We start from the raw sequence: 57,671 nt of genomic DNA on the forward strand, positions 1-57,671 counted from the left end.
AGATCCAAAAGATCCAAGTACAGATCCAAAAGATCCAAGTACAGATCCAAAAGATCCAAGTACAGATCCAAAAGATCCAAGTACAGATCCAAAAGATCCAAGTACAGATCCAAAAGATCCAAGTACAGATCCAAAAGATCCAAGTACAGATCCAAAAGATCCAAGTACAGATCCAAAAGATCCAAGTACAGATCCAAAAGATCCAAGTACAGATCCAAAAGATCCAAGTACAGATCCAAAAGATCCAAGTACAAATCCAAAAGATCCAAGTACAAATCCAAACACAAATGACGATTCAAAAGTTCCACCTACTGAAGAAAATGATAAGCCGACATCAATGCTTCCTAATACAGGAGGAACATCAGCAGAAATGATTTCAATCGTTGCAGGTATGATATTATTCGTTTTAGGTGGAATTCTATTCACTCGACAACGAATAAAGTAATAAAAAAGCTTTAGATTATTGATTACACTGTAATCTGAGTAGCAGACAAATTAAAAAATTACTATTGATATTACTCCCTTTAGGTAGATATTCAAAAAAATTCACGATAAAGTGAAGGGAAGAATGCAACCTGAAGGGGGTTTTTCTATGACGAAATTAGAAATAGTATTTTGTAAAGCTTTGTTCTTGGATGGTTGCAGCAGTAGCTCCTGTCCAGCAAAAGTTAATACACCTGCAAGAATTGTCTTTTTATAATAGAAATGCCTTCTTATCAAGTATAATCATTATTTTTATATTTAGTTATTGTTATATTTAGTATTATACATGATAATACCTTGAAATAAATATGCTTTTATGCATATTTATTTTTTTTTCAACAAAAAAGCCACCATTTTGGAGTGGGTGGCTTTAGTGATAATTAAGCTGCTTTTTCCTCTGTTTGTACAACTGGTTTTTGAAGAACATCATAAACACCAGTACCAATGACATCTAACGCCATTTTCATACGCTCAGGTGAAATGTTTTCTAGAACATTATCTTGCGGCGTGTGGTATACCTTTTCAATATGATAGATAAGTGGATTCCAGCTATCTACTCCCATCCAAATGAATAGAGCTGCAGGGATGCCAGCATAAGCAAATGGTACATGGTCACTAGAACCGAATTTCCCTTGAAGAACAAGATCATTATTTAATTGTTTAGCAGCATTTAATGTAGCATCCGTTACAAGATTTGTAGAACCATCTGGTGTCATTGCATATAGGTTTTTTGCTTTATCATAGTTTGTCGCAACCATATCAGCATTGAACACGCCTAAAATACGATCGCGTTCTTTTTGTGATAAGTTATCAACATAGTGCTCCGAGCCAATTAGTCCCATTTCTTCTGATCCAAAAGCAATAAACCGAATTTCTTTGTCAGTTTCTACATTTTGAAATGCGCGAGCTAATTCTAAAACTAACCCTGTTCCAGAGGCGTTATCATTTGCACCTGGTGCCCCAGCGACGCTGTCATAGTGGGAACTTATGATAACAGCTTTTTCATTTCCAGTGCTGTTTTTCGGTTTCTTTTTCGCGATAACGTTTAGTGATTGTAAGTTTGATTCATGTCGTGCTTTTAAAGAAAGAATTGTGTCTCCTTTTTTTGCTAATTCTTCCTTGAAGGCATTTCCTTGTGCATAAGCAAGGCCAAATACAGGGATTGACTGTTTTTTCGTTAATCTTGGATTGAACGTTTGTCCATAGTTGCCACGACCACCAATTAAACTATATAAAAGGACGCCTTTTGCACCTTTTGCAACGGCATTTTCTACTTGTTTGTTGTAATCTGCTACTGTTGCACCTCTTTCAAATAAGACAATTTTCCCATTAACTTCATTTGGAATTTCGTCTAACTTTGTCCCATTTGGCACAAAAATGAGGGAGGCCGTAACTGCTTCAGTTGAAATAAGAGAATTTGGAGCAGCACCTGTTTGCCAATTTCGTGATTTGGACAGCGGTGATTCAATGAATCCCACATATTGATCAGGTACAGCAAATGGTTGATATTCTACTTCATATCCCATTGACTGTAATTTCATTCCGACGTAACGAGAAGCCCATTTTTCTGATTGTGTTCCACCAGGGCGTGGGCCGATGGTTTCTGATAAAAAGCGGATATGTTCGATTGCGCGATTCGCATCAACTTGCTTTGTAATAGATGGAGTTTTGATAGTTTCTGATGGAGAATCAGCTTTAGCTTGTCCAATTGGAGCTAAGCTGATAGCGAGTGTCGCAGCGAGCAAAGAGCTTACTATTTTTTGTTTCAATGTTCTCTTCATATGTTCCTCTCCCATTCTTCTATTCTATCTGACTGACAAAAGAAGACGGATAACGACTATATTCTATCTATTATTTTTTGTATTTTCAATTAATTTAAGTTGAGAAATAAAAGTGAGAATAATTTGTATATGCGTATTTACATATTTTTAGAGGAGGTGTATATGCTATTATTTGAAAAGAAGGTTCGCTTTCTTGTTTGAAAGCCCCTAAAATGCATGTCTAGTGTACCCAAACTTTAGATTGTGTAGAGAAACAGAAATTCAGGGTGGGATTTCTGTTTTTCGTGCTTGAACCTTTGAACTATGGTAATCATGTGCCACATTTCATGATTACCATCAGTAAATATGTAAGGCATCCATATGCGAAGAGGAGAAATCAATGCTGATTTCTCTTCTTTTTTTGTATGGAAAAAGGAATGCCATCTGCATTCCTTTTCTTTTTATAGTTCAGTTAAAATAATTGGTTCACCGCGTGTTACGACAACTGTATGTTCACATTGTGCAACAAGGCTTTTATCTGGTGTTACAAATGTCCAGCCATCATCACCGCGTTCGATAATGTGGTCGGCCTTCATAGAAATGAAAGGTTCTACAGCGATAACAAGACCGTCTTTTAACAGCGCATTATCCATTGGATCGTAGTAGCTTAAAATATGGTTTGGTGCTTCATGTAAGCTAAGCCCAATGCCATGTCCTGTTAAGTTTTGGATGACTGCATAGCCATTTTTATGTGCAAAATTGGAAACCGCACGACCGATTTGATTTTGTTTTGAACCAGCCTTTACTTTTTTCATTGCTGCCCAAAATGCGTCTACTGCAGCTTGACAAAGCTTTTCTTTTTCTTCATCTTGCCCAAGAACAAAAGAAATACCTGTATCTGCATAGTAACCGTCAAGTGCCGCAGATACATCCACATTTACTAAGTCGCCTTCTTTTAATACTTGATCTTTTGGTATACCGTGGGCAACTTCTTCATTTACACTAATACAAGTAAAGCCCGGGAAATCATATTCTTTTTCAGGTGCAGAAATGGCACCGTGCTCATCTAATACTTTTTTACCGATCAAATCAAGCTCTTTCGTTGTCATACCTGGCTTTGCTTGTTTTTTCATTTCTTCACGTGCAAGCGCAACAACGCGGCCGATTTTTCGTAAGCCTTCTAAATCTTGTTCATTACGAATAATCATAAAAAACCACTGTCCTTCCTCGATTGTAACTCTTATACGATTGTATCATGTTTGTTTTTGTCCTGCTACTTGCGTGCGGTCAGAGGCTTTTTTGCATGCCCTGACGGGTCTCATAGGAATTTTATGACAATTGTCATATTCATGTCATGACGTATTTTACTGTTTTCCAAGTCTTCCAATTTATACAATGTAAATATAAGGAATGACGGAGGTGGAGAGATGAAAAAGGTTATTGAAGTAAATGATGTTTCGAAAACATTTAAACATAAAGAGGCAGTAAATAACGTTTCATTTCATGTAGAGGAAGGAGAAATTGTTGCACTGCTTGGACCAAATGGTGCAGGAAAAACAACGGCGATTTCGATGATGCTAGGATTAAAAGATCCATCAGAAGGAAGTATTTCTATATTTGGAAAGAGTCCAAAACATCGAGATGTTCGCAATCGCCTTGGCGCAATGTTACAGGAAGTGAGCGTAATTGATAGTATATCAGTTGGAGAGGCAATTGATTTGTTTCGTAGTTATTATACGAATCCGGTTGCAAAAGAAACGTTGCTTCAGTTATCAAACTTAGGATCAGAAATAAAGCAACGATGTGAAAAATTATCAGGTGGTCAGAAAAGACGTTTAAACTTCGCACTCGCACTTGCTGGAAACCCGGATTTATTATTTTTAGATGAACCAACTGTAGGAATGGATATTACATCTAGAAAGACCTTCTGGGAAACGATTCGAAAGTTAGCAAGTGAAGGGAAAACGATTATTTTAACAACGCATTATTTAGAAGAAGCTAATGCGCTAGCAGATCGCATTTTATTATTTGCAAACGGGAAAATCATTGCAGATGGTACGCCGGATGAAATGAAAGCAACAATTTCGCAAAAAACAATTTCGTTTTATGCAAAAGAAGATATTCCTATTGGTTTGCTGAAGGAATTACCACATGTAACGGGAGTAAAGTTCCATGATGAGCGTACGATTTTAACAACAGATGATACGGATGCTACGTTGCAAGCAATTTATCAAAAGAGCTTACCTGTTACAGATATTTCAGTTGAACGAGGAAGTCTTGATGAAGCGTTTGAACAGTTTGTTGCAAATCAAAAGGAGGGAATCGCATGAAAGCATTATGGATGCAATGCAAAATAGAGATTTTACGTACATTTCGCAATAAATTATTTATCTTTTTCTCATTATTAATGCCAGTTCTGTTTTATTACATTTTTACAAACGTGATTCAGGTACCGCAAAACGGAGATGCTTGGAAAGCACATTATTTAATTTCGATGGCGACTTTCAGTATTGTAGGAACAGCGCTCTTTAGTTTTGGTGTGAGACTTTCTCAAGAAAAAGGGCAAGGATGGACACATCTTTTAAAAATTACACCACTTCCAGAGGGTGCATATTTAACGGCTAAAATTATTTCTCAAACGGTGGTAAATGCTTTTTCAATACTTGTGATCTTTATTGCAGGGATATTAATTAATGACGTATCGTTAACAGTTGGGCAATGGATTGGTGCAGGATTGTGGCTATTATTAGGTGTTACACCATTTTTAGCATTAGGAACGGTTATTGGTTCCATTAAGAAAGCAGACGCAGCTGCAGGGCTTGCTAACATTTTAAATATGAGTTTAGCAGTATTAGGTGGTTTATGGATGCCAATTGAAGTCTTTCCCACGGTGCTAAGAACAATTGGGGAATGGACACCGACATATCATTTTGGAAGCGGTGCATGGGATATTGTAGCTGGTAAATCTATAGGCTGGGAGAATGTCTCGATTTTAGGAGGTTATTTCCTTATATTTGTTGTAATATCAATATATATAAGAAAACGACAGGAAGCGGTATAAATGATTGAGAAGAAGCAGTTTGAACTTTTTCCGAAACATATGGGTTTTTTCCCGTATATATGGTTTGTATATTTAGCATTTCCAATTTACAATTTAACGCAAGAGTCAGGATGGAAACTTCTAATAGGAGTCGGTATGCTACTGGTTTTTATTATTGCATATCGTCAGCTTTATTTTGTAGGAAGGACATTTATTTTATGGGCATGCATTGAAATGTTAATCACGCTTATATTTGGGATATTTTATAATCCATACCTCATTTTATTGGGATTCTTTGCAGCGAATGCAATTGGATTTGCACCAACAAAAAAATCATTTCGTCTTTTACTTTCTTTGTTGATTATGATGCTTGTAATTTTTATTGCAGTATACATGCATAATTTAACCCTTAAATCTATCTTAGGGGCAGCTCCGATGTGGATTTTAATGCTGATTACTCCGTTTGCTATGCGGAATTTCAATCAAAAAAAGAGATTAAAACATCAGTTAAGTCAAGCAAATGAACAAATTAAAGATTTAGTAAAACGAGAAGAACGTCAGCGAATTGCAAGGGATCTTCATGATACGCTAGGACACACATTATCTCTTATTACTCTAAAAAGTCAGCTTGTTGAGAAGTTGATTGTGAAAAATCCAGAGCGTGCAAGTATAGAGGCGAAGGAAATTACGCAAACATCGCGTACGGCTTTAAAGCAGCTTAGGGAATTAATTTCTGATATGCGGATGATTACAGTTGAAGAAGAGCTTGAGCAAATAAAGGCGATTCTGCAAGCTGCTAATATTTCACTAGAGGTAGAGCAGAAAGCAAGTTCTGATGTATTATCACCACTTGAGCAAAATATTTTAGGGATGTGTTTGCGAGAAGCGGTAACAAATGTTGTAAAGCATAGTCAGGCGAGAGCGTGCACGGTTTCTTTATTTGAAACGCAAGGGGAACTCATTTTGCAGGTGAAAGATGATGGAGTGGGATTACAAGGACAAAGTAAGGATGGAAACGGCATCTTAGGTATGAGAGAACGGCTCACGCTTATTGATGGAGCACTTGAACTAGATAAAATACATCCTGGGACGATGTTAACAGTGAAAGTTCCAATTGTAATTAGAACAGGAAAAGATGAGGTGAGAGCATGATTCGAATTATTATTGCAGAGGATCAACGAATGCTTCGCGGAGCGCTAGGAGCCCTTCTTGATTTAGAAGACGATATTGAAGTGGTTGGGCAAGCGGAAAATGGAGAAGAAGCTTTAAAATTAATTGAAAAACTGCAGCCAGATGTCAGTATTATGGATATTGAAATGCCGATTCAAAGCGGATTGGATGTTGCTGAAATCTTGCAGAAAAAGAAATCATCCTGCAAGGTAATGATTTTAACAACATTTGCACGTCCTGGTTATTTTGAAAGAGCGATGAAAGCTGGGGTTCATGGATATTTATTAAAGGATAGCCCTAGTGAAGATTTAGCAGCTGCAATTCGTAATGTGATGCAGGGTAAGAGAGAAATTTCCCCTGAATTGATGTTTGGACTATGGCAAGAGCAAAATCCATTATCAGACCGTGAGAAAGAAGTGCTTCAATTGGCGAAAGAAGGGAAAACAGCAAATGAAATTGCGAAGGCTCTTTATCTTTCTCCTGGTACAGTACGCAATTATATTTCAGAAGTACTAACGAAATTAAATGCTAAAAATAGAATTGAAGCCATTTCGATTGCAGAAGAAAAGGGATGGATATAAAAAGATGTTTACCAGTTATAGTGGTAAACATCTTTTTTATTCTTTTTTTGAATCTCTATCACTAGAATGTAAAGTGTATGACATAATATAGATTTTACTTCATTTTTCGACAAAAAATTTGTTATAGTAAGATTAGGTAGCTGTGCTAGATTTTGGGCAACTTTATCACTAACTGTCTTAATTACCCCATGTTTATCTACTTGAGCAATGATGTCTTGGTCATATATTTCATCATTTTTATATGATTGGGAAAGACATACTTCGGTTTGATTTTCTTGTAGGTTGAAATTCAACATCTTTTCAGTGGTAACTTGTTTTTGTTACGCGTTAACCTCTTGTACTTCATCTTTTAAGTATTTTTAGCAATATTTCCTATTGTTACGTTTTGTGGTTCAGTTTATTTACTAATTATCAAACTAGGTTGAGTAACTTCAATATTCACTTCATTGTTATCAATTTTTGGAGCATGATAATTGCTGCTACATGATAAGGGATAGAATAGAACAGAAGTAAGGAATATACTAACAACTTTTTATATCATTTATCTCTAACATTTGGAGTCTAGTATTTGTATAAGATGATTTATAAGAAAAGTGTGCTAAATGATATATATTATGCAATATTTCATGTCTAAAAGTGTCGAAAAACTATTATTGTAGTGGTATGACAACTTGAAAAGTTAGATTTCTGTAATGGGATGGTGAGCTATTATGCACGCAGAAAAGCTGGGAGCCGAAATAAAGAAAATTAGAATGTTAAGAGGTTTAACACAAAAGCAGTTGTCTGAGAATATATGTCATCAATCAGAAGTAAGCAGGATTGAGTCAGGAGCGGTATATCCAAGTATGGATATACTGCAAGGGATTGCAGCAAAGCTAAGGGTTCCCATTATTCATTTTTATGAGGTTCTTATTTATTCTGACCTCGAAAGAAAGAAAAAGTTTAAGAATCAAATTCAATTATTGTGTAAGAAGAAGCAGTATGATGAAATTCATAAAATTGTTTCAGAGGAGTTAAAGAAAGAAGAATGTCATCCTGAATTTAAGCAATTTCTTCTATGGTATTATTATTTATCTTCTTATGCTTTAAAGAAAGTTAATTTTGAATACTGCATCTCAGAGCTGAAAAATATAATCCATCGGCAATATGGTGGGGTAGATGTGTTTCAAAATTTATATATCGAAAATTCGATTGCTATTATTTATGCAGAAAATAACCATTTAGAAAAAGCTATTACATTATTTCAAGATATTTTACAACAGCTGGAGTCATTGCATAGTGATCAAGATTTTGTTGTTAAGGTTCGATATAATTATTCTAAGTCTTTATATTTAAATGACGAATATGAAAAATCGCTTCAGCAAGTAGACAAAGCAATTGAAACGTCGCGACTTATTGGGAGTATGAAGCTTCTTGGGCAACTGTACTATCAAAAGGGAGAGTGCTTAGAGAAATTAATTTATCCGCCAAGTGAAATTACAATTGTTTATGAAAAGGCTTTATTATTTTTTGATTTACTAGATTTACATTCTCACAAAGAGATATTATTAGCAGAAAAGGGATTAACTGATCGTAATGAACAGACAATATTCTCTAGCTAATTAAATTTATCCCGCTATTCGTGGGCAGTAATTCCCCACTTCAAGATTAAGAGAGAAAAGAGAAAGGTAGGTGGAGGCTAACTGCCCGTAAAAGCCCAATCGGTGAGGGCTAACAATCAGTGTGGAATGAAGATTACTCCCACTGATGGAAGTTTCATTCTATATTTTTAAGTAATGAAACCATAAGAGAATATGCATAATTGCATTTTTTAAAGAAATTATTTCATGATATATTTAAAGAAAATAGAGCATAGGGTGATGAGTGATGAAAAAAATTCTTGCATACGGTTTAATGGCAATGGCAATGCTAGCTGGTGTTGCATTCGGAGTGAGTCAAGATCACGCATTAACAAATCAACAGGAACAAGTACAATTAGCTGCAGGTTTGCCATTTGAACATTAAGATAAAAAAGAACCCAAGTGAGGGTTCTTTATTTTTGTTAGGGATAAAAGTGTTAGATAACTCAAAGCTCTTGAATGTAGTCAAAGGTTCAGGTATGTAAGAATGACTATTATTTCTTGGCCTTAACACCTTCGGCAATCACACCGAAGAGAAGAGAATCTTGAAACAGCGTTACGATTACCATTGTAGCGTTGCACCGCTTATTCGTCTCACTCCTCTTATAGAAGCAAGTTCATCTACTAACTGGAAAAGTGCTAAATCTTTTTGTTTACTCTCAATCATAATGTCAAAATCTTGATTTACTGCTTTGGCAATGTGCAAAAAGGGTTTTATAAATGCAGCATCAATATAGTCAGCGTGAGCTCTGAATTCCTTTGCTGACTTCGGTGAAGAAATATGGACTTTAGGAATTGTATTTGTATGATTCCACGTTTTAAAAATGGCTGGTAATAGACCATCTAACGGTTCATCGCAAGGATTTGCTATGTGATGATGATAATCAAAGACGAAGGGGATTCTTTCTTTCCGGCAAATAGCTAATGTTTCAGAAGCTGTATATGTTTTATCGTCATTTTCAAGGGTCATTTGCTGCTTGATATGTGACGGAAGCTTTTTTATGTTCTCATGAAAGCGTAGGATAGCTTTTTCTTTGTTCCCATATGCGCCTCCGACATGAATATTAATATAGGAAGTATTCGCCAATCCCATTGCGTCTAATACGTTATAGTGATATGTCATATCTAGAACAGCATTGTCTGTAATATGAGGTTTTTCACTTGTGAACAATGTGAACTGATTTGGATGAAAGCTCACCCGTAAATTATGCTCTCGAATTAATTCCCCCATCTTATGCCAAAATGGTGCGAATATATGGATATAATCAAAATCGACTTCAGGATGAGTTGCTAGCGGAACGATAGAAGATGATAATCGGTATAATGGAATTTCATGTGCGATATTGTAATGAAGGATACGTAATGTATGCATAAGGTTTTGCATTGTAATGTTAGATAATTTTTCTTCTCGTTCTTGTTTTTCTAGCTTGCTCCACGTTGTAAACGTCATTGTTTTTGCAGGAGAACAGTCCCACAAAGAGGTTGCATGTGAGACATATCCAAAGCGTATGATCATGTATGAAACACCTCGTTAATTTGTAAATTGTTCTATAAGAAAAACGCTAGCAATGTTCCAACCCATTCCTTTCCTCTATCGATAAAAGAGAGGGAGGAAACGTCTTTCCACGTAAGCAATGTAGATCCTCCTATATCTTTGCTAATTTGCACTTTAATTTCTTTTATAAAATCCTGATTATATAGGAGACAATTTATTTCGTGATTGATATATAAACTTCTCATGTCAACATTAGCTGTTCCAATATCACAAGTATGGTCATCTACCATAATAATTTTTGCGTGAAAAAACCCTTGCTGAAATTCATAAATGTTACAACCCGCCTTCATTAGCTTCCGACAATATGGTAATTTAGCCTCTCGAACGAGTGGATGATCTGCCTTTTTCGGAACGAGAATTGTGATGCGAACCCCTCGCTTTTTCGCTTGTAATAATGCATCCATTACTATTTTACCCGGAATAAAATAGGGTGTGCCAATATAGAGTTCTTCTTTTGCACTTTCAATAAGCGCTACAAATGTTTCCTGTAAATAAGCACCGTCTGTTGGAATAAAGCGATGTAGAATAGGTCCTGAGGGCTGTTTAGGAAAAAAAATTGCTTCTTCTAGTAAATCTTCATTCGTATCATCGTGCCAATCATGTAAAAACTGAGTTTGTAAATCTTGCACTCCTTCTCCGGTTAGGCGCAAATGATAATCGCGCCACAAGCCTAGCTCAGGATTGTGTCCTAAATATTCTTCTCCGATGTTGAAGCCTCCAATATAGCCACTCTTCCCATCAATAATTGTAATTTTTCTATGATTTCTTTGATTTGCAGAAAAAAAGAGAAACGGGAATTTAAATTTATGACAAAATGAAAAAGAAACACCGTGTTTTTGTAATGAGCGAATAACCCCCTTAGGCAATTGGTGACTCCCTATGCGATCAAGAAGGAGCCGTACTTGGACTCCTTGTTTTGCTTTGTCGATAAGTAACTGTAAAAATTCGTGACTCACTTTATCATTTTTAACAATAAAAAATAAAACATGAATGTGGTGCTGAGCCTCCTTAATATCAGTAAATAAATCGTCATATAAGGCTGTCCCGTATGTATAAAGTTTGAAGTTGCTCTGCCGCAAAGGAAACGAGCGCGGCTTTATGCGCTTTAAATGAAGCTTTCTTCCATATGAAAGGTCTATGGTGACCCATAGGGCAAAACATATTAGTAAGAGAGATAAGAAGATCATTGCCGATCTCCCTCCTTCGTATTCATTTTTACCTTGCCACTTACGGGCAATAAGACCTCTACTGTTTAAAATTTCACTTTATATTTTTACCTAAATAAACAGCTTTATGAAAAAATGTGTTGTTGTATAACAAAAAACTGTTGACTGAATGCTCACTCATTATATAATGGGAATAGGGGATATAATTCAGAAAATTATTTATTTTCGAAGATTCTAAAAGAAAGAGGGCTTACAAAGAGAGGGGTAGCATAAAAATGAATAGCTTACTGATTATTAATTGGCTGGCTTCTATTGCTGTTATTGTTTATGCGGGATATTTGTTTGTATATCTTATACGAACGAGGATGACCTACATACAATTAGGAAAAAAAGTAGAATTTGACCGCCGCTTTAAAGAACGATGGGATCTTCTGAAGGTCAACGTTTTCGGCCAAAAAAAATTGCTGAAAGATAAAAAAAGCGGCATCATGCACGTTATGTTTTTTTACGGATTTATTCTTGTCCAATTTGGAGCAATTGACTTCGTTTGGAAAGGACTAGCACCAGGATCACATCTTCCACTTGGACCACTATACCCTGCATTTACATTCTTCCAGGAAATTGTCACACTAATGATTTTAATCGCAGTTTTTTGGGCTTTTCATAGAAGATACGTTGAAAAGCTTGTTCGTTTAAAACGTAATTTCAAATCCGGCCTTGTTCTTATCTTTATCGGAGGCTTAATGCTTTCTGTACTACTTGGTAACGGTATGGGCATTATATGGCACGGTGAAGAACTTTCATGGAGTGAACCTATTGCTTCTGGAATCGCTTACGTTTTCTCGGGAATAAATGAAACCGTAGCCATTTCTGTGTTCTATTTCTCTTGGTGGGTGCATCTACTTATTTTGTTAACGTTTTTAGTTTATGTACCACAGTCAAAACATGCACATTTAATTGCCGGACCAGTTAATGTATTCTTTACTCGTCTTTCTAATCCAGGAAAACTTGAAAAAATTGACTTTGAAGATGAAACACAAGAAACATTTGGTGTTGGAAAAATTGAAGACTTTAGACAAACGCAGCTCATTGATTTATACGCTTGTGTAGAATGCGGCCGCTGTACAAGTATGTGCCCGGCAACAGGGACGGGCAAAATGTTGTCGCCAATGGATTTAATTATAAAGCTTCGCGATCATTTAACAGATAAGGGGGCAGCGGTGACATCAAAGGTACCGTGGGTTCCGGCAGTTGCGTTTAACAATACGCAAGGAAATCAGTTAGCGATGGCGGCGGGGCAAGGGCAACAAGAATCGGCAGCGGCACTTGCTTATGATCCAAGTTTAATTGGGGACGTCATTACAGAAGAAGAAATTTGGGCATGTACAACGTGCCGTAACTGTGAAGATCAGTGCCCAGTTATGAATGAGCACGTTGATAAAATCATTGATTTACGCCGTTATCTTGTTTTAACAGAAGGAAAGATGGATGCAGAAGCGCAGCGTGCAATGACAAATATTGAACGCCAAGGGAATCCATGGGGACTGAATCGTAAAGAGCGTGAAACATGGCGCCAAGGAGATGATGAAGTAACGGTTCCGACTGTGAAGGAGAAAACAAAAGCTGGCGAAGAATTTGAATATTTATTCTGGGTTGGCTCTATGGGATCGTATGATAACCGCAGTCAGAAAATTGCGATATCATTTGCGAAGCTGATGAATAAAGCAGGCATATCATTTGCGATTCTTGGTAACAAAGAAAAGAACTCTGGAGATACGCCGCGCCGCCTCGGAAATGAATTCGTGTTCCAGGAGATGGCAACTAAAAATATTGAGGAGTTTGAAAAAGCAGGTGTGAAGAAAATCGTTACGATTGATCCGCATGCCTATAACACATTTAAAAATGAGTATCCAGACTTTGGCTTACAAGCAGAAGTCTATCACCATACAGAATTATTAGCACAGTGGGTGAAAGAAGGGCGATTAGAGCCAGTTCACAGTATTGAAGAAACGATTACGTATCATGATTCCTGTTATTTAGGAAGATATAACGAAGTATATGAAGCACCGCGCAATATTTTAAAAGCAATTCCAGGTGTAAAAGTTGTTGAAATGGAGCGTAACCGTGAAACGGGCATGTGCTGCGGCGCGGGCGGCGGGCTTATGTGGATGGAAGAAACGACAGGCTCGCGTATTAACGTTGCGCGTACAGAGCAAGCACTTGCAACGTCACCGTCAATCATTGGTACGGGGTGTCCGTATTGTTTAACGATGATTAGTGATGGTACGAAAGCAAAAGAGGTAGAGGAACAAGTTCAAACGCTTGATATAACAGAGATTTTAGAACGCTCTGTAATCGGGTCTAAGAAAGAAATTATGTAATACGTAAGAATCCATACAACTTTAGAAAGAGGTGCAAGATTTGCACCTCTTCTCAGCGTAAGAGTACCGAGCGGGCGCTCAGCGCCGAAAAAAAGAAATGGGGGAAATAAAAGTGGTAAGAACAGTTATTTTAAGTGCTGCAAGAACACCGGTTGGAAGGTTTGGAGGATCTTTAAAGGATGTTAAAGCGACGGAACTTGGAGGAATCGCGATTAAAGCTGCGCTTGAGCGAGCGAATGTTTCTAAGGATGATGTTGAAGAAGTTATATTTGGAGCGGTAGTTCAAGGAGGACAAGGGCAAATTCCTTCGCGACAAGCAGCAAGAGAAGCAGGGCTTCCTTGGGAAACTCGTACAGAAACAGTGAATAAAGTTTGTGCATCGGGGCTTCGCTCTGTGACGTTAGCGGACCAAATTATTCGCACTGGGGATCAAACGCTTATTGTAGCGGGCGGAATGGAATCTATGAGTAATAGCCCTTATATTTTACAAGGTGCACGCTGGGGATACCGGATGGGCCATAATCAAGTTGCCGATTTAAATGTAGTAGATGGCTTAACATGTTCATTTTCTGGCATACATATGGGCGTGTATGGCGGGGAAGTCGCGAAGGAGGACGGAATCTCTCGCGAAGCGCAGGATGAATGGGCGTATCGCAGTCATCAGCGCGCAGTAGCTGCGCAAAAAGAAGGAAGATTTGAAGAGGAAATCGTTCCTGTTTCAGTACCGCAACGAAAAGGAGATCCGATTGTTGTTACAAAAGATGAAGCACCGCGTGAAGATACAACAGTTGAAAAGTTAGCAAAGTTAAAACCTGTATTTGATCCGGAAGCAGCAGTAACAGCTGGGAATGCACCGGGATTAAATGACGGCGGCGCGGCGCTTGTATTAATGAGCGAGGATAGAGCGCAGCAAGAAGGAAGAAAACCGTTGGCAACAATTTTAGCGCATACAGCAATTGCGGTGGAATCGAAAGACTTTCCAAGAACGCCAGGTTATGCGATTAATGAGCTTTTGAAGAAAGCAGGTAAGACGGTGGATGAGATTGATTTATTCGAAATCAATGAAGCGTTCGCAGCAGTTGCGATTGCAAGTGCTAATATTGCAGGAATTGATCCGGAGAAAATTAACGTAAACGGTGGCGCGGTTGCGATGGGGCATCCAATTGGAGCGAGCGGGGCACGGATTATTGTAACGCTTATTCATGCACTAAAGCAGCGCGGCGGCGGAATTGGAATTGCATCGATTTGCAGCGGCGGTGGTCAAGGCGACGCAATTATGATTGAGGTTCACTAATAAAAAGGGGGAGAAAAAAATGAGTGTACAAAAAATAGTTGTAATCGGTGCGGGACAAATGGGTTCAGGTATTGCACAAGTATGTGCGATGGCAGGATATGATGTGTATATGCAAGACTTGAAACAAGGGCAATTAGATCGGGGATTATCCATTATTACAAAAAATTTAGCTAGACAAGTAGAAAAAGGGCGCATGGATGAAGAAGTTAAAGAATCGACTTTAAATCGTCTTACAGTAACGATTGAATTAGATTGTGTAAAAGAAGCGGATCTTGTCATTGAGGCAGCTGTTGAAAAAATGGATATTAAAAAGAAAATTTTCGCGAATTTAGATGAAATTGCACCAGAACATGCAATTTTGGCAACAAATACATCTTCTTTACCAATTACGGAAATCGCGGCGGTAACGAAAAGACCAGAGAAAGTAATTGGGATGCACTTTATGAATCCGGTTCCGGTTATGAAGCTTGTAGAAATCATCCGCGGACTTGTAACAGATGATGCGGTATACGAAACAATTGAAGATATTACAAAGAAAATTGGAAAAGTACCTGTTGAAGTAAATGACTTCCCTGGATTTGTTTCCAACCGTATTTTATTACCGATGATCAATGAAGCGATTTATACGTTATATGAAGGCGTAGCGACGAAAGAAGCGATCGATGAAGTGATGAAGCTCGGCATGAATCATCCAATGGGACCATTAACATTAGCAGATTTTATCGGTTTAGATACATGTTTATACATTATGGAAGTTCTGCACGAAGGATTAGGGGATAGTAAGTATCGCCCATGTCCATTATTACGTAAATATGTAAATGCTGGCTGGCTAGGAAGAAAAACAGGCCACGGCTTCTATGTGTACGAGTAGAAAGCAAGGATAGGTAGGTCTCCCTCTTTTTTATAAAGTAGTGGTCTTACCAGAAGGTTGAAAGAGGATATATAGCAAATGGAGGCGGGGCATATGAATTTTCATTTTACAGAAGAACAGCAAATGATGAGGAAAATGGTTCGAGATTTTGCACAGAAGGAAATTGCTCCCTTTGTTCCAGAGATGGAACAAGGGGTGTTTCCTAGAGCGATTTTGACGAAGATGGGTGAACTTGGACTCATGGGAATACCAGCACCAGCGAAATATGGTGGTGCAGAAATGGACTTCATTTCTTACATTTTAGCGATCGAAGAATTATCAAAGGTGAGTGCGACAATTGGTGTTATTTTGGCGGTACATACATCGGTTGGAACAAACCCTATTTTATATTTTGGAACAGAAGAACAAAAACAAAAATATGTTTCCAAACTAGCGACGGGTGAATATTTAGGGGCGTTTGCTTTAACGGAGCCGAATGCAGGTTCAGATGCAGGTAGTTTAAAATCAAGGGCTGTAAAGCAAGGTGACCATTATGTCATTAACGGATCAAAAGTGTTTATTACAAACGGCGGCGAGGCGGATACATATATCGTATTTGCTTCTACGAATCCAGATGCAGGGAAAAGCGGGATTTCCGCGTTTATTGTAGAGAAAGATACACCAGGTTTAATCGTTGGGAAAGACGAACATAAGATGGGACTGCTTGGCTCTCGTACAGTGCAATTAACATTTGAAGATATGAAGGTGCCAGCAGAAAACTTGCTTGGTGAAGAAGGACAAGGTTTTAAAGTAGCGATGGCGAATCTAGATGTCGGCCGTATTGGTATTGGGGCGCAGGCACTTGGAATCGCTGAGGCGGCGCTAGCATGTGCAGTGGATTATGCGAAGGAGCGTCAGCAATTTGGGAAGCCAATTGCTGCGCAGCAAGGGCTTGGTTTTAAACTAGCGGATATGGCTACGAGTGTAGAAGCTGCAAGGCTACTTGTATATAGAGCGGCATCGCTTAGAGCACAGGGACTTCCGTGCGGAAAGGAAGCATCTATTGCAAAGCTATTTGCTTCGAAAACAGCGGTGGATGTCGCAATTGAAGCGGTGCAAGTATTTGGTGGTTACGGTTATACGAAAGATTATCCAGTTGAGCGATTTTTCCGTGATGCAAAAATTTGTGAGATTTATGAAGGAACGAGTGAGATACAAAGGCTTGTTATTAGTCGTGCACTATAGAGGAACGAGAGCGGGGAGGAAGAAACATGCATTTTAAATTATCAGAAGAACATGAAATGATAAGGAAAATGGTTCGGGACTTTGCGAGAAATGAAGTAGCACCCACAGCTGCCGAGCGAGACGAAGAAGAACGATTTGACCGCGCTTTATTTGATCAAATGGCAGAGCTTGGCTTAACAGGAATTCCATGGCCTGAAGAATACGGTGGAATTGGAAGCGATTACTTAGCTTATGTGATTGCTGTAGAAGAGTTATCCCGTGTTTGTGCTTCTACAGGTGTTACATTATCTGCTCATACTTCACTTGCTGGTTGGCCTGTTTTTAAATTTGGAACAGAAGAGCAAAAGCAAAAGTTTTTACGCCCGATGGCGGAAGGAAAGAAAATTGGTGCATATGGCTTAACTGAACCAAGTTCTGGTTCAGATGCAGGCGGGATGAGAACGATAGCGAAGCGTGATGGCGATTACTACATTTTAAATGGTTCCAAGATTTTTATTACTAACGGTGGTATAGCTGATATTTATGTTGTCTTTGCATTGACTGATCCAGAATCAAAGCAGCGCGGTACAAGTGCATTCATTGTAGAAAGTGATGCACCAGGATTTTCAGTTGGTAAGAAAGAGAGCAAGCTTGGGATTCGCTCTTCACCAACAACAGAAATTATGTTTGAAGACTGCCGCATTCCTGCTGAGAACTTACTTGGTGAAGAAGGACAAGGGTTCAAAATTGCCATGCAAACACTAGACGGTGGACGTAACGGTATTGCTGCTCAGGCTGTTGGTATCGCACAAGGAGCTTTAGATGCTTCGGTAGAGTATGCGAGAGAAAGACATCAGTTTGGGAAGCCAATCGCGGCGCAGCAAGGAATTGGTTTTAAATTAGCAGATATGGCGACAAATGTAGAGGCATCGCGTCTATTAACATATCAAGCTGCTTGGCTAGAATCAGAAGGACTTCCATATGGAAAAGAATCAGCGATGTCGAAGGTATTTGCTGGGGATACAGCGATGAAAGTAACGACGGAAGCAGTGCAAGTATTTGGTGGATATGGGTATACAAAAGATTATCCAGTAGAACGATTCATGCGCGATGCAAAGATTACGCAAATTTATGAGGGAACACAAGAAATTCAAAGACTTGTAATTTCTCGTATGTTAACGAAATAAGAGAAAAAGCGTAGGGATTTTCCTACGCTTTTTCCTTCCAAATATTAGAGAGAGGTGAAGGGGATGGTTAAACACAATGTGCATGCGTCTGTAAAAGATGAGAAGTTAGTTGCACTAAGGCGGGAACAGATGATTAAAGGGGCTGTGCAGCTTTTTAAGCAAAAGGGATTTCCTCGTACAACGACGAGGGAAATTGCGAAAGCAGCCGGGTTTAGTATTGGGACGCTGTACGAATATATCCGTACGAAAGATGATGTTTTATATTTAGTATGTGATAGTATTTACGAACATGTAAAAGAGCGATTAGAAGAAGTAGTATGTACAGAGAAGGGCAGCATTGAAAGTTTAAGAATAGCCATTACGAACTATTTTAAAGTAATGGATGAGTTGCAAGAAGAAGTATTAATTATGTATCAAGAAGTTCGCTTTTTACCGAAAGAGTCTCTGCCGTATGTGCTAGAAAAAGAGTTTCAAATGGTGGGGATGTTTGAAAACATTTTAGAGCAATGCACGGAAAATGGTACATTTACATTAACGAAAAAGGAAATACAATTGCTGGCTCATAACATTTTCATCCAAGGACAAATGTGGGGATTTAGACGCTGGGCGTTGCAAAAGCTTTATACTTTAGAGGAATATACAGAGATGCAGATTAGGTATGTCTTACATGGGGCGCATATGCTTCCAAAATAAAAAGTTATATAAATATAAATTGAAAATAGATAGAAAACGATTCTTTTGGATGGGAGAGAGCGTCCAGCCATGCATAGAGGCGGTCAGTGCCCTTTTTCGCCCCATGCCGAGTGAAACCAGAAGGAGAAAAAGAGAGGAAATCTGTTTTTGTATTCATAGCCGTGACTTATATGTTGGAGATCAAAAATAGATGAAAACAACTTGAAAAACGAATGGAAAATCTAATTTTCAGGTGGAAGAGAGCATCCGGCCATGCATAGAAGCGGTCAGTGCCCTTTTTTGTCCCCATGCCGAGTGAATTTCTTAAATAATGGTCTATAATCATTTTTATCGATTGCTTATGAAAGTTTCCCGTTTTTTTTGTAGCATATTTGTTGGAGTTTTGTTTATAATGAATAGTATGGATTTTTTTAAACAGGCCGTTATATATAGGATTATATTTTAAGAAAGGAAGTGCCGCATAAGTGGATTTTAAGAAATATTCACCAGAAGAGCTAAAAGAATTATCCATGATTGAAGTTGTACATAGTGTTTTAGAGGATAAAAGACAGGCAACGTCATTCAATGATTTAGTTCAAGAAATCGCTCAAGTGCTGGGACTAACTCAAGAACAAGTTGCTGCGAAGATTGCGCAATTTTATACAGATTTAAATATCGATGGACGTTTCATCAATTTAGGAGAAAATCGTTGGGGCATACGCAGTTGGTACCCATACGAGCAAATTGATGAAGAAATCTTACCTCAGCCAAAGCCTAAGAAAAAACGTAAGGTTGAAGAGGAAGAAGATTTTGATGACTACATTGAAGAAGACGAAGACGACTTCGATAGTGAAGACGACAGCGATGACGATGACGATGACGATGTAGAAGATTTGGACGAGGTTCTTGAAGAAGACGATGATCTTGATGATTTAGATGATGACGATGATGAAGAAGAATTCGCTGACGAAGAACTTGAGTATGATGAAACAGAAAAAGAAGAGGAAGAACTGTAGTTCTTGACTTTTTATTATCGTCCATGTAGAATCATTTTTGGGCTCTTTAAAACAGGACGATAATACTTTTAAAGTGTAAATATAAAAGAAAATTGCTCCCTACTTATTACTTTTCGTGATGAGGGGAGCAATTTTCTTTTTTGTTTTTTGTTTAGAAAATAAAAAGAGTCTAACAATAAGATAGATACGGTGTTATCTACATACGTTGCGCTTTGCAACGGTGATTATATAACAACAAAGTAGAAGGGAGTACTTTCATGACTAAGTATATTTTCGTAACAGGCGGTGTAGTATCTTCTTTAGGAAAAGGGATTACAGCAGCATCTCTTGGAAGACTTTTAAAAAATCGTGGTTTAAACGTAACAATTCAAAAGTTTGATCCATATATTAACGTAGACCCAGGGACAATGAGCCCATACCAACACGGTGAGGTATTCGTAACAGATGATGGCGCAGAAACAGACTTAGACCTTGGTCACTATGAGCGTTTCATTGACATTAACTTAAACAAATACAGCAACGTAACAACAGGTAAAATTTACTCTTCTGTTCTTCAAAAAGAGCGTCGTGGTGAATATTTAGGAGGAACAGTTCAGGTTATTCCTCACATTACAAATGAAATTAAAGAGCGTGTATATCGTTCAGGCCGTGAAACAAATGCGGACGTTGTTATTACAGAAATCGGGGGAACTGTTGGTGACATCGAGTCTCTACCATTCCTAGAAGCAATTCGCCAAATTAAGAGCGATATTGGTCGTGACAACGTAATGTACATTCACTGTACATTAATCCCGTACTTAAAAGCAGCGGGTGAAATGAAAACAAAACCAACGCAACATAGCGTTAAAGAACTTCGTAGCTTAGGTATTCAGCCAAATATTATCGTTGTTCGTACAGAATTGCCTGTTTCTCAAGATATGAAAGACAAACTTGCTTTATTCTGTGACATCGATACAAAAGCAGTTATCGAAGCGCGTGATGCAGATACGTTATATGCAGTTCCATTATCTCTTCAAGAGCAAAATATGGATCAAATCGTTTGCGATCACTTAAAACTAGATAATCCAGCTGCAGATATGACAGAGTGGACTGCATTAGTTGAAAAAGTACGCAATCTATCTAAGAAAACAAAAATCGCTCTTGTTGGTAAATATGTAGAGCTTCAAGATGCATACATCTCTGTTGTAGAAGCGCTTCGCCATGCAGGTTATTCATTTGATACAGATGTAGAAGTGAAATGGGTAAACGCTGAGCACGTAACAGCAGAAAACGTACAAGAATTAGTTGGCGACACAGACGGTATCCTAGTACCAGGTGGCTTCGGCGATCGCGGTGTAGAAGGAAAAATCGTTGCAATTCAATATGCACGTGAAAATAAAGTTCCATTCTTAGGGATTTGCTTAGGAATGCAACTTGCATCAATCGAATTTGCACGTAACGTATTAGGATTAGAAGGTGCTAACTCTTCTGAAATTAATCCTGACACGCCGTACGCAATTATCGATTTATTACCAGAACAAAAAGATGTAGAAGACTTAGGTGGTACACTTCGTCTTGGCCTATACCCATGTAAGTTGTCATCAGAAACAAATGCTTACAATGCGTATAATGAACCGGTTGTATATGAGCGTCATCGTCATCGTTATGAGTTCAACAATCAATTCCGTCAAGACATGGAAAACGCAGGCTTCATCTTCTCTGGTACAAGCCCAGATGGTCGCTTAGTAGAAATTATCGAATTAAAAGAACATCCTTGGTTCGTGGCAGCACAGTTCCACCCAGAACTTGTATCTCGTCCAAACCGTCCACAACCGTTGTTCCATGATTTCGTAAAAGCTTCTATTACGAATAAAGAAAGCAAGTAATAAAAAAAGGCGTCCAAATTTGGACGCCTTTTTCCTTTACTCATATTCGTTTATCATTTCATCGATTGTAAATTTTAATCCGTGATAAGCAAATAGAGATAAGATTAAACTTGGGAACCCATAACGGTTGCCTTCATCATCAGGGATTAACCCTTTTAGCAATTTTGTATCAATATGTACATCTGTGAATTGTTCTAATGATTCAGTGCCTTCTTGAACGGCTGAAATGCCAACAAGGGATTGGCCCTCTTCTTGCAGCCTCTTTGCAATTGAAACAATTTGTTCATCTGTCGAAAAACGACTGATAAGAAGTACGCGGTCTGCGGATGTCACATCTGCTTGGTTACCATTTTCTATTAAGCGTTTTGCTTGTTTTAATGGCTCTGCACCGTGCAATGCTTCTGAAACCACGCCTTCCATTTCTTGTGTACCGTGTAAATAGACGATGCCATCACCAACTAATGCTTGAGCAAGTAGACGGGCACTATCTTCTATGTTCATCTCTTCTTTTTGAGAAATTCTTGTAAAATAACTGCTCAGTTGAGTAGAAAAAATTTTTAACATCGTGATACTCCTTTCTAACGTGTTAGGGCGGCTTTTATTATAGCCTATTTTTTCAGAAAGGCGAAGTAATAGGGGTAGCATAACAAAATGGTAGGCGGTAAAATGAGAAAGAATAGGAAGGAATTTGGTAATCAATAGCGAAAATAAAATCGATATAGATATAAGAAGCTTTTAATCTTGTATTTACACAGAAAGGTTGGGGATTATGGAAGGGAAAATTTTAATCGTTGATGATCAATATGGCATTCGTGTTTTATTGCATGAAGTGTTCCAAAAAGAAGGTTATCAAACGTTTCAAGCAGCAAATGGATTTCAAGCTTTAGATATCGTGAAAAAGGATAATCCAGATTTAGTTATCTTAGATATGAAAATTCCAGGTATGGATGGTATAGAGATTTTAAAACATGTAAAAGAAATTAATGAAGATATTAAAGTTATTTTAATGACTGCTTATGGAGAGCTTGATATGATCCAGGAAGCGAAGGATTTAGGAGCTTTAATGCACTTTGCTAAGCCGTTTGATATCGATGAAATTCGCCAAGCTGTACGAAATGAAATAGCTGTAGAGGCTTAAAAAATGAATTTTTTATAAAAAATATGGAAAAAAGCGTTTACATGGACTGATGAGCAGGTGAATACAGTTGAGTTTTTGAGTACAAGTTGTTATCCTATTGAGTGTAGAAAAAAGTCCGGTATGTAAATATACATATTTTACCTTATCCTGGTCATACTACCAGCGATAAGAATTTATCGGATACAAAAAACGTTTTTTAGGAGGATTCACCATGCCTTTAGTTTCCATGAAAGAAATGCTAAACACAGCACTAGAAGGAAAATACGCAGTTGGTCAATTCAACATGAACAACTTAGAGTGGACTCAAGCTATCTTAGCTGCTGCGGAAGAAGAAAAATCTCCTGTAATCCTAGGTGTATCTGAGGGTGCAGCTCGTCATATGACTGGTTTCAAAACAGTTGTAGCTATGGTTAAAGCTTTAATCGAAGAAATGAACATTACTGTTCCTGTAGCGATTCACCTTGACCATGGTTCAAGCTTTGAAAAATGTAAAGAAGCAATCGATGCAGGTTTCACATCTGTAATGATTGACGCTTCTCACCACCCATTCGAAGAAAACGTTGAAACTACTAAAAAAGTAGTAGAATACGCACACGCTCGTAACGTATCTGTAGAAGCTGAGCTTGGTACAGTTGGCGGACAAGAAGACGACGTAATCGCTGAAGGCGTTATCTACGCTGATCCTGCAGAATGTAAGCACCTAGTTGAAGCAACTGGTATCGACTGCCTAGCTCCAGCTTTAGGTTCTGTACATGGTCCTTACAAAGGTGAGCCTAACTTAGGATTCAAAGAAATGGAAGAAGTTCGTGACTTCACTGGTGTACCTTTAGTACTTCACGGTGGTACTGGTATCCCAACTGCTGATATCGAAAAAGCTATTTCTTTAGGTACTTCAAAAATCAACGTAAACACTGAGAACCAAATCGAGTTTACAAAAGCTGTTCGTGAAGTATTAAACAAAGACCAAGAAGTTTACGATCCTCGTAAATTTATCGGACCTGGCCGCGACGCTATCAAAGCAACTGTTATTGGTAAAATTCGCGAATTCGGTTCTAACGGTAAAGCGTAAGAATAAAATTCCGTTTTGGAAACCGTCTACTCTTTTAGACGGTTTCCTTTCGTTGTATAATGAAAGCGTGAACAAATCTTAAGATTAATTAAATTTCTACATTTCTTCGTATTACCAATATATGAAGGGGATTTTCTACTTCTTTTCAATATAAAAGTGGAACTTAATGTGCATAGTCCTGTTAATAAATGTAATAACGTATCTAAAGAAATCGGTGAACAAATCTTGACAGGCAGTGAGTCTTCATCTACTCATTTAAGGTATAACTATTTTCAGGTGAGGTCTTACTGCTTGTTAAGTTCAGGCCGAAGAAGAGAGAAAAGAATATTTTGATTGATAGTTTGCTGAACGAATGAGATTCTTAAGGAAAGGCTTTCTGTTTTCTTTAAGAAAAGGGGAAACTGAAAGTAAATACATTCACAAGAAGGGAGCTCAACATGGAAAAGTTGCTGATTGAAGGTGGACGACCTTTAAACGGATCAATTCGCGTAAGCGGTGCAAAGAACAGTGCTGTTGCTCTAATTCCAGCGACGATTTTAGCTGATACTCCAGTGACCATTGGTGGCGTACCTAATATTTCAGATGTGAAGATGTTAGGAGACCTATTAGAGGAAATTGGAGGGGTTGTAACGTATGGTCAAGAGGAAGAGATGACAGTTGATCCTTCCAAAATGGTTGCTATGCCCTTGCCAAATGGGAAGGTGAAAAAATTACGTGCTTCTTATTACTTGATGGGCGCTATGCTTGGCCGTTTTAAAAAAGCTGTAATTGGGCTTCCTGGTGGATGTCACTTAGGACCAAGACCAATCGATCAGCACATTAAAGGGTTTGAAGCATTAGGCGCACATGTGACAAATGAACAAGGTGCAATCTATTTAAGAGCGGATGAATTACGAGGAGCTCGTATTTATTTAGATGTTGTTAGTGTGGGAGCAACAATTAACATTATGCTAGCAGCTGTGCGTGCAAAAGGTAGAACAGTGATTGAAAATGCTGCGAAGGAACCAGAAATTATTGATGTAGCGACATTACTAACAAGTATGGGGGCGCGAATTAAAGGTGCTGGTACAGATGTGATTCGTATTGATGGTGTGAATTCTCTGCATGGCTGTCACCATTCTATTATTCCAGACCGAATTGAAGCGGGTACGTACATGATTTTAGGAGCAGCTTCCGGTGGAGAAGTAACAGTTGATAATGTAATCCCGCAACATTTAGAATCAATCACTGCAAAATTACGAGAAGCTGGTGTACAAGTTGAGACGAACGATGATCAAATTAGAGTAAATGGGAATCGTAAGTTAAAGACAGTTGATATAAAAACACTCGTGTATCCGGGTTTCCCAACGGACCTGCAGCAACCTTTTACAACTCTTTTAACAAAGGCGCATGGAACAGGAGTTGTAACGGATACGATTTACGGAGCTCGTTTTAAACATATTGATGAATTGCGCCGGATGAATGCGCAAATTAAGGTGGAAGGTCGTTCAGCGATTGTGACAGGACCTGTCTCGCTGCAGGGAGCAAAGGTAAAAGCGAGCGACTTACGAGCGGGAGCTGCACTTATAATTGCGGGATTAATGGCTGAAGGAATTACAGAAGTAACAGGGCTCGAACATATTGATCGAGGCTATGAAAATATAGTAGACAAGCTTAAAGGTCTTGGTGCAAATATTTGGCGAGAACAAATGACGCACCAAGAGATTGAAGAAATGAAAAATGCATAATATTGTATATTTTACTAGTTGGTAAAATATGCGAATAAAGTGGTGATGCTTCCGTTAATGGGGAACGAAGAATCACTGCTGACGGAAGCTACACTTTATAGAAAGAAAACAGTTCACAAAATACGGCATAAATATTAAGACTTAAAGGAGAGGGATTATTGTGGAAAGAAGTTTATCTATGGAGTTAGTACGTGTAACAGAGGCTGCAGCATTATCATCAGCGCGTTGGATGGGACGCGGAAAAAAAGATGAAGCAGATGGTGCAGCAACATCGGCAATGCGCGATGTGTTCGATACAATTCCGATGAAAGGTACAGTTGTAATTGGCGAAGGAGAAATGGATGAAGCGCCAATGCTATACATCGGGGAGAAATTAGGTACAGGATATGGCCCGCGTGTCGATGTTGCAGTTGATCCGTTAGAAGGAACAAATATCGTGGCAGCTGGAGGCTGGAATGCACTTGCTGTTATTGCGATTGCGGATCATGGTAATTTGTTACATGCTCCTGACATGTACATGGATAAAATTGCGGTTGGCCCAGAAGCGGTTGGTGCAGTTGATATTGACGCACCTATTATCGATAACTTACGTGCCGTTGCAAAGGCAAAAAATAAAGATATTGAAGATGTTGTGGCAACAGTTCTAAACCGCCCACGTCATCAAGCAATTATTGAAGAAATTCGTAAAGCTGGCGCTCGTATTAAATTAATTAATGATGGCGATGTAGCTGGAGCGATTAATACAGCATTTGATCGTACAGGCGTTGATATTTTATTCGGTTCTGGTGGTGCACCTGAAGGCGTTCTTGCAGCAGTTGCATTAAAATGTTTAGGTGGAGAAATTCACGGGAAGCTTCTTCCTCAAAACGAAACAGAATTAGCTCGTTGCAAAAAAATGGGCATTGAAGATATCAATCGTATTCTTCGCATGGAAGACTTAGTAAAAGGTGACGATGCAATCTTTGCGGCAACAGGCGTAACAGATGGAGAATTATTACGTGGTGTTCAATTTAAAGGCAGCGTTGGTACAACAGAATCCCTTGTTATGCGTGCGAAATCCGGAACGGTTCGCTTCGTCGATGGACGTCATAGCTTAAATAAAAAACCAAACTTGGTAATTAAATAAAAAGTGGAAATGGCTTGTCCAACTCTGAATGGCTAAGGTTCTTTCGTACAAAAGGCGCTTTTTGCCTTTAGTGCGGAAGGTTCTTAGACACGAAGAGCTAGCCATTGGAACTGGATTACAATAAAAAGCGGAGCTGGCTTGTTTAGAAGGTGAGGGCATTGGAACTCCTGACGAAGAGGCGTTCTTTGCCTCGTAGGAAGGGGTGAAATGACCGATCCTTCTAGCCGCCGGAGCTGGATTAAATAAAAGCGGAAGCAGCTCGTTCAGCTCTAATCTAGCCATTATCCAAATGCTATAAATAGAGAAAAACGGAAGCGGTATAAAAGCGGAGACAACTTTTCTTGTCTTCGCTTCTTGTATTTGTGTTACAACGTATTGATTAAAACTAGATAAAAGGGTTACAATAGTGAATATTACCCTACTTGAACTTATTGCCTTTCATTTTTATGTATTTGCCTTCCGTATATTTTCCCTTTACCCATGTGAAAAGAGAATAATGTTAAAGTGTGGTGTCTGAATGAATTTGTCAATTGCAGCATTAGAAAACATGAAATTAAAAGAGTTATATGAGCTTGCGAAAGAGTTTAAGATTTCGTATTACAGCAAATTAACAAAGAAAGAGTTAATTTTTGCTATATTAAAAGCTCGTGCAGAAAAAGAAGGTTTCTTCTTTATGGAAGGTGTACTCGAAATTATTCAATCAGAAGGATTTGGGTTCCTACGTCCAATCAACTACTCTCCAAGCTCAGAAGATATTTATATTTCAGCTTCGCAAATTCGTCGTTTTGATTTGCGTAATGGAGATAAGGTTTCTGGTAAAGTACGCCCGCCGAAAGAAAACGAACGCTATTTTGGATTGCTACAGGTCGAAGCAGTAAATGGGGATGACCCAGAATCTGCAAAAGAGCGTGTGCATTTCCCCGCATTAACGCCATTATATCCAGATCGTCAAATGAAATTGGAGACGGAGCCGAAGAAGCTGTCAACACGCATCATGGATTTAATTGCACCAGTTGGTTTTGGACAACGTGGTTTAATTGTTGCGCCTCCAAAGGCTGGTAAAACGATACTATTAAAAGAAATTGCTCATAGTGTCACAACGAACCACCCAGAAGCAGAATTAATCGTACTTTTAATCGACGAACGTCCAGAGGAAGTAACTGATATCGAACGTTCTGTTAAAGGTGATGTTGTAAGCTCTACTTTCGATGAAGTTCCAGAAAATCATATTAAAGTAGCTGAGCTTGTATTAGAACGTGCGATGCGTCTTGTGGAACATAAAAAAGACGTTATCATTTTAATGGATAGTATTACCCGTTTAGCGCGTGCTTACAACCTTGTTATTCCACCAAGTGGACGTACATTGTCAGGTGGTATTGATCCAGCTGCATTCCATAGACCAAAGCGATTCTTTGGGGCAGCTCGTAATATCGAAGAGGGCGGTAGCTTAACAATTTTAGCGACGGCACTCGTTGATACAGGATCTCGCATGGACGATGTGATTTACGAAGAATTTAAAGGAACAGGAAATATGGAGCTTCATTTAGATCGCTCGTTAGCTGAGCGCCGTATCTTCCCAGCGATTGATATTCGTCGTTCTGGTACGCGTAAAGAAGATCTATTAATTCCGAAAGAACATTTAGACAAGCTATGGGGTATTCGCAAAACAATGCGTGATACACCAGACTTTGTTGAAGGTTTCTTACGTAAACTTCGTCAAACGAAAACAAATGAAGAGTTTTTACAAAACATTGTTGCAGATTCTAAAAGATATGTAACAACGAAGTAAAGGGAAATGGTGATGACTCGCTTATTATTGTATTAAGCGAGTTTTTTCATGTTTTTTGTAGGAGGAGTTTCGTTGATCAGAGCTAAACGAGCCGTCTCCACTTTTAAATATATCCAGTTTCAGCGGCAAGAATGGTCGGTGGCTTCGCGTCTTCCTGCGAGGCAAAAAGCGCCTCTACGTCAGAAGCTCCATCCCCCTCCGCCGCTTCCACTTTTAAATTAATCCAGCTCTGGTGGCTAGAAGGGTCGGTCATTTCACCCCTTCCTGCGAGGCAAAGAACGCCTCTTCGTCAGGAGTTCCAATGTCCTCCCCTTCTAAATGAGCCACCTCCGCTTTTTATTTATAAAAGACAAAAACAGGTAGTTGCAAAATGAAGTTAGCCTTGTTATAATTTCATCATATGTGTTTCATCATTATAGTTGTATTTGCAGCTAAAGATGAAAAACTCTGTTTCGAAAATGATTCAGGGCGGAAGGAGATGAAAAGAATGAAAGCAGGAATTCATCCGGATTACAAGAAAGTTGTATTCATGGACACAAACACAGGCTTCAAATTCTTAAGCGGATCTACTAAAGGATCTAGCGAAACGGTTGAGTGGGAAGATGGAAACACTTATCCATTACTAAAAATTGAGATCAGTTCTGATTCTCACCCATTCTACACTGGACGTCAGAAGTTTGCTACTGCAGACGGACGTGTTGACCGCTTCAACAAGAAATACGGTCTTAAGTAATAAAAAACATAAAACAGGCAAGTGTATCTATTCGCTTGTCTGTTTTTTTTGCGAAAATATTAAACCTTTACCCTACTTTGGATAAAAAGTAGACGAAAGGAGAGCTCCATGTACTTAATAAATCAAAACGGTTGGATTGAAGTGATTTGCGGGAGTATGTTTTCTGGAAAATCGGAAGAGCTCATCCGCCGCGTACGCCGTACACAATTTGCAAAGCAACATGCAATTGTATTTAAACCATGTATTGATAACCGTTATAGTGAAGAAGATGTTGTATCACATAATGGCTTAAAGGTAAGGGCAGTTCCTGTTTCAGCTTCAAAAGATATATTTAATCATATAACAGAAGAAATGGACGTTATTGCAATTGATGAGGTGCAATTCTTTGATGGGGACATTGTGGAAGTGGTGCAAATATTGGCAAATCGTGGCTATCGCGTCATTGTAGCCGGTTTAGACCAAGATTTCCGTGGTCTACCATTTGGACAAGTTCCTCAGCTGATGGCGATTGCCGAGTATGTAACGAAGCTGCAAGCAGTTTGCTCTGTATGCGGATCTCCAGCAAGTCGTACACAGCGTTTAATTGATGATGAACCAGCTTCTTTTGATGATCCAATTATTTTAGTTGGAGCTTCGGAGTCATATGAACCACGTTGTCGTCATTGTCATGCTGTACCTACAAAACAAAGATAAGTAAAACTCGCTACATAGAGCGGGTTTTTTTCGAAAATAGATGAAGAGTGGGACTGAGTCCTCGCACTGTTAAGTGAAAATTTAGCTAGACGTTCAGAATGGTCGGTGGCTTCGCTTCTTCCTCCCATTCTGAGCGAGCCGCTTGCGTTTTTAAGTATATCTAGCTGCGCCTCCTAGGCCCTTGCGTCTAAGAACCTTCCCCACGAGAAGGTAAAAAACACCTTTTGTGCGAGAGAACCTTAGCTGGTCAGAGCTGAGCGAGCCACCTTCACTTTTAAATATAATTTGCGTTTTTTTGATTAAGTACCATATACTATTTGTATTAGATACTAGGATGTTGAGGTGAATGATGTGTTAGATCGTTTGCAAGCTGTAGAAGATCGTTATGAGAAGTTAAATGAATTATTAAGTGATCCAGAGGTTATTAGTGATTCGAATAAGCTTCGTGAATACTCAAAGGAACAATCTGATATGCAAGAGACGGTAGAGGTGTACCGTGAGTATAAAGATGTTCGTGAGCAATTGCGAGATGCAAAAGCAATGTTAGAAGATAAGTTAGATGCTGACATGCGTGAAATGGTAAAGGAAGAAGTTTCTGAGTTAGAGGGGAAAGATAAGGAATTATCAGAGCGCCTGAAAATTTTACTTGTTCCAAAAGACCCGAACGATGATAAAAACGTTATCGTGGAGGTGCGTGGTGCTGCTGGTGGCGATGAGGCTGCTTTATTTGCTGGTGATTTATACCGTATGTATAGCCGTTATGCTGAGGTGCAAGGTTGGAAAACCGAAATTATCGAAGCAAGCTATACAGAATTAGGTGGATATAAAGAAATTATCTTTATGATTAACGGTAAAGGCGCTTTCGCAAAATTGAAATTTGAAAATGGTGCACACCGTGTACAACGTGTTCCAGAAACAGAATCTGGAGGACGTATCCATACTTCTACAGCAACTGTAGCTGTATTACCGGAAGCGGAAGAAGTAGAAATCGATATTCATGAAAAAGATGTTCGTGTTGATACTTTCGCTTCTAGTGGTCCTGGTGGACAAAGTGTTAATACAACGATGTCAGCGGTACGTTTAACGCATTTACCGACTGGTGTAGTTGTATCTTGCCAGGATGAAAAATCACAAATTAAGAACAAAGAAAAAGCAATGAAAGTATTACGTGCACGTGTTTATGATAAATTTAGACAAGAGGCGCAAGCTGAGTACGATCAAAACCGTAAACAAGCTGTTGGTACGGGAGACCGTTCAGAGCGTATTCGTACGTATAACTTCCCGCAAAACCGTGTTACAGATCATCGAATCGGTTTAACGATTCAAAAGCTAGATCAAATCTTACAAGGTAAGTTAGATGATTTCATCAATGCCTTAGTGATGGAAGATCAAGCGCAAAAGATGGAGGCAGCTGAGTAATGCGTGTCTATGAAGCCCTGAAATGGGCTTCTTCTTTTTTACAGGAAAATGGACGAGATGAAAATGCGGGAGAAATCGTCCTTTGTCATGTATTAAAGACGAACCGAACAGGTTTAATGATGAACATGCGTGAAGAAATATCTGAGGAACAAGAGAAGACTTTTATGGGATTTATCCACAAACACGTTGATGGGATTCCTGTTCAATATATGATTGGATATGAAATGTTTTATGGTCGTTCTTTTTTTGTAAATGAAGAAGTGTTAATACCAAGGCCAGAAACAGAAGAGCTTATAGTAGGTGTGTTAAATAGAATCCAGAGTATGTTTGGGAAACAGGAACTTCATGTAGCTGATATTGGCACGGGAAGTGGGGCCATTTCAATTACACTTGCTTTAGAAAACAAAAATCTTCATGTATATACAGTAGATATTGCGCAAGAATCGATTGAGGTTGCGAAAGAAAATGCGAATACATTAGGTGCTAATGTAACATTCTATCATGGTGATTTGTTGTCACCATTTTATGAAACGGGGCAAAAGTTAGATGTTGTTGTTTCTAATCCGCCGTATATTCCAGAAGAAGACTGGAGAGGTCTTTCTCCGGTTGTAAAAGAGCATGAACCAAAGCGTGCCCTTGTTGGCGGGGAAGATGGACTTGATTTTTATCGCCGTTTCATGGAGGAATTGCCAAACGTCTTGCAAAGAAAGGCAATTGTTGCTTTTGAAGTAGGCATAGGGCAAGGCGAAGATGTGAAAGGACTATTGCAACAGACATTTCCACATGCTCATGTAGAAGTTGTTTTTGATATTAACAGAAAAGATCGTATGGTATTTGCGGAGATGGAGTAAGGGAGAACCTTACTCCATTTTTCTATATAAATTCATGTTGATTTGCTGTATGTAAGTCGCGGTTATGAAAACAAAAGAAGACCTCTCCTCATTTTCGCCCTCTGTTTTCATATAGCATGGGGCTAAAAAAGGCCCTGACCGCATCTATGCATGGCTAGCTGCTCTCTTCTATCCAAAAAGAAAGGTTTTAAATCTTTTTTATACTTAAATTTTTTTCTATAGATTTAGAATTTAATAGTTTAGAAAAAGACAAGTATGTCTACACTGTTGACAGAAGGGACGGTGCAAAGAGATGAAAAAACAAGCGATTGCCTATTTTCTTTTATTATTAATTGGTGCACAGTTACTTGTGCAGTTTGGATATATGAAAGCTGATGCGAAGGGACCTACAGTTATTCCGAAAGAAGCTGTTCGATTACGTATTTTAGCAAATAGTGATTCAGATAAAGATCAAGAGCTAAAGCGGAAAGTGCGCGATGAAGTAAAGGCGCAAATTGATGGCTGGGTAGCAGATTTGAAATCGTTTGAAGATGCACGTCGTGTCATTCAAAGTCACATCCCAGAAATTGAAAAAACAGTTGCGAAAACATTAAAGAGAGAAGGAAGTAAAGAATCGTTTCAAGTTACATTTGGTAAAAATATTAAATTTCCTACAAAAGTATATGGGAATTTTATTTATCCAGCAGGGGAATATGAAGCAGTACTTATTTCAATCGGTAAAGGTGAAGGAGCGAATTGGTGGTGCGTGTTATTCCCGCCAATGTGTTTTCTAGATTTCTCTAGTGGCTCAGCTGTAAAAAAAGAAGAGCATGTTGCAAAAGCGGAATCAATTGATACGGAAGAACAGCCGGTAGAAATAGAGGAAGAAAAAGAAGAAGTATCGAAAAAGCAAAATAAAGAAGTTGTATCGAAACAAAAATCAGAACGAGATTCATTGAAAAAAGAGGTCGATTCAAAAGTAGAGACTACTGTGAAAGAATCGAACGAAAAAGTTGTACAGGAAAAAAGCGTAAAACAAGAGGAAAAACAACTTGTGGAGAAAACAGAACAACCTGCGGAAAAGAAGCAAAAGATTGAAACAGTAGAAGTAGAAGAGCAGGAGGAACCAGAAGTTAAATTGTTTATTGTAGAAGCGTTCTCCTCGTTATTTTCTAAATAAGTACTACTTTTAAATCCCTTCTCATATATAGAAATGAGGAGGGATTTATCGTGAAAAAGACTTATTTTGCTACAAAAGGTGATGTTGAAAGATTACATTCTTTTTTCGGACAAGCTAATAAGAAAGATGATAAAATAAATGAGTTATATAAACAATTTATGATATTGGAAGATAACGGAGAAATTCAAGCTGTAATTGGTTATGAACAAGAAGGAGAGAATGCACTCATTCGTTCTTGTTTGTTCACACCTGCTGTGGATAACAAGACTTTCTTATATTTTTTTGAAATGTTTTTGCAGTATATGAAAGAGAAAAGTATTTGGCAGGTATATTTACTCACAAATCATCCACAATCTGTGACGATATTTCAGTTTTTTCACTTTACACCTGTGGAAAAGGATGAAGTTCCAGATGATATTCAGCAACTAGAACATTTTTGTGGAAATATAAAACAGCAGAATGTAATAATACTAAATTGTCAGCTATTCACAAAGTTATCCACTGATTAATCAGGTTTATCCACATTTTGTGGATAAACCTTGTTTGTCTTTTGGATAAATGTCATAGTAAACTAATAATAGACAAGTATTTCATGGAAGAAAAGGACGTGTGAAAAAATGCATACAAATATGTGGGTTGTGGATAATGTTGTGGAAATAAAAAAAGATTATCCACAACTACAAGAAGCAGCAAGATTATTAAGAGAAAATGAAGCGATTGCCTTTCCAACTGAAACGGTGTATGGACTAGGGGCAAATGCAATGAATGATGAAGCGATTGCGAAAATTTTCGAAGCGAAAGGCAGACCGAGTGATAATCCACTTATTGTCCACATTGGTGCAAAATCACAACTAGGGGAAATTGTTAGAGAGATTACGCCAGTTGCAGAAGAATTAATGAAGCATTTTTGGCCGGGACCGTTAACAATTATTTTGCCTAAAAAAGATGGGATTTCAGAGAAGGTTACAGCAGGATTAGATACGGTTGGAGTGAGAATGCCGGATCATCCAGTGGCACTTGCTCTTATTGAAGCAGCGAATGTACCGGTTGCGGCACCAAGTGCTAATCGTTCTGGACGTCCAAGTCCAACACTTGCGCATCACGTATATGAGGATTTAAATGAGAAGATTGCTGGTATTGTTGATGGTGGTGCAACGGGTGTTGGTGTTGAATCAACAGTAGTAGATTGTACAAGTGAAGTGCCAACGATTTTACGTCCAGGCGGTATTACAAAGGAACAATTAGAAGAAGTAATCGGAACAGTTTCTTTGGATCCTGCACTAAAAGATGAAAAAGAAAAACCAAAGGCACCAGGAATGAAATATACGCATTATGCACCGAAGGCACCACTTAGTATCGTTGAAGGGTCTCGAGAATTCATTCAACAACTTGTGGATAAAAAGAAAGAAGAAGGATATACGGTAGGTGTATTAACAACAGAAGAGTATCAACATGTGTATAAAGCGGATGTTGTGCTATCTTGTGGTATGCGAAGTGATTTAGCAAGCGTTGCGACGAAATTATATGATGTATTGCGTACGTTTGATGCAAGTGAGGTAGATGTAATTTTTAGTGAGTCATTTCCAAATGAAGGAATTGGAAATGCGATTATGAACCGTTTAACGAAAGCGGCAGGGCATCATATCATTATTGAAGAGTAGGCGAGGCGAGTTAAAACTCACTTTTTAAGGTGGAAGAGAGGATCTGGCCATACGTAGAAGCGGTCAGTTCCTTTTTTATCTCCAGGCGGAGTGAAACAAGAAGGAGAAAACATCCACTAATTAAAGTTTCACTTTATATAGAAAACTTGCATAGATTCTATTTTTCCTCGGATGAGCATATTGTGAAGTAGCAAGTCCGAGGAGGGACAAAATGACGGTTGAACAGCTAGTACCTTTAATTATAATGGCATTTGCCTTAGGGATGGATGCATTTTCTGTGAGCCTCGGCATGGGTATGGTAACGCTCAGAATGCGACAAATCATTTATATCGGTATGACAATAGGGCTGTTTCATATTGTTATGCCGTTTCTCGGTATGATACTAGGTCGTTTTTTATCAGAGAAATTTGGCCATATTGCGACTGTTGCCGGAGCTATTTTGTTAATTGGATTAGGATTTTATATTGTGTACTCTGCAATTTTAGAAGGAGAAGAGACAAGATCTGCACCTGTAGGGATCAGCTTACTCGTATTTGCGTTTAGTGTGAGTGTTGATAGTTTTTCAGTTGGGCTTAGCCTAGGGATTTACGGAGCACAAATGATTGTAACGATCTTGTTATTTGGATTGGTCAGCATGGTACTAGCATGGGGCGGTTTGCTGATTGGGAGACATGCAAAGCGTTTGCTTGGTATGTATGGTGAAGTGCTTGGTGGTGTTATTCTTATTGGTTTTGGACTCACCCTTCTTTTTCCAATATAATCTTGCTATCATATAAGAAAACGTCAGAGGATGAGAAGTATGGGGAAGTTACTGGAATGGTACACTTGGTTTTTAACATTTTTTCCAAGATGGCTACGGAGACTTGTTGTTTGGGGCATTATTCTACAAATTGCAATTCTCGGCTGGATTAAGTTAATTCGTGAATGGTAAATATAAATTCCTTTCTGTACAAAACATTTTTTCTAACAGTCTTCGTTATAATGAAAAATCTTATAATAGTAGAAAGGATGATAGGAATGACAAGAATAAAACAAATTTTTGGCATTATTATTAGCTTTTTCGTATTTTGGTTTAGTATGCTCGGTGTACAAATGTTTGCTGAGTTTCTAGATATAAATTCTTTAAAATTTATTGAGGGGAAAACAGAGGCAGCGCGTACGTTTTATTCTCCTTATCCATTTCTAATTGTTTTTCTTATTACATTGCTTTCTTTATATTTCTTTGTTGTGAAACTTGGAAGGCCGAAGAAAGAGAATGTACCTGCGTTAGAAGAGAAGCGAGAAGATTTATAAGTTTCGAATGAAAAGGGCCAGCTTGGGCGATGCTTAAGCTGGCCTTTTTATGTTGTTAAATGAACAAGTTGGTCACGCTTTTAAATGTATCCAGTTCCAGCGGCAAGAATGGTCGGTGGCTTCGCGTCTTCCTACGAGGCAAAAAGCGCCTCTACGTCAGAAGCTCCATCCCCCTCCCATTCTGAGCGAGCCGCTTCCACTTTTAGTTGTATCCAGTTCCAGCGGCAAGAACGGTCGGTGGCTTCGCGTCTTCCTACGAGGCAAAAAGCGCCTCTACGTCAGAAGCTCCATCCCCCTCCCATTCTGAGCGAGCCGCTTCCACTTTTAGTTGTATCCAGTTCCGACGGCTAGAGTCTCCGGCCATTTCGCCCCCTCGGTCGAAGCAAAAAGTGCTTCTCTGTCGGGAGCTCCAATGACCTACGATTCTGAGCAAGCCGTCTCCGCTTTTAAATAGGCCTTACAAGCTCGAATTGTTCTCCTAATTTCGCGTAGTTGTGACCTGCGAGTCTGCTTACTGGTTTTAGTCCTTCTGCGTGAATACGTCCGTTTTCATATAAATGTTCTGCGACATGGAAGCGGACGACGCGGCCGATTAGTAAGTCACATGCTGGCGAATCTTCTGTTCCGCCTAATGGAATGGCGCGTTCTAATATGCATTCCATTCGAATATTCGCTTCTTTTACGCCTGGTACTGAGATGACATCGCTTTCGATAGGGGTTAGTTTCGCTAATTCAATTTCACTTTGATTTGGAGGGAGGTTTGCAGCGGTTTCGTTGATGGCCTCCACATAAGATTCATCGGAAATATGTACAACAAATTCACCTTTTTCAATGGCGTTTCGAGAAGTATCTTTCCGTTCTCCTCCTTTACGTTGCACGGAAACAGAGATGAGCGGCGGATTAGCAGCAACGATATTAAAATAGCTATATGGAGCTCCGTTTAAAATCCCATCTTTTGTTATAGAAGTCACGAATGCCACAGGGCGCGGAATAATACTCCCTGTTAATAATTTGTAATTATCTTTTTCTGTTTGTTCATTTGGATTAATCGAAAGCATAATTGTAATCTCCCTTCCTCGATATGAATACTTCTTTGTTTGTTTACAAGATGAAGAGGGGAAATTCCTGCTAAAAAATATTTTTTGGCGGTTTTTGTAAAATTCACGAAGAAAACTTTACACTTCGGTAAACAAGCTTCAATAACAAGACCATAATGTGCATTTTCCACGATTTGTCAGCGATGCTCTTCAAAGAAAATAACTATTTTCTTTGTTCGTTTTTTCCCTTTCTCCTAAATAGAATGACTATTAACATGATTAGAGGTAAAAAAAGCCCAACTGACAACGAATAGGCTATAGTCACTGTAGCGTCGAAGTTTTGTTGTTTTATGACGTCTTCATACATAATGATAGAAAGAACACCTACAATCATCGCTAAAGGTAATACTAATGGGCGATAATATTTTAAATTAAAAATTTGTGTAATACTTAAAACAGAAGCGTAAAAATAAAGAGCCATCTTAAAATAGATCGTAATAAACCACATGATCGCTATTGTTCCTTCGATACGTTGGATAAAATTACCTATGTTTATTTTTCTTGCTAATATAAAGCTTGGATATGCCTGCCTCGCAGTAGTTTCGGCACCCAAAACCAAAATAGTCAAGGTTGTGATGATAATAATGACAAGTCCTCCGATTATATTTCCGATATAAAAGGATTTTCTGGCTTCTTTCGGTTGATTAACTAAGGCAGGAAAAATCATTAATAAAATCACAGAGTTTACAGAAGATGTAGTAATTACGTGTAAGGATGCTCGTAATATCGTTTTTGTCTCTACCTCAAATACAGGCTGAATATTTTCAAACTTGATTTGTGGAATAAGAAAGACGACTAAAATGATAAAAAGAATAAAGAAAATTGGCATGAATATTTCTGCGGAGCGAGCGATTGTTTCGAGTCCAAGACGTACTCCCATTACCAAAATGAGTATCATCAATAGGTTAAGGGCCAGAGCGGGTGTATCAGGCATCATATGTGTGTTTAAAAAGCTACCATTATAAATCAAAAGAATAGAAGTATAAAGTAATGGCATAGAAACAAAGAAAAGAGATACTGTTTTCCCTAACCATTTTCCAAATAACTGTTCATTGATTTGTACAATAGTCATGTTAGGAAAATTACGAACTAAAGTGTTAAATATCCATATTACAAAAACTCCTATCCCTGTACCCACTAGAGATACAATCCAAGCGTCTTGTTTTGCTTCGACTGCTAATCCTCCTGGAATAATTAAGATAGTCGTACCAATTGTAAATAAAGTTACTAAAGTTAAAAATTGATGTGAATTGATCTTTTCATTTTTCACAATAGGAACCTACCTCATTTTTTATTAGTTTGTACCTATGCAATAGTCTTGAGTAAAAGTTTCACTTTATATGATCCGGTGAGGTTTTGTTATTTCATAAGTATGGTCAGGTTTTAACAGTTCCATAACAATTTCCGTATCCAGTAGAAGATATTCGAGGGGGATTATTTTGTTGGATTTTGATAATGGGGCTGCTATACCGTACTTATTGGAAGTTCAAGTATAATTCAAGTTTAATTGGTAAAAATGAACTTGAAAGAATAAGGTCGAGTAATATTTATGCAAAAAATCACTGTAAATCAAGAGATTGTTTTCGTAGGTATTCACTAACATGTTTTTAAATCCTTCGATTACAAATAACGGTTATGAAGTGAAATAGACTTCAAAATTTATCCCGCTATTTTCGGGCAGTAAGATCCCCACCTCAAGATTCAGGGAGAAACGAGGAAGATAGGTGGGGGGATGAAGAAACCTCCCACTGATTAAAGTTTCACTTTATATAAGCAATGAATCAACATTATGAGAGAGGATAAATTGTATGCGTTTTTTTAAGAAACAAAGAAAAAACAGTGTAATGTACTCCTCATTTGAGCAAGAAGATGAAGGTAAGGAAGAGAACCAAGTCCTATTAAAAACAAGCATGGAAGGAAACATTCAATATGTAAAGAAAATGCTTGGAAATAGTAACGATATAGTGATTAGAGAAATACAAATTGGTAAAGACGGGTTAATTAAAGCAGGCATTTTCTATACGGATGGATTGGTGGATACGAATTCCATTCAGAACTTTATTTTGGAATCGCTCATGTTAGATATCCATATCGAACCGGATCAAAACATATCATCTCAACAGAACGTTTTGCAAATATTAAAAGAACGTATTCTTACGGTTGGAGACATAAAAGATGTTACTGAATTCAGTTCTTTATTCAATTCTTTGTTATCAGGGGATGTTATCTTTTTATTGGATGGATATACACAAGGTTTTATAATCTGTATGCGTGGTTGGAGAGACCGTGGCGTTATGGAATCCAGCACAGAAACGGTTGTTCGGGGGCCTAAAGAAAGTTTTACGGAGAGTTTACGTACCAATACGGCGTTAATTCGCCGAAAAATAAAATCCCCTAATCTTTGGCTTGAATCAAAAAAAATTGGAAGAGTGACCCAAACTGATGTCGCGATCATGTACATTGATGGGATTGCGAATGATAAAGTTGTCGAAGAAGTGCATAGGCGTCTAAATAAAATTGATATCGATGGAGTTCTAGAGAGTGGTTATATTGAGGCATTGATTGAAGATGAACCGTTTAGTCCTTTTCCGACTGTATTTCATTCGGAACGACCTGATGTGATTGCTGCAGAGCTTTTAGAAGGAAGAATTGCTATCGTAGTGGATGGAACGCCAATTGTTCTAGTTGTCCCGACACTGTTTGTTTCCTTCGTACAGGCTGCGGAAGATTATTATCAACGTGCAGACATTAGTACACTTATTCGTTTGCTTCGTTTTTTTAGTATTTTTACTGCACTGCTAGGACCATCTCTATATATTGCCATCACCACGTTTCATCAAGAAATGTTACCAACTCCTTTGTTAATCGGTTTAGCAGCTCAACGGGAAGGAGTTCCCTTTCCTGCATTCATTGAAGCTCTCATGATGGAAGTGGCATTTGAAATTTTGCGAGAAGCCGGTTTACGAATGCCAAAGGCTATCGGTCAAGCTATATCTATTGTAGGAACACTAGTGATTGGTACTGCAGCAGTTGATGCGGGGATTGTATCGGTTGCTATGGTAATCGTTGTTGCAGTGACGGCGATTTCAGGTTTTGTGCTCCCTGCATCTACCTTTTCTATGTCTATTAGGATACTCCGTTTCCCAATGATGGTGCTTGCCGCCTCTTTTGGCCTATTCGGGATATTCATTGGATTTATTGCGCTTGTTCTTCACTTGTGCAGCTTGCGTTCTTTTGGGATTCCTTATATGAGCCCTTTTGGGCCTTTTATCCGTGAGGACATTAAAGATACGTTTATTCGGGTACCTCTATGGGGGATGTTCTCTCGCCCGCGTTTAATTAGTCAAAAAAATGTTAGACGTGAACAAAATTCAGCTCCGAAACCGCCTCGAAGTAAAGTTTAAATGAGCATAAAAGTTATCAATTCTAAAAATGCAAAACCTGTCTATTTGGAATTGGTAACGTCAGTAGTGATACCAATTTCAAGCTTGCAAAAAGGGATAAGTATAGATAGGTATAAAGACTTGAAGACTAGATGCCTCTATATCCCTATTCTCTAATAAATCAAAGGAAGAAAGGGGTACACAAAAGTGATGGCTGTTGCTGGAATCTTTGTCATTGTTGCTGTCATTATTGCGATCGATGTTCCTTTTCTATTAAAAGAAAAATTAAAAGGAGAGCTATGGGTATTTTCTATTCTCCTATTATTCGGAACTACGTTAAGCGTTGCCCAAGCTTTTAATATTAAGATTCCCAATCCGTTAGATTGGATTACAGCCATTTATAAGCCACTTTATTACGTTATTGATGAATTATTAAGGTGAAAATGATTTTATCCCGCTATTTTCGGGCAGTAAGACCCCTACATCAAGATTCAGAGAGAAACGAGGAAGATAGGTGGGCGATCAACTGCCCGTAAAAGCCTGATTGGTAAGGGCTGATTAAAGTTTTTAAGAAATACCACTCAAGAAAGAATAAATGGAGTATTCTCCTTAGATATAAGCATGTATCAATAAATTCGAAAGGTGTTTAATCTATGAAACGCTACTGTACAATGCTTATCATACTGCTTGTATTTCTATTATTTACTACAGGTTGCTGGAATCGTCGTGAATTAAATGAATTGGCCATCACATTGGCTTTAGGGATAGATCGTACAATGGATGGTCAATATCTTGTAACCGCCCAGGTGGTAAATCCAGGGGAAGTAGCTACGGCAAAAGGTGGTGGAGGTGCTGGCCGTTCATCGGTAGTCATTTATCAGGAAAAAGGGCAAACTATATTTGAGGCGATCCGAAAGATGACAAAGGACTCCCCAAGGAAAATTTATCCTTCACATCTTCGAATGCTCGTGCTCGGTGAAGAGTTAGCAAAAAAAGGAATCGGAAAATCGTTAGATCTTCTCTCAAGGGACTGGGAACTACGATCAGATTTTTATATCACTATAGCTAAGGGAGTGAACGCAGCAGATATTTTGAAGGTGCCCACAACATTAGAAAAAATACCTGCTAATAAATTGTTTAACACTCTTGAAAGCTCAGCAAAAGCGTGGTCAGCGACAAGTTTCGTTACATTAGATGATCTGATTGCAGACTTAGTTAGCGATGGAAAACAACCAGTGTTAACAGGAATCTCCTTACGTGTAAAAGATGATGAAGAAACAGCTTTCAGTAAACAAAATGTAGAAGTAATCGATACTCCTGCCCGATTATTCTTTCAAAAATTAGCAGTGTTTAAAAAAGATAAATTAGTTGGTTGGTTAAATGAGAAACAAAGCAAGACGTATAATGTTATTACGAACAATGAGTTAAGTACAGTTGTGAATGTATCGTGTCCAAAAGGAGGGAAATTTGTTTATCAAGTGATGAACTCAAACACGGAAATGAAGGGTAAGATAAAGAATGGAAAGCCTGAGATAGATCTAAATATTCGTGTGAAAGGTAATGTCAGTGAAGTAGCATGCGATATCGATTTAAAAAAAACGGGATCGATTGAAAAATTAGAGGAGATTTATGAAAAAGAATCGGTGGAATTCTTTAAAAAGGCAATAAAAGAAGTACAGGAAAAATATAAAATAGATATATTTGGATTTGGAGAAGCGATTCATCGAGCTGATCCTAAAGCTTGGAAAAAACTCAAAAAAGATTGGAATGAAAATTTCGAGAACGTGCCCGTTAATCTATATATACAAGGAGAAATCGAACAGGTAGGAACAGTAACTAATTCCTTTTTTGAAAAAATAAAGTAACTTGCTTAGTTTATACAAGGACTAGAGATTCGAAAATAGCGGTCAAAAATCTATTCAAAACTATGCAAACAATAGAAAAGGCTTACATATTTTACAGAATATCTTTTTATATGAGTGCATAAAAAATTATATATGTTTAGCATAAAACAAAATTTAAAGAAGGTGTTACATAGATCAAAGCTGCAAGAACACTAAAAGACCATCAAGTAAAAAAATTGATGGTCTTTTAGGTATTTGAGCTTTAAAAGCACTTAATTATTTGTGGTTCAACAAATATCTTGAAACTGAGATAGTTAATTAAAGTAAAACGTAAGCACCAGGGCCAGTTAATGCAACACCAACTGCAACTGCGATTAAGATCATGTTATATTCAAATCCGTTTTGTGTTACCCAGTAGCCATTTTTTCCATGGACTGTAAAGATTGCAACTAGCATTGTACCTACGATAAATAATGAGCCAACCCAAGTGAAGATACCTGCTGCGAATAAAAATCCACCTAACAGCTCAGTTGCACCAGCCATAAATGCCATAAATACGCCAGGGCGTAAGCCGATTGATTCCATCCAGCCACCTGTTCCTTTTAGGCCGTGACCACCAAACCAACCGAATAATTTTTGAGTACCATGACCCATGAATGTAATTCCGATAATAAGACGAATAATAAGAAGACCGATGTCCATCATTTATAAAACCTCCAAAAAGTTATTTACTTACCTTATGTAAGTTATAATAAATCAGTTACTTACTTTAGTCAAGTAACTTTCTTATAAAATTTGAAGAAAATTTTACAAATGAACAATAAAAAACAAATATGTTGTGAGGACCTCTAGACAAGTTGAGAGAAAAAGGAGAAAATATAAGTAAGAGGTTAATTCTCATTATTGTTATTCAGACAATCTGAATTGACTGGAATTTTACTAAGCGATACAATAAGAGTCTATTGATAATGACGCGATTCTTATCGAAAGCGTTTTTACAATATAATATTTGCAGTATGAAGTCTTACATGTATCTCAATCTTTACTAGGGATTGCCCTATACATTTTCAACCTAATTATAAGGAGGACTATCCTATGTTTAAAAAATTATTTGGTCTTGGTTCAAAAACAAATGCAGAAACAATCGTAGCTCCATTAACTGGAGAAGTGAAAAATATTGAAGAAGTACCAGATCCAGTATTCGCTGGTCGTATGATGGGTGACGGTGTTGCAATCGTTCCAACTGAAGGTGTAGTTGTATCACCAGTAGACGGTGAAATCGTACAATTATTCCATACAAAACATGCTGTTGGAATTAAAGCGAAAAACGGTACAGAAATTTTAATCCACGTTGGTTTAGAAACTGTAAAAATGGAAGGCGAAGGTTTCGAAGCTCACGTATCTGAAGGACAAGCTGTGAAGGCTGGCGACAAATTAATTTCTTTCGATTTAGAATTAATTCGCGAAAAAGCAAAAAGCACAATTACACCAATTGTTATTACAAACACAGATGCAGCTGAATCTATTCATACAACTGTAGGCGTTTCAGCTACAAAAGGTTCAACAGAAGTAATGAAAGTTACAATGAAGTAATGATTTTTGTAAGGAATCCATTCTATATGAAATGGATTCCTTATTTTATTTAATCATAATTTTTTTTCGTGGGACGTTCTAGTGATGTAGGGTACTATATTGAAGGTGCTTGGAACTAGGGTTTCACCTATATGTGGATAAGGCGTATTTCTCTTAGAAAAATAAAGGAGAAATATGCCTTTTGTATGTTCACATCTCTTTTGTTCCATTGTAATGTACGTTATGATGAGTGTAGGACATTCACTATAAGGAGTGGATATAGATGAAGCGAGTATTGTTTGTTTGCACTGGAAATACATGTCGTAGCCCAATGGCAGAGGCGTTGCTTCGTCACTATGGGGAAGGGGAATTTGAGGCGAAGTCTGCTGGTGTTTTTGCCAATTCTGGAAGTGATGCATCTTTACATGCAAAGGATGCATTAGCAGAAAAGGGAATTAAGATAGCACATGCTTCGCAGCAAATAACGAAAGAATTACTTGAGTGGGCGGATATGGTACTCGCGATGACGGAAAGTCATAAACAACTTGTGCTTGGGTACTATCCGAGTGCTGGAAAAAAGGTGTATACATTTTATGAATTTGTAGAGGGTACAAGTAAGGATATTTCAGACCCGTTTGGCGGTTCTCTCGCTATTTATCAAGCAACATTAGTAGAGATGGAAAAACTTGTACAAACTTTATTGAAAAAACATTCAGAAGGTTAATGATTCGTGTATAATACGATATTGGAGATGATCTTGCTTGGTATGAGCAAGTGAGTATTAGGTTTTTGCAATCATTCATCAGTGGGGATGAAGAACCTCACTCGATAGAAGTTTTACTAAAATTTTGGAGGGGTAAATAATGAAAGTAGTAGTAGCATCTGATCACGGTGGAATGAATATCCGTAAAGAAATCGTAAGTTTATTAGAGGAACTGAATATTGAATATGTTGATTTAGGATGTGAATGTGAAGCGGGTTCTGTTGATTATCCTGACTTTGCATTTCCAGCGGCAGAAATGGTTGCAAACGGTGAAGTAGACCGTGGTATTTTAATTTGCGGAACAGGCATCGGTATGTCAATTGCAGCAAATAAAGTACACGGTATTCGTTGTGCTTTAGTTCACGATACATTTAGTGCAAGAGCAACAAGAGAACATAATGATACAAATATGTTAGCGATGGGTGAACGTGTAATTGGTGCAGGTTTAGCACGTGATATCGTAAAAATTTGGCTAACAACTGATTATGAAGGTGGACGTCACGAAAACCGCGTAGGAAAAATTAAAACATACGAAGCGAAGTAATTTTCTATTGGGCATACTAATTTATTGAACCAATCTGTGAAAGGAAGAGGCGTTATGACGGAAATAGTAAAAGTGAAAGAGCAGCTACAAACATCGCTTTCTGATTTTCAAAAGCAAGCTTCACTGCAAAGCGGGCAAATTTTTGTAGTGGGCTGTAGCACGAGTGAAGTGCTAGGAGAGAGAATTGGGACATCAGGAACGATGGAAGTGGCAGAAGCAATTTTTTCTGAGCTAAAACAATTTCAAAAACAAACGGGTATAGAATTGGCATTCCAATGCTGTGAGCATTTAAATCGTGCTCTAGTGGTAGAAAGAGAAGTAGCAATGAAATATCAATTTGAAATTGTAACCGTTACGCCTGTTAGATCAGCAGGTGGCGCATTAGCAACATATGCCTACCATAATCTTAAGGATCCTGTAGTGGTGGAATTTATTAAAGCAGATGCAGGTATGGATATCGGTGATACATTTATTGGTATGCATCTAAAAAATGTTGCGGTTCCAATTCGTACACGTGTAAAAGAGATTGGAAGTGCACACGTAACGATGGCTAAAACACGTGCGAAACTTATTGGTGGGGCACGTGCTGTATATGCAGCGGTAGAAGAAACAGTTACTTGTAGCTAATTAAAATTAAAGAAGAAACAGAAATACCATATCTCATATAAAGAGGTATGTAGTCTGACTTTCTATATCATAAAAGAAAAGACCGAACTCGGTCTTTTTTTTCTTTTATGATATAGAAAGTCATGTTAGAATGTAGTTGAAAACATGAAGGTTCTAAAGAATTACAACTTGAATTTTCGTTTTTTTCTCAATAAATAAGAAAAAACTATCGGGAATCGGTGTAATTCGTTCAGAAAAGGGGGATTTTGGTGGATCATTTAAAACGTCAAGATGAAAAGGTATTTGCTGCAATTGAGGCAGAACTAGGAAGACAGCGTTCAAAAATTGAATTAATTGCTTCAGAAAACTTCGTAAGTGAAGCTGTAATGGAAGCGCAGGGTTCTGTTTTAACAAACAAGTATGCAGAAGGATATCCTGGTAAACGTTACTATGGCGGTTGTGAGCATGTAGACGTAGTAGAGGATATTGCACGTGATCGCGTAAAAGAAATCTTTGGCGCAGAGCATGTGAACGTTCAACCACACTCTGGTGCACAAGCGAACATGGCTGTATACTTCACGATTTTAGAGCAAGGCGATACAGTACTTGGTATGAACTTATCCCACGGTGGTCACTTAACACACGGAAGCCCTGTTAACTTCAGTGGAGTACAATATAATTTCGTAGAATATGGCGTAGATGCTGAATCACACCGCATTAATTATGATGATGTGTTAGCAAAAGCAAAAGAACATAAGCCGAAACTAATCGTTGCAGGTGCAAGTGCGTACCCTCGTGTTATCGATTTCAAGAGATTCCGTGAAATCGCAGACGAAGTTGGCGCATACTTAATGGTAGATATGGCACATATTGCAGGTTTAGTTGCAGCAGGCTTACATCCAAACCCAGTGCCACATGCACATTTCGTTACAACAACAACACATAAAACATTACGCGGTCCACGCGGTGGTATGATTTTATGTGAAGAAAAATTTGCGAAGCAAATTGATAAATCAATCTTCCCTGGTATTCAAGGTGGACCACTTATGCACGTAATTGCTGCGAAAGCTGTTGCATTCGGTGAGGCACTGCAGGAAGACTTTAAAACATATGCACAAAACATTATTAATAATGCAAACCGCTTAGCGGAAGGTCTTCAAAAAGAAGGACTTACACTTGTTTCTGGTGGAACGGACAACCATCTTATCTTAATTGATGTTCGTAATCTAGATATTACAGGTAAAGTTGCAGAGCATGTATTAGATGAAGTTGGTATTACAGTGAACAAGAACACAATTCCATTTGAAACAGCAAGCCCATTTGTAACAAGTGGTGTACGTATTGGTACAGCAGCAGTAACATCTCGTGGCTTCGATTTAGAAGAAATGGATGAAATTGCAGCAATCATTGCTCATACGTTAAAAAATCATGAAAATGAAGCTGCGCTAGAAGAAGCACGTAAGCGTGTAGAAGCATTAACAAGTAAATTCCCAATGTATACAGATCTATAATAGATTAGATGAAGACTGCTGAAGCATATATTGTTTCAGCAGTCTTTTTTTATTTGAAACAAAAATTCTTAATAGATAGTTTTTTAGAATACTTTCTATAAGTTATAGTCATTAACGTGGAAGATATGGAACTGGAGTTTATTCTGCCTGCGAACAGCGGGGTAAATAGTTTAAAAGGAGCATTAAGATAGTAAGTTTTTTGGATTCTCACATAGAAGAGTACGGCAGATAAGCGAGGGCATATATAGCTTCTGAAGTATGTATACAAACGATGAATAAATTTTGGATATATAATGAAGGATATGACTTCCATAATTGGTAAAGATATTAGATAGGTTCATGATGAATTTAATATTTTTCCAAATTTGCCCTTGAATATTAGTAGCGTTTTCTTTACAATCGTAAATAGTGCAAAACGGCGTGTACGCACGCATGAATATCATCTGAAGGAGAGATTCACATGGGAAAACTGTATGTATTTGATCACCCGTTAATTCAACATAAGATTACATATATTCGCGATAAAAATACAGGTACAAAAGAATTTCGTGAGTTAGTGGATGAGGTAGCGAGCTTAATGGCATTTGAAATTACACGCGACCTTCCACTTGAAGAAATCGAAATTGAAACACCTGTAAGCAAAGCGAAAACAAAAGTGATCGCTGGTAAAAAGCTTGGTCTAATTCCAATTTTACGTGCAGGTTTAGGAATGGTAGACGGAATTCTGAAATTAATTCCAGCAGCAAAAGTAGGGCACGTTGGTTTATACCGTGATCCGAAAACATTGCAACCGGTAGAATACTATGTGAAACTTCCAACGGATGTAGAAGAACGTGACTTTATCGTACTTGATCCGATGTTAGCGACAGGTGGTTCTGCTGCAGAAGCAATTAACTCTCTGAAAAAGCGCGGTGCGAAGCAAATTAAATTAATGTGTATCGTAGCTGCACCAGAAGGAGTAAAAGTAGTACAAGAAGAACATCCTGATGTTGATATTTATGTAGCGGCATTAGATGAGAAATTAAATGACCATGGTTATGTTGTTCCAGGTCTTGGCGATGCTGGTGACCGTTTATTTGGAACGAAGTAAGACAACAGACGAGAGGGATTTCCCTACTCGTCTTTTTTATATGTAGATAAGGAGAGTAGGAGAGGGGAAGATGAATGTGTATGCAAATGGTATTTTTTGTATATGCAACATAACTTGCATATACATCACATATACTATAGAAGTCTAACGTCTGAGGAACACTATATTATAGAAGGAAAACGCTATATCGTAAAAATATAATAGTGACAAACTTGTGAACTTTTCCTTCTATTATAAGGAGAAAACTTCTAGAAATTACATATCTTTCACCAGTATTTAGAAGGGGAACGTTTTCATTTTTGGCAAGAAATGACTAATACTCAAATTTTTTGATTTTTTACGATTTCTCGTTGACAGTGCTAATACCCTATTGTATGCTAACAACGGGGATAGATGGTAGGGCTTTCAGTGACAAAATTGCATCTATTCCGTGACGAAAAAGTAAACTTTTTATTTTGTATAGGATTTATGCAGAAAAATGAGTTATTATTAACACATCGTGAATGAGGGTTACATATTGGAGGGATGAATCCTTGCAAAAAAACGATCGCAACCCGGTAAAAGCTTATGCTTTAATGTCAGGAATTCTTGCTCAATTAGTCGGTTCCATTCTTGTTGGAATCTTTGGCGGGCAATGGATTGATAGTAAGGTTGGAACGTTTCCGTTGTTTCTTATTATAGGCTTATTGCTTGGATTAGGAACAGGGATTTACGCAATGATTCGACTCATTCGACATTATTATTCGGGAGAGCAATGATGATAGACGTACATGGACTTGTCCAAAGACAAAAGAAATATATGTACTACTTGCTTGCGCTTTTTGTACTAGGATGGGGCTTTACCTCTTACAAGGATGTATTTCTTGGACTGATTATCGGAACGATTTTCAGTTTTCTTAGTTTGCGCATCATTGCACGTAGAACAGACAAGCTATTAGATCGCGTTACTAATGGAGAAAACGTGAAATTTAAAGCGACGGCTGTTAGTACATATTCGAGATTTGCTACGATTGGGTTATTAATTTTATTTGCAGCGAAATATCAGCATTTAATTGCGATGTGGAGCTTAGGTGTTGGATTGCTGACAGGATACCTTGTCATGATCATAGATTTTCTTTATTTAGAGTATAAGAGCAGGGAAGAGAGGTGAATTACTAGTGGAACACGGTAAATTAGTTGAATTTCTAGGTTTAACGTTCGATGTATCCTCAGTCATGATGGTTACTGTTGCAGCACTTATTGTTTTCATAATCGCTGTTATCGGGACTCGTAGCTTAGCTCTTCGTCCAACAGGAATGCAAAACTTCTTTGAATGGATTTTAGACTTCGTGAAAGGGATCATTAACAGTACGATGGACTGGAAAACAGGTGGACGCTTCTTAACACTTGGCGTTACGCTTATGATGTTTATCTTCGTATCAAACATGCTCGGTCTACCATTCATGTATTCAACAACTGAGGCTGGCGAACACATTGCATGGTGGAGATCGCCAACGTCTGACCCAGCAGTTACATTAACATTAGCCGTGATGGTAGTTACCCTCACCCATTATTATGGAATTAAGATGAAGGGTACGAAAGAATACTTAAAAGGGTTTTTCCAACCTATGAAGTTCTTATTTCCATTAAAGGTTATTGAAGAATTTGCTAACACACTAACGTTAGGTCTTCGTCTATTCGGTAACATCTATGCCGGTGAGATTTTATTAGGATTACTTGCTAAATTAGGTGGAGCTACAGTACTGGGAGCATTAGGTGCGATTGTACCAATGTTAGCGTGGATGGGATTCAGTGTATTCGTTGGTTCAATCCAAGCGTTTATCTTTACAATGTTAACGATGGTTTATATGGCTCATAAAGTAAGTCATGACCATTAATATACTTTAATAAGTAAGTAAAAAAATCTATTTTTTTTATAATACAAAGGAGGACAAATTAAATGAGTTTAGGTGTAATCGCAGCTGCAATTGCAATTGGTTTATCAGCATTAGGTGCAGGTATTGGTAACGGTCTTATCGTATCACGTACAATCGAAGGTGTTGCTCGTCAACCAGAATTAAAAGGCGCACTTCAAACAATTATGTTCATCGGGGTTGCATTAGTTGAGGCACTTCCAATCATCGGTGTAGTTATTGCATTCATCGTAATGAACAAATAAGGGAGACTCCCCTTACATAGATGGCGAAGAGTGTTTTTGGACTTTCTTCGCCATTGCTTTATGAACGAAATGTATGTCTTTTTTTTTTCATATGGTCAAATTAGATATCTCGAAGGGAGTGAATCCTTGTGCCAACTTTAATCTTAGGAGCTGCCATTCCATTTGGAACAATCGCTTATACATTGCTAGTTTTCCTAATTTTATTAGTAATGCTACGTAAATTTGCTTGGGGTCCTTTAATGGGAATTATGAAGGAACGTGAAGAGCATGTTGCTAATGAAATCGACGCTGCAGAACAAAATAATGCAGAGGCGAAAAAGTTAGTAGAAGAACAACGTGAAATGTTAAAACAATCACGTGTTGAAGCACAAGAGTTAATCGAAAGAGCGAAAAAGCAAGCAGAAGATCAAAAAGATGTTATTGTTGCTGCTGCAAAAGAAGAAGCAGAATCTATTAAAGCATCTGCTGTACAAGAAATTCAACGCGAAAAAGAGCAAGCAATTGCTGCATTGCAAGAGCAAGTCGCTTCTTTATCTGTTCAAATTGCTTCTAAAGTAATTGAAAAAGAATTAAAAGAAGAAGACCAAGTGAAATTAATTCGCGATTATATTAAAGAAGTAGGAGAAGCGCGATGAGCAATGGGATTGTAGCAAAACGTTATGCTGTCGCTCTTTTTAAAATTGCAAAAGAAAAACACGTATTAGAAATGTTTGAAGAGGAATTACGCCTTGTACAAAACGTTTTTGCAAAGAACGGAGAACTACATAGCTTTTTAACACAACCAAACATTTCAAAGGAACAGAAAAAAACGTTCCTTTCTAACGTATTCTCTTCTATTTCTGAATCAATTTTAAATACGTTATATATTTTAATTGATAATAAACGCATTGAAGTCCTACCTGAAATTGCAAATGAATATGTCGTTCTTGCTAATGAAGAACGTAACGTAGCTGATGCAACTGTATATTCAGTTCGTCTTCTATCAGAAGAAGAAAAGCTTAACATTGCAGAATCATTTGCAAAGAGAACAGGAAAAGATGCAATTCGTATTAAAAATGTTGTAGATGAAGATTTACTAGGCGGCATTAAAGTACGCATCGGAAATCGCATTTATGATGGTAGTTTACAAGGAAAGTTAGCACGTATTCAGCGTGAACTTATGAAGAATAGATAGGGGTGAAGCACATGAGCATCAGAGCTGAAGAAATTAGCGCACTGATAAAGCAACAAATCGAGAACTATCAGTCTGAAATCGAAGTTAGTGATGTTGGTACAGTTATCCAAGTTGGTGACGGTATCGCGCGTGCTCATGGTCTTGATAACGTTATGGCTGGTGAACTTGTAGAGTTCTCTAACGGCGTTATGGGACTAGCACAAAATTTAGAGGAAAATAACGTAGGTATCATTATTTTAGGACCTTACACAGAAATCCGTGAAGGTGACGAAGTTCGTCGTACTGGTCGCATCATGCAAGTACCAGTAGGAAAAGAACTAATCGGTCGTGTTGTAAATCCATTAGGTCAACCAGTAGATGGTTTAGGCCCAATTAATACAACAAGCACTCGTCCAATCGAAAGTCCAGCACCAGGTGTAATGGATCGTAAATCTGTTCATGAGCCACTTCAAACAGGTATTAAAGCGATCGATGCACTTGTACCAATTGGTCGTGGTCAACGTGAGTTAATCATCGGTGACCGTCAAACTGGTAAAACAGCAGTTGCACTTGATACAATCTTGAATCAAAAAGATGAAGATATGATTTGTATCTACGTTGCAATTGGACAAAAAGAATCTACAGTACGTAACGTAGTAGAAACACTACGTAAGCATGGTGCATTAGAGTACACAATTGTTGTAACAGCATCAGCTTCTCAACCAGCTCCATTATTATACTTAGCTGCTTACGCGGGTGTAACAATGGGTGAAGAGTTTATGTACAACGGAAAACACGTATTAGTAGTATATGATGACTTATCAAAACAAGCAGCTGCTTACCGTGAGCTGTCATTACTATTACGTCGTCCTCCAGGTCGTGAAGCGTATCCAGGGGATGTATTCTACTTACATTCTCGCTTACTAGAACGTGCGGCAAAATTAAGCGATGCAAAAGGCGGCGGTTCTTTAACAGCTCTACCTTTCATCGAAACACAAGCAGGGGACGTATCAGCTTACATCCCAACAAACGTAATTTCTATCACAGATGGACAAATCTTCTTACAATCTGATTTATTCTTCTCTGGTGTACGTCCAGCAATCGATGCAGGTACTTCAGTATCTCGTGTTGGTGGATCTGCTCAGATTAAAGCGATGAGTAAAGTATCAGGTACACTTCGTCTTGACCTTGCATCTTATCGTGAGTTAGAAGCGTTCGCTCAGTTCGGTTCTGACCTTGATAAAGCAACACAAGCGAAATTAAACCGTGGTGCTCGCACAGTTGAAGTATTAAAACAAGGATTACACAAACCGTTACGAGTAGAGAAACAAGTTATCATTCTTTACGCCCTAACACGTGGATTCCTAGATGATATCCCAGTAGCAGATATCACTCGTTTTGAAGAAGAATTCCATGCTTGGTTAGATTCAAATGCAGCTGAACTATTAAGTGAAATTCGCACAACAAAGAAACTTGCGGATGACGAAAAATTTGCAGCAGCAATTAACGGATTTAAAAAAGTATTCGTAGCTTCTGAAGCATAAAAAGCGGAGCCGACTGTTTAGCCCCGCCGGCTAAGGTTCTTTCCCACAGAAGGTGCTCTTTACCTTCTTGTGGGGAAGGTTCTTAGGCGAAAGAGGCTAGGAGGCAAAGCTAGATTGAATAAAAAGCGGAGGTGGCTTGTCCAGAAGGGGAGGGCATTGGAACTCCTGACGAAGAGGCGCTTTTTGCCTCGCAGGAAGGGGTGAAATGACCGACCCTTCTAGCCACCGCAGCTAGATTAATAAAAAGCGGAGGTGGCTCGTGCCACTGAAACTAGATTATATAAAAAGGCAACTCTTACAGGAATTGCTGACGGTAATGTAGAGGAAAAGAGTAGGTGCACCTATTCTTTTCCTTCAATCATGAGCAAGAATATCTTGCAACGTAGATTAGGAAGATGAACCAAAAGGATTCTTACTAATCGTGCCAACTTCCGGAAAAAGGTGGTGAAAACCTGTGGCATCTTTACGCGATATAAAAGCGAAAATTAACTCGACTAAGAAAACGAGTCAAATTACGAAAGCGATGGAGATGGTATCTGCATCGAAGTTAAGTCGTGCAGAGCAAAATGCTAAATCTTTCGTTCCGTATATGGAAAAGATTCAAGAAGTAGTAGCGAGCATTGCGCAAGGTAGCAAAGGAATCAATCATCCAATGTTAACAGCGCGTCCTGTAAAACGTACAGGATACATCGTTATTACATCTGATCGCGGACTAGCAGGTGGTTATAACAGTAACGTATTACGTACGGTAAGTAACGTAATTCGTGAACGTCATAATATGGATTCAAACCAATATTCAATTATTGTGCTTGGACGACTAGGACGTGATTATTTAAAACGTCGCGGCTTTAACATTATTGATGAAGTAGTTGGATTATCTGACCATCCATCATTTACAGATATTAAAGACCTTGCTTCTCGAGCAATCGCGATGTTCGCAGATGGTGCTTATGATGAGCTATATATTTACTACAACCATTTTGTAAGTAAAATTTCACAAGAAGTAACGGAAAATAAAATTTTACCGCTTACGGAAGTGACGTCTGACAAACCGACGACAGCTTATGAATTCGAACCTTCTGAAGAAGATATTTTAAAAGTATTATTGCCACAATACGCAGAAAGCTTAGTGTACGGTGCATTACTAGATGGTAAAGCAAGTGAACACGCAGCGCGTATGACAGCAATGAAGAGTGCTACAGACAACGCGATGGAAGTTATCGACTCACTTACACTTTCATTCAACCGTGCTCGTCAAGCAGCGATTACGCAAGAAATTACAGAAATCGTTGGTGGAGCAGCAGCGTTAGAATAGTAATAAAAAGCGGAGCCGACTGTTTAGCCCCGTCGACTAAGGTTCTTTCCCATAGAAGGTGTTTTTTACCTTCTTATGGGGAAGGTTCTTAGACGGAAGGGGCTAGGAGGCGAAGCTAGATTAATAAAAAGCGGAAGCGGCTCTTTCGAAAGAGTCGCCCAAGCTACACTAATAAAAAATGAAAGCCGACTCTCATAGAAAGCTGGCTAATTTAAAGAAAGCTAGGAGGGAACCCGATGAATAAAGGGCGCGTTACGCAAATCATGGGTCCGGTTGTAGACGTTAAGTTTGACGGCGGAAAGCTACCTGAAATCTACAATGCCCTTAGAATTAAAAAAGATGAAGTTAACTTAACTTTAGAAGTTGCACTTCACTTAGGTGATGACACAGTTCGTACAGTTGCGATGTCTTCCACAGACGGACTTGTTCGTGGTACAGAAGTAGAAGATACTGGTAAACCAATCTCTGTTCCGGTTGGTGATGCAACACTTGGTCGTGTATTTAACGTATTAGGTGATGCAATTGACTTAGATGGTGAAGTTGCAGCGGATGTACGCCGTGATCCAATTCACCGTCAAGCACCTGCATTCGAAGAGTTATCTACGAAAGTAGAAATTCTTGAAACTGGTATTAAAGTAGTAGACTTACTTGCTCCTTACATTAAAGGTGGTAAAATCGGTCTATTCGGTGGTGCCGGTGTAGGTAAAACAGTATTAATTCAGGAGTTAATTAACAACATCGCACAAGAGCACGGTGGTATTTCTGTATTCGCTGGTGTAGGTGAGCGTACTCGTGAAGGTAACGACTTATACCACGAAATGAGCGATTCTGGCGTAATCAAGAAAACAGCGATGGTATTCGGACAAATGAACGAGCCACCTGGCGCACGTCAACGTGTTGCATTAACAGGATTAACAATGGCTGAACATTTCCGTGATGAGCAAGGACAAGACGTACTATTGTTCATCGATAACATCTTCCGTTTCACGCAAGCGGGTTCTGAAGTATCTGCCCTTCTTGGTCGTATGCCATCTGCGGTAGGTTACCAACCAACACTTGCAACAGAAATGGGTCAATTACAAGAGCGTATTACATCTACAAATAAAGGGTCTATCACGTCTATCCAAGCGGTATATGTACCAGCCGATGACTATACTGACCCAGCACCAGCTACAACGTTCGCTCACTTAGATGCAACTACAAACTTAGAGCGTCGTTTAACACAAATGGGTATTTACCCAGCGGTAGATCCATTGGCATCTACATCTCGTGCACTTTCTCCAGAAATCGTAGGAGAAGAGCATTATGAAGTAGCTCGTCAAGTACAGCAAACTCTTCAACGCTATAAAGAACTTCAAGATATCATCGCTATCTTAGGTATGGATGAGATCTCTGAAGAAGATAAGTTAGTTGTACAACGTGCTCGTCGCATTCAGTTCTTCTTATCACAAAACTTCCACGTAGCGGAGCAATTTACAGGTCAAAAAGGTTCTTATGTACCTGTAAAAGAAACAGTTCGTGGTTTCAAAGAAATTCTAGAAGGAAAATATGATGACCTTCCAGAAGATGCATTCCGTCTTGTTGGTAGTATTGAAGAAGTTATTGAAAACGCGAAGAAAATGATGGCGTAAGGCCTTAGGAGGGACGAATTATGAAGACATTTCCAGTCAGTATTGTAACTCCTGATGGACCGGTTTACGAAAAAGAAGTAGAAATGGTAAGTGTAAAAGCAGAGAGCGGGGAAATGGGGATCTTACCAGGTCACATTCCAACTGTTGCACCGCTGAAAATTAGTGCGGTTCGTTTGAAAAATGGCGGTCACACTGATTATGTAGCAGTAAGCGGTGGCTTTATCGAAGTTCGTCCAGATAAAGTAACAGTATTAGCACCATCTGCTGAAGAAGCAAACCATATTGATCTTCATCGTGCAAACGAAGCGAAGCGCCGTGCTGAGCAACGTATGCAAGATAAGCAAGTACATGTTGACTTCAAGCGTGCCGAGCTGGCGCTGCAGCGTGCAGTGAACCGTTTGAACGTTTCCGATATGAAATAAGAAAATCCGTAAAGGTTCATTCCTTTACGGATTTTCTATTGTATCCGGGATATTTTCGGGTAGTAATATCCCAGCTTAAAGTTCATTGTATTCTTAGAAGAGAACTGAAAATTACGCATCCTAAAATTTTTCCAAAAATGGTATAATTACTATGTTTCTGCTTAGAGAGAATGCTGAAAAATAGTAATCTTATAGGTGGTAATAAATACGATAATGTTACAACTTTGATTGAACAAGGGGATGAGAAATTGATTAGTGAAATGAAACGAGAAGCTTTACAATCATTAAAGGGGAAATGGGGGCTTGGTGTTGGAGCAACCTCTTTATATCTAATTTTAAATTGGATTTTAGGATTTTTGTTAATGGTTATTATAATAATGCCATTTGCATTCTTGAGTGATTTCATAAAAGAATCGGTTAATCCTTTTCAAAGTGAAAGTCTTTCTACGATTTCTATTGTTTTGGCTATCATACTAGTAATTTTAGTAAATGTTGTTAATTGTATATCTACTGGTAT

60 protein-coding genes and 1 pseudogene (1 of these 61 running past the window's edge) are annotated in these 57,671 nt (G+C 38.3%); 51 read left to right on the top strand and 10 right to left on the bottom strand.

From position 1 onward, the window contains the following. Window positions 1–445: LPXTG cell wall anchor domain-containing protein (locus AAIE21_RS16525; RefSeq protein ID WP_343267765.1), on the top strand; the 445-nt coding region annotated here is incomplete at its 5' end. Between the two features lie 418 nt (window positions 446–863). On the opposite strand, the gene AAIE21_RS16530 is transcribed toward AAIE21_RS16525, so the two are convergent. After that, window positions 864–2,264 (bottom strand): M28 family metallopeptidase, encoded by a 1,401-nt coding sequence (locus AAIE21_RS16530; RefSeq protein ID WP_343267766.1) that lies wholly within the window; start codon window positions 2,262–2,264, stop codon window positions 864–866. A 440-nt stretch (window positions 2,265–2,704) separates the two neighbouring features. Further along, entirely contained in the window at window positions 2,705–3,451 is a 747-nt protein-coding gene (gene map / locus AAIE21_RS16535; protein WP_343267767.1) for a type I methionyl aminopeptidase, read from the bottom strand. Between the two features lie 219 nt (window positions 3,452–3,670). Between map and AAIE21_RS16540 the strand changes: the two genes are divergently transcribed. Genes AAIE21_RS16540 through AAIE21_RS16555 form a run of 4 tightly spaced genes read left to right on the top strand, consistent with a single transcriptional unit; the run spans window position 3,671 to window position 7,034 of the window. Beyond that, the gene (locus tag AAIE21_RS16540; protein ID WP_343267768.1) at window positions 3,671–4,573 is read left to right on the top strand and encodes an ABC transporter ATP-binding protein; all 903 of its coding nucleotides are present in this window, start codon (window positions 3,671–3,673) and stop codon (window positions 4,571–4,573) included. Continuing rightward, complete coding sequence (locus AAIE21_RS16545) at window positions 4,570–5,304, top strand: ABC transporter permease (protein ID WP_343267769.1); 735 nt, start codon at window positions 4,570–4,572, stop codon at window positions 5,302–5,304. The genes AAIE21_RS16540 and AAIE21_RS16545 overlap by 4 nt, the downstream gene beginning before the upstream one ends. Next, complete coding sequence (locus tag AAIE21_RS16550; RefSeq protein ID WP_343267770.1) at window positions 5,305–6,435, top strand: sensor histidine kinase; 1,131 nt, start codon at window positions 5,305–5,307, stop codon at window positions 6,433–6,435. After that, entirely contained in the window at window positions 6,432–7,034 is a 603-nt protein-coding gene (locus AAIE21_RS16555; RefSeq protein ID WP_343267771.1) for a response regulator transcription factor, read from the top strand. The genes AAIE21_RS16550 and AAIE21_RS16555 overlap by 4 nt, the downstream gene beginning before the upstream one ends. Window positions 7,035–7,042: 8 nt before the next feature. Here AAIE21_RS16555 and AAIE21_RS16560 read toward each other — a convergent pair whose 3' ends face one another. Next, window positions 7,043–7,330 carry a hypothetical protein gene (locus AAIE21_RS16560; protein WP_343267772.1) on the bottom strand — a complete coding sequence of 96 codons (288 nt, stop codon included), beginning with the start codon at window positions 7,328–7,330 and terminating at the stop codon, window positions 7,043–7,045. Between the two features lie 414 nt (window positions 7,331–7,744). Here AAIE21_RS16560 and AAIE21_RS16565 point away from each other — a divergent pair, with 414 nt between their 5' ends. Beyond that, entirely contained in the window at window positions 7,745–8,635 is an 891-nt protein-coding gene (locus tag AAIE21_RS16565; RefSeq protein WP_343267773.1) for a helix-turn-helix domain-containing protein, read from the top strand. Between the two features lie 265 nt (window positions 8,636–8,900). Then, the gene (locus AAIE21_RS16570; protein ID WP_018764909.1) at window positions 8,901–9,038 is read left to right on the top strand and encodes a quorum-sensing peptide PapR; all 138 of its coding nucleotides are present in this window, start codon (window positions 8,901–8,903) and stop codon (window positions 9,036–9,038) included. Window positions 9,039–9,215: 177 nt separating this feature from the next. Here the strand turns inward: AAIE21_RS16570 and uvsE are convergent, their stop codons facing one another. After that, window positions 9,216–10,169, bottom strand: a complete 954-nt coding sequence (gene uvsE / locus AAIE21_RS16575) for a UV DNA damage repair endonuclease UvsE (RefSeq protein ID WP_343267774.1) — start codon at window positions 10,167–10,169, stop codon at window positions 9,216–9,218. A 32-nt stretch (window positions 10,170–10,201) separates the two neighbouring features. Beyond that, window positions 10,202–11,395 (bottom strand): cardiolipin synthase, encoded by a 1,194-nt coding sequence (cls, locus tag AAIE21_RS16580; protein WP_343267775.1) that lies wholly within the window; start codon window positions 11,393–11,395, stop codon window positions 10,202–10,204. Window positions 11,396–11,649: 254 nt separating this feature from the next. Between cls and AAIE21_RS16585 the strand changes: the two genes are divergently transcribed. From AAIE21_RS16585 to pyrG, 8 genes and pseudogenes are all read left to right on the top strand, one after another. Next, on the top strand, window positions 11,650–13,755 hold the full coding sequence (locus tag AAIE21_RS16585; protein WP_343267776.1) for a (Fe-S)-binding protein: 2,106 nt from the start codon (window positions 11,650–11,652) through the stop codon (window positions 13,753–13,755). Between the two features lie 9 nt (window positions 13,756–13,764). Next, window positions 13,765–15,049: pseudogene (locus AAIE21_RS16590) on the top strand (acetyl-CoA C-acetyltransferase). Window positions 15,050–15,068: 19 nt separating this feature from the next. Next, the gene (locus AAIE21_RS16595) at window positions 15,069–15,920 is read left to right on the top strand and encodes a 3-hydroxybutyryl-CoA dehydrogenase (RefSeq protein WP_343267777.1); all 852 of its coding nucleotides are present in this window, start codon (window positions 15,069–15,071) and stop codon (window positions 15,918–15,920) included. Window positions 15,921–16,013: 93 nt separating this feature from the next. Beyond that, the gene (locus AAIE21_RS16600) at window positions 16,014–17,144 is read left to right on the top strand and encodes an acyl-CoA dehydrogenase (RefSeq protein ID WP_343267778.1); all 1,131 of its coding nucleotides are present in this window, start codon (window positions 16,014–16,016) and stop codon (window positions 17,142–17,144) included. 26 nt (window positions 17,145–17,170) lie between these two features. Next, entirely contained in the window at window positions 17,171–18,310 is a 1,140-nt protein-coding gene (gene acdA, locus AAIE21_RS16605; RefSeq protein ID WP_343267779.1) for an acyl-CoA dehydrogenase AcdA, read from the top strand. A gap of 63 nt (window positions 18,311–18,373) precedes the next feature. After that, on the top strand, window positions 18,374–19,003 hold the full coding sequence (locus AAIE21_RS16610; RefSeq protein WP_097833926.1) for a TetR/AcrR family transcriptional regulator: 630 nt from the start codon (window positions 18,374–18,376) through the stop codon (window positions 19,001–19,003). A 464-nt stretch (window positions 19,004–19,467) separates the two neighbouring features. Further along, entirely contained in the window at window positions 19,468–19,998 is a 531-nt protein-coding gene (gene rpoE, locus AAIE21_RS16615) for a DNA-directed RNA polymerase subunit delta (protein WP_343267780.1), read from the top strand. Window positions 19,999–20,255: 257 nt separating this feature from the next. Continuing rightward, on the top strand, window positions 20,256–21,863 hold the full coding sequence (gene pyrG, locus AAIE21_RS16620; RefSeq protein ID WP_343267781.1) for a CTP synthase: 1,608 nt from the start codon (window positions 20,256–20,258) through the stop codon (window positions 21,861–21,863). Window positions 21,864–21,899: 36 nt separating this feature from the next. Here pyrG and AAIE21_RS16625 read toward each other — a convergent pair whose 3' ends face one another. Beyond that, window positions 21,900–22,427, bottom strand: coding sequence for a DUF2529 domain-containing protein (locus AAIE21_RS16625; protein ID WP_343267782.1), 528 nt, complete (start codon window positions 22,425–22,427; stop codon window positions 21,900–21,902). 205 nt (window positions 22,428–22,632) lie between these two features. On the opposite strand from AAIE21_RS16625, the gene spo0F reads away from it, so the two are divergent. From spo0F to rho, 5 genes are all read left to right on the top strand, one after another. Beyond that, window positions 22,633–23,001, top strand: coding sequence for a sporulation initiation phosphotransferase Spo0F (spo0F, locus tag AAIE21_RS16630; RefSeq protein ID WP_000398590.1), 369 nt, complete (start codon window positions 22,633–22,635; stop codon window positions 22,999–23,001). A gap of 211 nt (window positions 23,002–23,212) precedes the next feature. Continuing rightward, window positions 23,213–24,070 carry a class II fructose-bisphosphate aldolase gene (locus AAIE21_RS16635; RefSeq protein ID WP_343267783.1) on the top strand — a complete coding sequence of 286 codons (858 nt, stop codon included), beginning with the start codon at window positions 23,213–23,215 and terminating at the stop codon, window positions 24,068–24,070. 437 nt (window positions 24,071–24,507) lie between these two features. After that, window positions 24,508–25,797: a UDP-N-acetylglucosamine 1-carboxyvinyltransferase gene (murA, locus tag AAIE21_RS16640; RefSeq protein ID WP_343267784.1), complete on the top strand. Its 1,290-nt coding sequence runs from the start codon at window positions 24,508–24,510 to the stop codon at window positions 25,795–25,797. Window positions 25,798–25,957: 160 nt separating this feature from the next. Next, a complete protein-coding gene (glpX, locus tag AAIE21_RS16645; protein ID WP_343267785.1) occupies window positions 25,958–26,923 on the top strand; it encodes a class II fructose-bisphosphatase in 966 nt (321 codons plus the stop codon). 517 nt (window positions 26,924–27,440) lie between these two features. Next, window positions 27,441–28,712: a transcription termination factor Rho gene (gene rho, locus AAIE21_RS16650; protein WP_343267786.1), complete on the top strand. Its 1,272-nt coding sequence runs from the start codon at window positions 27,441–27,443 to the stop codon at window positions 28,710–28,712. Between the two features lie 103 nt (window positions 28,713–28,815). Here the strand turns inward: rho and AAIE21_RS16655 are convergent, their stop codons facing one another. Next, a complete protein-coding gene (locus AAIE21_RS16655) occupies window positions 28,816–28,965 on the bottom strand; it encodes a hypothetical protein (protein ID WP_343267787.1) in 150 nt (49 codons plus the stop codon). Between the two features lie 234 nt (window positions 28,966–29,199). Between AAIE21_RS16655 and AAIE21_RS16660 the strand changes: the two genes are divergently transcribed. The 10 genes from AAIE21_RS16660 to AAIE21_RS16705 all read left to right on the top strand — a co-directional run bounded on the left by AAIE21_RS16660 (window position 29,200) and on the right by AAIE21_RS16705 (window position 36,521). Continuing rightward, window positions 29,200–29,445 (top strand): type B 50S ribosomal protein L31, encoded by a 246-nt coding sequence (locus tag AAIE21_RS16660; RefSeq protein ID WP_098338060.1) that lies wholly within the window; start codon window positions 29,200–29,202, stop codon window positions 29,443–29,445. Between the two features lie 108 nt (window positions 29,446–29,553). After that, window positions 29,554–30,138, top strand: coding sequence for a thymidine kinase (locus tag AAIE21_RS16665; protein WP_343267788.1), 585 nt, complete (start codon window positions 29,554–29,556; stop codon window positions 30,136–30,138). Between the two features lie 351 nt (window positions 30,139–30,489). Continuing rightward, window positions 30,490–31,557 (top strand): peptide chain release factor 1, encoded by a 1,068-nt coding sequence (gene prfA, locus AAIE21_RS16670; protein WP_343267919.1) that lies wholly within the window; start codon window positions 30,490–30,492, stop codon window positions 31,555–31,557. Then, window positions 31,557–32,408, top strand: a complete 852-nt coding sequence (gene prmC, locus AAIE21_RS16675; protein ID WP_343267789.1) for a peptide chain release factor N(5)-glutamine methyltransferase — start codon at window positions 31,557–31,559, stop codon at window positions 32,406–32,408. The genes prfA and prmC overlap by 1 nt, the downstream gene beginning before the upstream one ends. A gap of 292 nt (window positions 32,409–32,700) precedes the next feature. After that, a complete protein-coding gene (gene spoIIR / locus AAIE21_RS16680; RefSeq protein WP_343267790.1) occupies window positions 32,701–33,567 on the top strand; it encodes a stage II sporulation protein R in 867 nt (288 codons plus the stop codon). Window positions 33,568–33,617: 50 nt separating this feature from the next. After that, window positions 33,618–34,076, top strand: coding sequence for a mechanosensitive ion channel protein (locus AAIE21_RS16685; RefSeq protein ID WP_343267791.1), 459 nt, complete (start codon window positions 33,618–33,620; stop codon window positions 34,074–34,076). Between the two features lie 108 nt (window positions 34,077–34,184). Continuing rightward, on the top strand, window positions 34,185–35,228 hold the full coding sequence (locus AAIE21_RS16690; protein WP_343267792.1) for an L-threonylcarbamoyladenylate synthase: 1,044 nt from the start codon (window positions 34,185–34,187) through the stop codon (window positions 35,226–35,228). A gap of 211 nt (window positions 35,229–35,439) precedes the next feature. Next, on the top strand, window positions 35,440–35,988 hold the full coding sequence (locus AAIE21_RS16695; protein WP_343267793.1) for a manganese efflux pump MntP: 549 nt from the start codon (window positions 35,440–35,442) through the stop codon (window positions 35,986–35,988). Window positions 35,989–36,027: 39 nt separating this feature from the next. Further along, on the top strand, window positions 36,028–36,159 hold the full coding sequence (locus AAIE21_RS16700; protein WP_343267794.1) for a hypothetical protein: 132 nt from the start codon (window positions 36,028–36,030) through the stop codon (window positions 36,157–36,159). A gap of 86 nt (window positions 36,160–36,245) precedes the next feature. Further along, complete coding sequence (locus tag AAIE21_RS16705; RefSeq protein ID WP_343267795.1) at window positions 36,246–36,521, top strand: DUF3935 domain-containing protein; 276 nt, start codon at window positions 36,246–36,248, stop codon at window positions 36,519–36,521. Window positions 36,522–36,967: 446 nt separating this feature from the next. On the opposite strand, the gene AAIE21_RS16710 is transcribed toward AAIE21_RS16705, so the two are convergent. Together AAIE21_RS16710 and AAIE21_RS16715 are read right to left on the bottom strand one after the other, a co-directional pair. Beyond that, on the bottom strand, window positions 36,968–37,579 hold the full coding sequence (locus AAIE21_RS16710) for a flavin reductase family protein (protein WP_343267796.1): 612 nt from the start codon (window positions 37,577–37,579) through the stop codon (window positions 36,968–36,970). Window positions 37,580–37,781: 202 nt separating this feature from the next. Continuing rightward, the gene (locus AAIE21_RS16715; protein ID WP_343267797.1) at window positions 37,782–38,888 is read right to left on the bottom strand and encodes a GerAB/ArcD/ProY family transporter; all 1,107 of its coding nucleotides are present in this window, start codon (window positions 38,886–38,888) and stop codon (window positions 37,782–37,784) included. 538 nt (window positions 38,889–39,426) lie between these two features. On the opposite strand from AAIE21_RS16715, the gene AAIE21_RS16720 reads away from it, so the two are divergent. From AAIE21_RS16720 to AAIE21_RS16730, 3 genes are all read left to right on the top strand, one after another. Next, on the top strand, window positions 39,427–41,022 hold the full coding sequence (locus tag AAIE21_RS16720; RefSeq protein WP_343267798.1) for a spore germination protein: 1,596 nt from the start codon (window positions 39,427–39,429) through the stop codon (window positions 41,020–41,022). Between the two features lie 189 nt (window positions 41,023–41,211). Continuing rightward, entirely contained in the window at window positions 41,212–41,442 is a 231-nt protein-coding gene (locus AAIE21_RS16725; protein ID WP_343267920.1) for a hypothetical protein, read from the top strand. A gap of 212 nt (window positions 41,443–41,654) precedes the next feature. Further along, window positions 41,655–42,866 (top strand): Ger(x)C family spore germination protein, encoded by a 1,212-nt coding sequence (locus tag AAIE21_RS16730; protein WP_343267799.1) that lies wholly within the window; start codon window positions 41,655–41,657, stop codon window positions 42,864–42,866. 297 nt (window positions 42,867–43,163) lie between these two features. On the opposite strand, the gene AAIE21_RS16735 is transcribed toward AAIE21_RS16730, so the two are convergent. Then, complete coding sequence (locus tag AAIE21_RS16735) at window positions 43,164–43,550, bottom strand: DoxX family protein (RefSeq protein WP_343267800.1); 387 nt, start codon at window positions 43,548–43,550, stop codon at window positions 43,164–43,166. A gap of 390 nt (window positions 43,551–43,940) precedes the next feature. On the opposite strand from AAIE21_RS16735, the gene AAIE21_RS16740 reads away from it, so the two are divergent. The 18 genes from AAIE21_RS16740 to AAIE21_RS16825 form a co-directional block, all read left to right on the top strand. Beyond that, the gene (locus AAIE21_RS16740; protein WP_336451554.1) at window positions 43,941–44,438 is read left to right on the top strand and encodes a PTS sugar transporter subunit IIA; all 498 of its coding nucleotides are present in this window, start codon (window positions 43,941–43,943) and stop codon (window positions 44,436–44,438) included. 262 nt (window positions 44,439–44,700) lie between these two features. Then, entirely contained in the window at window positions 44,701–45,141 is a 441-nt protein-coding gene (locus tag AAIE21_RS16745) for a low molecular weight protein arginine phosphatase (protein WP_343267801.1), read from the top strand. Between the two features lie 139 nt (window positions 45,142–45,280). Further along, on the top strand, window positions 45,281–45,724 hold the full coding sequence (gene rpiB / locus AAIE21_RS16750; RefSeq protein ID WP_343267802.1) for a ribose 5-phosphate isomerase B: 444 nt from the start codon (window positions 45,281–45,283) through the stop codon (window positions 45,722–45,724). Window positions 45,725–45,778: 54 nt separating this feature from the next. Beyond that, the gene (locus AAIE21_RS16755; RefSeq protein ID WP_343267803.1) at window positions 45,779–46,351 is read left to right on the top strand and encodes a TIGR01440 family protein; all 573 of its coding nucleotides are present in this window, start codon (window positions 45,779–45,781) and stop codon (window positions 46,349–46,351) included. Window positions 46,352–46,599: 248 nt separating this feature from the next. Continuing rightward, window positions 46,600–47,841 (top strand): serine hydroxymethyltransferase, encoded by a 1,242-nt coding sequence (glyA, locus tag AAIE21_RS16760; protein ID WP_343267804.1) that lies wholly within the window; start codon window positions 46,600–46,602, stop codon window positions 47,839–47,841. A gap of 460 nt (window positions 47,842–48,301) precedes the next feature. Continuing rightward, window positions 48,302–48,931, top strand: a complete 630-nt coding sequence (gene upp, locus AAIE21_RS16765; RefSeq protein WP_003202275.1) for a uracil phosphoribosyltransferase — start codon at window positions 48,302–48,304, stop codon at window positions 48,929–48,931. Window positions 48,932–49,324: 393 nt separating this feature from the next. Beyond that, a complete protein-coding gene (locus AAIE21_RS16770; protein ID WP_034278971.1) occupies window positions 49,325–49,438 on the top strand; it encodes a DUF4024 domain-containing protein in 114 nt (37 codons plus the stop codon). Between the two features lie 26 nt (window positions 49,439–49,464). After that, entirely contained in the window at window positions 49,465–49,689 is a 225-nt protein-coding gene (locus AAIE21_RS16775; RefSeq protein WP_001171217.1) for an AtpZ/AtpI family protein, read from the top strand. Continuing rightward, complete coding sequence (locus tag AAIE21_RS16780) at window positions 49,689–50,081, top strand: ATP synthase subunit I (RefSeq protein ID WP_033673341.1); 393 nt, start codon at window positions 49,689–49,691, stop codon at window positions 50,079–50,081. Before AAIE21_RS16775 ends, AAIE21_RS16780 begins: the two co-directional genes overlap by 1 nt. Before the next feature lie 7 nt (window positions 50,082–50,088). Further along, a complete protein-coding gene (gene atpB, locus AAIE21_RS16785) occupies window positions 50,089–50,808 on the top strand; it encodes a F0F1 ATP synthase subunit A (RefSeq protein WP_343267805.1) in 720 nt (239 codons plus the stop codon). A gap of 62 nt (window positions 50,809–50,870) precedes the next feature. Next, window positions 50,871–51,089, top strand: coding sequence for a F0F1 ATP synthase subunit C (atpE, locus tag AAIE21_RS16790; protein ID WP_000052064.1), 219 nt, complete (start codon window positions 50,871–50,873; stop codon window positions 51,087–51,089). Window positions 51,090–51,217: 128 nt separating this feature from the next. After that, entirely contained in the window at window positions 51,218–51,724 is a 507-nt protein-coding gene (atpF, locus tag AAIE21_RS16795; RefSeq protein WP_343267806.1) for a F0F1 ATP synthase subunit B, read from the top strand. After that, the gene (locus AAIE21_RS16800; RefSeq protein WP_343267807.1) at window positions 51,721–52,263 is read left to right on the top strand and encodes a F0F1 ATP synthase subunit delta; all 543 of its coding nucleotides are present in this window, start codon (window positions 51,721–51,723) and stop codon (window positions 52,261–52,263) included. The genes atpF and AAIE21_RS16800 overlap by 4 nt, the downstream gene beginning before the upstream one ends. 11 nt (window positions 52,264–52,274) lie before the next feature. After that, window positions 52,275–53,786, top strand: a complete 1,512-nt coding sequence (gene atpA, locus AAIE21_RS16805; RefSeq protein ID WP_343267808.1) for a F0F1 ATP synthase subunit alpha — start codon at window positions 52,275–52,277, stop codon at window positions 53,784–53,786. Between the two features lie 454 nt (window positions 53,787–54,240). Then, complete coding sequence (atpG, locus tag AAIE21_RS16810; protein WP_017153549.1) at window positions 54,241–55,101, top strand: F0F1 ATP synthase subunit gamma; 861 nt, start codon at window positions 54,241–54,243, stop codon at window positions 55,099–55,101. Between the two features lie 236 nt (window positions 55,102–55,337). Further along, window positions 55,338–56,732, top strand: a complete 1,395-nt coding sequence (gene atpD, locus AAIE21_RS16815; protein ID WP_343267809.1) for a F0F1 ATP synthase subunit beta — start codon at window positions 55,338–55,340, stop codon at window positions 56,730–56,732. Between the two features lie 20 nt (window positions 56,733–56,752). After that, window positions 56,753–57,154 (top strand): F0F1 ATP synthase subunit epsilon, encoded by a 402-nt coding sequence (atpC, locus tag AAIE21_RS16820; protein ID WP_343267810.1) that lies wholly within the window; start codon window positions 56,753–56,755, stop codon window positions 57,152–57,154. A gap of 248 nt (window positions 57,155–57,402) precedes the next feature. Beyond that, window positions 57,403–57,671: the 5' portion of a DUF975 family protein gene (locus tag AAIE21_RS16825; RefSeq protein WP_343267811.1), read on the top strand. Its footprint extends 574 nt past the window's final position; the window shows 269 of its 843 coding nt (coding positions 1–269); its start codon is at window positions 57,403–57,405; its stop codon lies off the right edge, out of view.

This window comes from Paenibacillus sp. 102, from assembly GCF_039549175.1.
Taxonomy (GTDB): domain Bacteria; phylum Bacillota; class Bacilli; order Bacillales; family Bacillaceae_G; genus Bacillus_A.

Excerpts from the sequence above, each read along its gene's own strand:
- acdA (WP_343267779.1), top strand. The coding sequence starts at position 17,171 with ATGCATTTTAAATTATCAGAAGAACATGAAATGATAAGGAAAATGGTT.
- murA (WP_343267784.1), top strand. The coding sequence starts at position 24,508 with ATGGAAAAGTTGCTGATTGAAGGTGGACGACCTTTAAACGGATCAATT.
- AAIE21_RS16770 (WP_034278971.1), top strand. The coding sequence starts at position 49,325 with ATGGTAGGGCTTTCAGTGACAAAATTGCATCTATTCCGTGACGAAAAA.
- AAIE21_RS16660 (WP_098338060.1), top strand. The coding sequence starts at position 29,200 with ATGAAAGCAGGAATTCATCCGGATTACAAGAAAGTTGTATTCATGGAC.
- AAIE21_RS16545 (WP_343267769.1), top strand. The coding sequence starts at position 4,570 with ATGAAAGCATTATGGATGCAATGCAAAATAGAGATTTTACGTACATTT.
- upp (WP_003202275.1), top strand. The coding sequence starts at position 48,302 with ATGGGAAAACTGTATGTATTTGATCACCCGTTAATTCAACATAAGATT.
- atpA (WP_343267808.1), top strand. The coding sequence starts at position 52,275 with ATGAGCATCAGAGCTGAAGAAATTAGCGCACTGATAAAGCAACAAATC.
- AAIE21_RS16800 (WP_343267807.1), top strand. The coding sequence starts at position 51,721 with ATGAGCAATGGGATTGTAGCAAAACGTTATGCTGTCGCTCTTTTTAAA.
- AAIE21_RS16530 (WP_343267766.1), bottom strand. The coding sequence starts at position 2,264 with ATGAAGAGAACATTGAAACAAAAAATAGTAAGCTCTTTGCTCGCTGCG.
- AAIE21_RS16720 (WP_343267798.1), top strand. The coding sequence starts at position 39,427 with ATGCGTTTTTTTAAGAAACAAAGAAAAAACAGTGTAATGTACTCCTCA.
- AAIE21_RS16725 (WP_343267920.1), top strand. The coding sequence starts at position 41,212 with ATGGCTGTTGCTGGAATCTTTGTCATTGTTGCTGTCATTATTGCGATC.
- AAIE21_RS16710 (WP_343267796.1), bottom strand. The coding sequence starts at position 37,579 with ATGCTTTCGATTAATCCAAATGAACAAACAGAAAAAGATAATTACAAA.
- AAIE21_RS16555 (WP_343267771.1), top strand. The coding sequence starts at position 6,432 with ATGATTCGAATTATTATTGCAGAGGATCAACGAATGCTTCGCGGAGCG.
- atpD (WP_343267809.1), top strand. The coding sequence starts at position 55,338 with ATGAATAAAGGGCGCGTTACGCAAATCATGGGTCCGGTTGTAGACGTT.
- AAIE21_RS16600 (WP_343267778.1), top strand. The coding sequence starts at position 16,014 with ATGAATTTTCATTTTACAGAAGAACAGCAAATGATGAGGAAAATGGTT.
- AAIE21_RS16585 (WP_343267776.1), top strand. The coding sequence starts at position 11,650 with ATGAATAGCTTACTGATTATTAATTGGCTGGCTTCTATTGCTGTTATT.
- AAIE21_RS16780 (WP_033673341.1), top strand. The coding sequence starts at position 49,689 with ATGATAGACGTACATGGACTTGTCCAAAGACAAAAGAAATATATGTAC.
- AAIE21_RS16610 (WP_097833926.1), top strand. The coding sequence starts at position 18,374 with ATGGTTAAACACAATGTGCATGCGTCTGTAAAAGATGAGAAGTTAGTT.
- AAIE21_RS16540 (WP_343267768.1), top strand. The coding sequence starts at position 3,671 with ATGAAAAAGGTTATTGAAGTAAATGATGTTTCGAAAACATTTAAACAT.
- AAIE21_RS16740 (WP_336451554.1), top strand. The coding sequence starts at position 43,941 with ATGTTTAAAAAATTATTTGGTCTTGGTTCAAAAACAAATGCAGAAACA.
- AAIE21_RS16625 (WP_343267782.1), bottom strand. The coding sequence starts at position 22,427 with ATGTTAAAAATTTTTTCTACTCAACTGAGCAGTTATTTTACAAGAATT.
- AAIE21_RS16730 (WP_343267799.1), top strand. The coding sequence starts at position 41,655 with ATGAAACGCTACTGTACAATGCTTATCATACTGCTTGTATTTCTATTA.
- AAIE21_RS16695 (WP_343267793.1), top strand. The coding sequence starts at position 35,440 with ATGACGGTTGAACAGCTAGTACCTTTAATTATAATGGCATTTGCCTTA.
- spo0F (WP_000398590.1), top strand. The coding sequence starts at position 22,633 with ATGGAAGGGAAAATTTTAATCGTTGATGATCAATATGGCATTCGTGTT.
- AAIE21_RS16550 (WP_343267770.1), top strand. The coding sequence starts at position 5,305 with ATGATTGAGAAGAAGCAGTTTGAACTTTTTCCGAAACATATGGGTTTT.
- AAIE21_RS16570 (WP_018764909.1), top strand. The coding sequence starts at position 8,901 with ATGAAAAAAATTCTTGCATACGGTTTAATGGCAATGGCAATGCTAGCT.
- AAIE21_RS16655 (WP_343267787.1), bottom strand. The coding sequence starts at position 28,965 with ATGACCGACCCTTCTAGCCACCAGAGCTGGATTAATTTAAAAGTGGAA.
- AAIE21_RS16735 (WP_343267800.1), bottom strand. The coding sequence starts at position 43,550 with ATGATGGACATCGGTCTTCTTATTATTCGTCTTATTATCGGAATTACA.
- AAIE21_RS16705 (WP_343267795.1), top strand. The coding sequence starts at position 36,246 with ATGACAAGAATAAAACAAATTTTTGGCATTATTATTAGCTTTTTCGTA.
- AAIE21_RS16700 (WP_343267794.1), top strand. The coding sequence starts at position 36,028 with ATGGGGAAGTTACTGGAATGGTACACTTGGTTTTTAACATTTTTTCCA.
- atpC (WP_343267810.1), top strand. The coding sequence starts at position 56,753 with ATGAAGACATTTCCAGTCAGTATTGTAACTCCTGATGGACCGGTTTAC.
- rpiB (WP_343267802.1), top strand. The coding sequence starts at position 45,281 with ATGAAAGTAGTAGTAGCATCTGATCACGGTGGAATGAATATCCGTAAA.
- AAIE21_RS16595 (WP_343267777.1), top strand. The coding sequence starts at position 15,069 with ATGAGTGTACAAAAAATAGTTGTAATCGGTGCGGGACAAATGGGTTCA.
- AAIE21_RS16565 (WP_343267773.1), top strand. The coding sequence starts at position 7,745 with ATGCACGCAGAAAAGCTGGGAGCCGAAATAAAGAAAATTAGAATGTTA.
- spoIIR (WP_343267790.1), top strand. The coding sequence starts at position 32,701 with ATGAAAAAACAAGCGATTGCCTATTTTCTTTTATTATTAATTGGTGCA.
- cls (WP_343267775.1), bottom strand. The coding sequence starts at position 11,395 with ATGATCTTCTTATCTCTCTTACTAATATGTTTTGCCCTATGGGTCACC.
- prmC (WP_343267789.1), top strand. The coding sequence starts at position 31,557 with ATGCGTGTCTATGAAGCCCTGAAATGGGCTTCTTCTTTTTTACAGGAA.
- map (WP_343267767.1), bottom strand. The coding sequence starts at position 3,451 with ATGATTATTCGTAATGAACAAGATTTAGAAGGCTTACGAAAAATCGGC.
- AAIE21_RS16755 (WP_343267803.1), top strand. The coding sequence starts at position 45,779 with ATGACGGAAATAGTAAAAGTGAAAGAGCAGCTACAAACATCGCTTTCT.
- AAIE21_RS16690 (WP_343267792.1), top strand. The coding sequence starts at position 34,185 with ATGCATACAAATATGTGGGTTGTGGATAATGTTGTGGAAATAAAAAAA.
- uvsE (WP_343267774.1), bottom strand. The coding sequence starts at position 10,169 with ATGATCATACGCTTTGGATATGTCTCACATGCAACCTCTTTGTGGGAC.
- AAIE21_RS16745 (WP_343267801.1), top strand. The coding sequence starts at position 44,701 with ATGAAGCGAGTATTGTTTGTTTGCACTGGAAATACATGTCGTAGCCCA.
- AAIE21_RS16635 (WP_343267783.1), top strand. The coding sequence starts at position 23,213 with ATGCCTTTAGTTTCCATGAAAGAAATGCTAAACACAGCACTAGAAGGA.
- pyrG (WP_343267781.1), top strand. The coding sequence starts at position 20,256 with ATGACTAAGTATATTTTCGTAACAGGCGGTGTAGTATCTTCTTTAGGA.
- AAIE21_RS16560 (WP_343267772.1), bottom strand. The coding sequence starts at position 7,330 with ATGTTGAATTTCAACCTACAAGAAAATCAAACCGAAGTATGTCTTTCC.
- atpE (WP_000052064.1), top strand. The coding sequence starts at position 50,871 with ATGAGTTTAGGTGTAATCGCAGCTGCAATTGCAATTGGTTTATCAGCA.
- AAIE21_RS16665 (WP_343267788.1), top strand. The coding sequence starts at position 29,554 with ATGTACTTAATAAATCAAAACGGTTGGATTGAAGTGATTTGCGGGAGT.
- rho (WP_343267786.1), top strand. The coding sequence starts at position 27,441 with ATGAATTTGTCAATTGCAGCATTAGAAAACATGAAATTAAAAGAGTTA.